Below are 57,671 nucleotides of genomic sequence, written 5' to 3'. Positions count from 1 at the left end.
GCTGCTGCGCAGCCTCCCGCTGGCCGCCCAGGACCGGTGGCGGCGGCTGGACCAGGGCAGCTGGTTCGACCGGTTGGAGGAGAACATCCCGGCCGGGGACGTGCTCGGTGGCGGTTACACCGGCGTGGGCACCCTCGCCGAGCCGTGGGACCGCCGTCGGCGCAGCGCCGGGCAGGTCGACGCCGAGCGGCTCGTCGCCGACATCCACCGGGTCGTGCAGGGTGGCCTGGACGGGGTCAACGCCGTCGAGCTGGTCCGCCGGTTGATCGGCTACGACCGGCCGACCGGCGCGACCGCCGACCCGGGCCCGCGGGGTCGGGAGGCGTTGCGGACCGCCGTGCACCGGTTGGACGCGCTGCGGGACCTGGACCGCATCCTCGCCGCCCTGCCGGACGCGTACCTGACCCACGAGACGTGGCGGGCCGAACTGCTCGACCTGCTCGCCCTGCGCGACCCGGCGCACCTGGAGCGGCAGGCCCGCAGCCTGCTCGCGACCGGGCTGACCGACTGGGCGGTCAACCCCCGGGAGGCGTGGCTGGCGTTCCAGCTGGTGCGGAACCTGCCGGTCGCCGACCAGGCCCGGCTGGCCGCCGACGACCCGGACCGGTGGGCCCGGATGCAGTCCGGGATGACCCCGCAGATGCGGGCCTCCCTCGCCGCCACCGCGATCTCCGGTCCCCGCCGCGTGGAGGCCCGCGACCAGCTGCGGGACCGGTTGCGCGACGACCGGCTCTGGCGCGCCGGGCGGGCCACCGAACTGCGGTCGCTGATCATCCAGTCGTACGCGCTGGACGACCGGCGGTGGGTGTTCCTGCGCTCCCGCGAGGTCCGCGCGGACCTGCTGCCCGACCTGGCGACGCTGGTGGCGCAGCTGCGGCTCTACCACGCCACCCGCCGACCCTCGTTCGACCCGGAGTCGTTGCGCACCGACGGACTGCCGACCGTGGTGGGTGACCTGGCCCGGCTGGTCGCGGTGGGGCTGAAGCTGCTCTTCCTCAGCCGCACCGGGTTGAGCCTGTTCACCGACGAGGTCACCGTCGACGAGTTCGACCTGCACGACGCCCAGTGGATCAGCGGCGACCTGGGCGGCGCCCGGCTGCGCGACACCGACCGGGAGCGCACCAACCGGCTCTCGCTGTCGGTGGACGCCCGGCAGGGGGTGCTGCGGATCCGGCTGCCCCGGCTGGAACTCGACGGGTTCCACCGCACCTTCACCGGCAGTTCGCTGCGGACCGGCCGGGTCACCCTGACCGACCTGGACATCGTCGCCTCGTTCTCCGACCGGGGCTACGACCGGCCGGTCGGCGCGCAGGCCGGGATGGGCGCGCTGAGCGTCTCCGACGTGGTGTACGCCAGCGACGGGCTGCCCGGCGGGCTGCTCGGGCTGAGCCGGTTCGGCCTGTCCACGCTGGCCTTCCGGGCCGGGGCGACCGGGCAGGAGAACGTCACCGAGCCGGGCCGGCACGGCTGGGTCGGCATCCCGATCATCGACCCGCTGATCCATCTGCTGCACCACGTCATCTCGTTCTACGGTGGGCTGCCGTTCCTGTCCAAGATCAGCGACGCGCTGCTGGCCCCGTACACGGCCGGAGCGCCGTTCCTGGCCCAGCAGTTCACCTCGTTGACCGCCGGGGAGATCTTCACCCCGCTGGCCAACTCGACGATCGGGCTGCTCACCGACGGGGTGTTCCGCCCGCCTCGGGGGGTCGGCGACCGGGTCACCGACGCGGTGGAGATGATGCACTCGCTGAGTGTCAGCTTCGCCAGCGCCACCGCCGAGGGGCTCTCCTTCGCCGGCCTGCAACAGATCGGCCGGATCGAGGTGGGTCGCACCCTGATCGGCGTGGCCAACAGCCTGCCGGCCCGGTTGCGCGCCGAACAGGAGTCGCTGCGGCTGCGGCTCGGCACCGCCGACGGGACGCAGCGCACCGCCCTCCAGGAGCGGCTGAGCGCCGTCGGCACCCAGCTCGCCGCGCTGGAGCCGGCGGAGCGGGAGCTGCACCGGCTGGAGGCCCGGCACCGCTGGCACGCCGAGTCGCTGTCCGAGGCCGAACGCCGCCGGCTGGTCGAACTCTCCGACCAGCTGCGCCAGTCCGTCGGCGGCGCGATCGACATCGGCGGCATCCGGGTGACCGGGCTGACCGGCGGGGTCGAGGCCGCCGGGGTGGAGATCGACCCGATCCACGCCGAAGGTTCGACGCCGTCGCGGTCCGGCGAGTACCTGCCCGACGACGAGCTGATCACCCGGTTCCGCCGCGACCGGGCCCCGGTCGACGCCGCGACGACGGCCCGGGGCAGCACCGGGTCGGCCACCTTCGCCGGGGTACGCCTGCTGCCCGGCGCGGCCGGCCAGCCGGCGCTGCGGATCACCGCGGATAGCCTGCCCACCCGCGCCGACGTCACCGCGCAGCTCGCCGCGCTGCCCGCCGAGCCCCGCGGGGCGGACCGGCGGGCCGAGCTGACCCGCTGGCTGACCGACCTGGACCGGTTGCGGGAGCTGGAGTCGCTGGCCGCCGAGCCGGTCGACCCCGTCGGCCGGTACCTGCCGGGGCACCGCACCCGGGCCCAGGAACAGGAGTTGCAGCTGCTCCGGGAGCGGGCCGGCCGGTACTTCGGTGTCACCGTCGGCGGGCTGACCGTCGCCGGACTCGGCGTCACCATGGACCCGGCCACCCTCGGGGTGGAGCTGCGGTTGGCCGAGCTGACCGCCACCGACGTCCGGGCCGGGGCCACCACCGTGGAGCGGTTGGCGGCGTCCCGGCTGCGGGTGCGCGCCGACCTCGACACCGTCGGCGGTGGTCCGCTCCCCGCCGAGCTGGCCGGCCCGGCCGCCGCCGCGGGGTTGCCGGTCGGCCGGACCGCCGTCCGTTTCGGCGTCGGTGAGCTGGCGGTGACCGGGTTCTCCGGGCCGGGCGTCGAGGCCCGGCGGATCGCCTTCACCGCGCCCACCCGGGCCGACGGCACGCCCGGCGAGGCGATCCACGGCCGGGTGCTGCCCGTCGGTGACGACCTGCGCCTGCCCGACCTGGTGGTGGAGCAGACCGAGCTGACCGGGCTGACCATGAACTCCCCCGGCCGCAGCCTCTATTCCCGGGGCAGCACCCGGATCGGTCGGATGAGCCTCGACGTCCAGGTCCGCACCGGCGTGACCGGCACCGGCCGGCAGGTCCGCAGCGCGCTGGTCCGCAACCTGGTCATCGACCGCATCGACGCCGACCGGATCGGCATGGACGTCACCGACCCGGCACCCGGCATGAGCGTCGAGGTGGTCTCCGGCGCGTTGATCGGGGTGCGGCTGCGCGACCTCGACGTGGACCTCACCGGCGAGGAGCTGACCTACCGCGGGCGGTTGACCGTCGGCCAGCTCGACCGGCTCCGGTTCAGCGTGATCTCCCGTGCGGTGCAGGGCGGCCCGACCACGATCACCGGCACCGTGGGTGGCCGGGCGGCGGGCCCGAACGCCGCCTCGGTCACCGTGGACCTGATCCGGGCCGGGCCGCACCAGGTCGACCCGGTGACCGGCCGGATCGTCAGCGACCCCACCGACAGCCAGCGGATCCAGCTCGACGGGTTGACCCTCACCGACACCACCCTGCGGACCCCGGACGGCGCGGTCACCGTACGCCGGGCCGGGCTGGGTGGGCGGCTGGTCACCGAGCGGGCCGGCGGGCTGCGCTTCGAGGACGTCGGCCCGGCCCGGATCGAGCTGGGCGCGATCGACTGGCGGGCCGGGGACGGCCGGATCGTCTCCCGTGGACCGACCGTGCTGGACGGGCTGACCGTCAGCGGTCGGTGGGACAGCGCGCCGGAGCAGCGCGACGCCGCCGGTCGGGTCGTCCCGGCCACCGCCGCGCTGCACGTGCAGCGGCTGCACATCGCCCGGGTCACCGGCCGGGACCTGCGCTACCGCGACGGGGTCCTCGACGTCGGTCTGGGCCGGGCCGAACCGACCCCGGCGGGTGAGCCGGACCTGCCGCCGTTGGAGATCCTCGACGTGGACCTGCGCGGCCTGCGCTGGTCGGCGGCGGCGGGGCTGACCGCCGGGCGGCTCACCACCGGGGCCACCCGGGTGGAGATCGCCGGCCGGATCGACGCCGCGCTGCACGTCGACGGCGCGTTGTGGGCCGCCCAGCTCACCCTCGCCTTCGGCCGGGGTGGCCGGATCCAGGCGCGGGTGGTCGGCGGTGAGGGTCACCTCGGCGTCGGTCCCCGGCCGGGCGAACACGACCAGCACGTCAGCATCCAGGGGCTGGACACCGGCGTGGTCAGCGTCGGCCCGGACCACATCGAGATCGGCCCGGACGGGCAGCCGGGGCTGCACCTGGCGACCATCTCGGTGGACGCACTGAACTGGCAGGGCGCGGCGCTCGGCCTGCGGATCCCCCCGGGCGCGGGGGCGATCAGCCTGCTCGGCATCACGGCGCGGGCCCGGGTCGACCTGTACCCGGCCGGCACGCCCGGCGGCCGGTTCCGCCGGTTGCTGCTGCGGGAGCTGGTGGTGCAGCAGACCCGGGCCAGCGGGCTGCTGGTGGATCTGCACGACGGCACCACCATCCGGCTCAACCCGGACATCGAGGCGGTGCTCGGTGAGTTGCGGCTGGTGCCCGCCGCCGGTCAGGACGGCTTCCTGGTGGAGGCGACCCGGACGGCGGAGGGAATGCGGATCCTCGGCGGCCTGCGGATCGGGGCGATCGAGGCGGCCCGGGTCGGCTTCGACATCGGCACGTTCCTGGCCGGCGGCACGGCCGACTTCGCCGCCGGTGGGCTCAGCGTCGACTTCCTCGACCACGGTGGGCTGCGGCTGCACCTGGCGCAGCCCACGCTGACCGCGATCAGCGCCCAGGTCACCGCCGACCCGCGTCGGCAACTGCTGTTCCTCGGGGCGTCAACCGGCCGCCCCGAGTACGGGCTGCGGTTCACCTCGATCGGCTACGAGCAGGACCCGGCCGGGCCGGACGGCACGGCGGCCCCCGGCCGGCGGATCGCCGTACGCGGTGGTGAGGTCACCGGGCTGAGTTTCACCGACAGCGGGCTCGGGTTGTACCTCTTCGTCGAGCAGGGGCTGCTCGGCGACCTCACCCACGACCTGACCAGCGGCTCGGGTGAACTGCCGTCGCTGGACATCCGCAACGCCCGGTTCGTGCTGGATCTGGCCACCATGCTCGGCGGCGGCTCCCCGATCGCGGCCCCGCCGCCCGCCCGGACCACCAGCGCGCAGCGGCGGGCCGCCCTGGCCGGGAAGTGGGACGCCCTGGTACGGGTGCTGGACGCCTACCGCATCGGTGAGGTGCTGGACAGCCTCAACGGGCACATCGACTTCGACGTGACCCACGACGGGTTCCTCTGGGGCGAGCGCAGCTGGGAGGTGCGGCTGGCGTTGCGCGACGGGGCGGTCGACTACCGCCGGCTGACCGGTGCGCTGCCGTGGTGGACCCCGGGCCGGTTCGTGGTCGAGGGCGACGACCTGGTCTACCGGGTGCACCTGCCCAGTTTCGCGGCGGAGGGTGCTCCCCCGCCGGACAACGACGTCGACCTCCTGCGGTGGCAACTCGACACCGGCGAGGTCAGCCAGGCCCGCACCGCGCACCTGGTACGCCTCAACCGGCTGCTGCGACCGACCACGGCCTCCCGCGACGACCTGCTGCACACCGTCGCCGACGTGCAGAGTGACGAGCCGTCGACCGGCCCGCCCGGTCTGCTGGCGATCGGCAACGTCGACGTGGACCTGTCGATCAACAACCCCCGGGAGATCACCCTGCCGCTGGGCGGCAGCAACGAGGTCGTGCTGGCCCCCGACGCGCTGGTGCACCTCGCTGTCGGCGGCGGGGTGCGGCGGGCCGCCGGTGGCGGCGGTCGACCGGGCCGGCTGCGGCCGGTCTCGCTGCAGAGCGCCACCGTGGCCCGGGTGAACCTGCTCTTCGACGGTCTCGGCCTGTCCACCGGCCAGATCCGGATCACCGACCTGACCGACTGCACGGTCGACTTCAGCGGGTTGGACCCGCTGCTGATGCAGGGCCGGATCACCCGGGCCGTGGCGGAGCGGATCCGCTGGCGGCGTCCCACCTCTGGAGGCACCCCGTGACCAGTCCCCTCAGCCCCCGGTTGCTCCGCGCCGGCCTGGTCGTGCTCGACCCGGACAGCGGGCGCAGCCGGCGGGTGATCACTCTCCAGTACAACCCGGACTCGTTGACCCGGGGCTTCCAGCTCAAGACCGCCGGGGCGGAGGGCGGGGCCCGGGGTGAGGCGTTGCGGATCACCGGTCCACCGGTGCAGACGCTCACCCTGGAGGCCGACCTCGACGCCGCCGACCAGCTCACCGACCCGGAGGCGGTCGAGTTGGGGCTGACCGCCCAGTTGGCCGCGCTGGAATCGCTGGCCTACCCCAGCCTGGCCGCGGTGCAGGACGCCGCGGCGCTGCTGGCCGCCGGCACCCTGGAGGTGGTGCCGCCCCCGGCGCCACTGGTGCTGCTGGCCTTCGGACGACGCCGGCTCTGGCCGGTACGGATCACCGAGCTGACCATCACCGAGGAGGCGTTCGACCCGATGCTGAACCCGATCCGCGCCAAGATCCGACTGGGTCTGCGGGTGCTGACCGTCAACGACGTGGGCACCGACGGCCGGGCCGGTGGCCTGGCCATGGCCGCCCACCAGCAGCTCGAACAGCTCGCCGGCCGGGCACGCGGCGGACGGCTGGCCGACCTCGGCATCGACCGGCTGCCGTGACCGGGCCGACCGACACCGACCCGGCCCTGGTCGCCGCGCGGAGCCGGGTCGCCGAGACCCTCTTCGCCGCCACCGGCACGGGTGGCGTGGGCCTGCCGACACCGGGGGCCGTCACCCCGGACAGCCGGTACGCCACGGTGGGCACCACGGTCACCGTCGACCCGGAGACCGGCGAGGAGATCGTGCACCTGCGTCGCCGGTTCGTGCCACCCGCCGAGCGGCTCGCCACCGCCGGCTGGGAGCCGGTCGCCGACGGGGACCGGGTGGACCTGCTGGCCGGTCGGACGGTCGGCGACCCCACCGCGTTCTGGCAGCTCTGCGACGCCAACGGCGTCTTCGACCCGACCGAGTTGGCGCAGCCGGGCCGGGTGGTCCGGGTCGCCCTGCCCGAGGGATTCCCGGGAGGGTCCGATGCCTAGCGGGGTGCGGTTGCAGGTGCTGATCGGGCCGTTGACCTTCCGGCCGGCCCCGATGGAGCTGGTGGGGGCGGTGCAGGAGGCGCAGGTCACCCAGAACGCCGGCCAGCGCTCGGGTTTCCAACTGCGTCTCGCGCTGGGCCGGGGTTCGCTGGTGGAGCGGATGCTCGCCGACGGCAGCCTCGACCCGCCGACCCGGGTGTTGCTGGTGCTGCACCTCGACGGGCGTCCGCAGGTGCTCTCCGACGGGGTGGTCACCCGGCACGACGTGGCCCGCAGCAACGACGCGGGCGCGTCGACGCTCACCCTCACCGGGGTGGACGTCAGCCAGATGATGGACCTGATCGACCTGTCGGACCTGCCGATGCCGATGCCGGCCGAGGCCCGGGTGCTGACCCTGCTCGCCCCGTTCGCCGCGTACGGGGTGGTGCCGATGGTGGTGCCCAGCGTGCTGGTGTTCGCGCCGAACCCGGTGCAGCGCATCCCGGCGGTACGCGGCACCACCTTCGCGTACGTGTCGCAGTTGGCCGACGAGGTGGGCTACACGTTCTATGTGGAGCCGGGGCCCACCCCGGGGATGAACACCGCCTACTGGGGGCCGGAGGTCCGCACCGGTCAGCCCCAACCGGTGTTGACGGTCAACGCCGACGCCGGCGCCAACGTGGAGTCGCTGTCGTTCTCGTTCGACGGGACGCAGAAGACCGTCTACCTGCTCACCGCGTTCCCGGAGCAGGTACGGGTGCCGATTCCGCTGCCGGTGCCGGACGTCAGCCCGCTCAACCCGCCGCTCGGCCGCAAGATCCCGATTCCGCTGTCGTACCGGCGGATGAACATCGGGCGGTCCAACCCCAGCGGGACCGACGACGCCACCGCCCGGATGGACGTGGTGCAGACCCTCGCCCGCGGCCTGGCCCGGGCCGCCCAGTCGGCGAACGTGATCAGCGGGTCCGGTTCGCTGGACGTGCTGCGCTACGGCCGGCTGCTGCGCTGCCGGCGGCTGGTCGGGGTCCGCGGCGCCGGCCGGGCCTACGACGGCGAGTACGTGGTGCGCAGCGTCACCACCACCGTCAAGGCGGGCGAAGTCAAGCAGCGGTTCACCCTCGGCCGCAACGCCCAGATCTCCAGTTCCGGAAGGGCACAACCATGACGACGAGGTATTACGGCAAGTATCGCGGCACGGTGGTCAACCACCTCGACCCGTTGCAGCAGGGCCGCATCCAGGTGACCGTTCCGGACGTCACGCTCCCCCCGTCGAGCTGGGCGATGCCCTGCTTCCCGCTGGCCGGCATCCAGGCGGGCATGTTCGCCGTGCCGTTGCCGGGCACCGGGGTGTGGGTGGAGTTCGAGCAGGGCGACGCCGACCATCCGATCTGGACCGGCTGCTGGTACGGCTCCAAGGCGGAGATCCCGGCGCTGGTGTCGTCCGCCCCGCCACCCACCCCGCCGATCGTGCTGCAGACCCCCGGCCAGGCCACCCTGATGATCTCCGACGCCCCCGGCCCGACCGGCGGCATCCTGCTCAAGACCCTGACCGGGGCGATGATCTCGATCAACGACACCGGGATCATCATCTCCAACGGCAAGGGTGCCTCGATCACCCTGGTCGGGCCGACGGTGGCGGTCAACCAGACCGCGTTGACGGTGACCTGATGCCCGGCCCGGTGCTGCACGTCGGCGCGGTGCTGTCCTGCCCGCACACCGGCCCGGTCACCCCGCAGACCGGCAACTCGCGGGTGCTGGTCAACGGCCTGCCGGTGGTCACCGCCACCGACGCGTACCCGGTCACCGGGTGCCCCTTCCAGGTGCCGGTGGGCGCGGGCACCAAACCGCAGCCCTGCGTCCAGGTCCAGTGGACCACCCCGGCGGCCCGGGTCCTGGTCAACGGGCAACCGGCCGTGCTCGCCACCAGCGTGGGGGTCGGGGTGAGCGCGGAGGGCATCCCGCAGGGGCCGCCGACGGTGGCCGGCTTCCAGGTCCGGGCGGTGGCGTCATGACGTACCCGGCGTTTCCGTGGCGGCCGGACAACCGGGGCCGCTCCGGCGTGGCCGGCCCGGACCGGCACATCGCCGACCTGGTGGAGGCGGTGCTGTTCACCGCGCCCGGCGAACGGGTCAACCGGCCGGACTTCGGCGCCGGCCTCGGCCAACTGCTCTTCGCCCCGGTCGACGACGCGGTGGTGGGCACCGCCGAGTTGCAGGCCCGCAGCGCGTTGCAGCGCTGGCTCGGCGAGCTGATCGAGGTCGACGACGTTCGTGTCGACCTGGCCGAGGCGGCGGTACGGGTGCACGTCGGATACCGGCTGCGCGCCACCGGCCGACCGGCGCAGGTCTCGGTGGAGAGGGGCGACGGATGAGCGTGCGGTGCGACGACGACGCGCGGCGGGCCGAGGTGGCCCGGCCCGGCAGCGCGTTCAACGGCATCGACTGGGTCGAGGTGGACGCCGCCGACCAGCGGCTGCTGCACGTCGGTTTCCTGCACCCGCTGCCCGGTCAACCCGGTGGGGTGCCCGCCGGGACGACGCTTTCGGTCGGGAACGTGCTGGTCGACGGCGGGGTCCGGATCACCGGGGTCCGGGTGCTCAGCGTCACCGCCGCAGGCGCGGAGCTGACCGTCCGGGTGGACCGGGCCGGTGACTTCTCCCCCTACACCCTGCGGTTGGTGCGGTCGGCGGTGGACGACCGGGTGCCGCCCGGTTTCGACCCGGTGCTGTCGGCGCAGGAGTTCTCCTTCAAGGCCAACTGCCCCAGCGATCTGGACCCGGCGCCGGCCGCCCCGACCGTGGTGCCGCCGCCGACCACCGCGCCGGCCGACTACCTGGCCAAGGACTACGCCGGTTTCCGGCGGCTGATGCTCGACCGGCTCGCCACCCTGCCCGGTGGGGCCGAACGCCACCCGGCCGACCCGCTGATCACGGTGGTGGAGGCGTTGGCGCACGTCGCCGACCGGTTGTCCTACCGGCAGGACGCCGCCGGCACCGAGGCGTACCTGGGCACCGCCCGCAGCCGGATCTCGGTACGCCGGCACGCCCGGCTGCTGGACTACGCGGTGCACGACGGCTGCGCGGCCCGCGCCTGGCTCAGCGTCCGGGTGACCGCCGGTTCGGACGTGGAGAGCCGGGGGGTGCCCGCCGGTACCCCGGTGCTCGCCGCCGACCGGGCCACCCCGGCGGCCCGGCCCGCCGACGCGGCGGCGCTGCTGGCCGGCGGCGCGACCGGCTTCGAGACGCTGACCCCGCTCGCCCCCCGGGCCGCCCGCAACGAGATCGCCCTGTACGTGTGGGGCGGCCGGGACTGCGGCCTGCCCGTCGGCGCGACCCGGGCCACCCTGGTCGACCTGCCGGCGACCGGTCTGGCCGCCGGCGACCTGCTGCTGCTGGAGGAGGTGCTCTCCCCGCAGACCGGGCGACGCGCCGACGCGGACCCCACCCACCGGCAGGTGGTCCGGCTGGTCTCGGCACGCCCCACCACCGACCCGGTGACCGGGGTGGCCGTGCGGGAGGTCGAGTGGAGCGCCGCCGACCGGCTGGCCTTCCCGCTGACCGTCACCGCCTCCGTCGCCGGCACGGGCACCGACCACCTGGTGACCTGCGCGGTGGCCCGGGCCAACCTGGTGGCCGTCCAGCACGCCATCGCGGTGTCCGGGCAGCTCCCGGCCGCCGCCGAGCACCGGTGGCGGCCGGTGCTGACCGCCGAACCGGTGGCCGCGGCCGTGCCGTTCCCGACCGACACCCCGGCCAGTCAGGCCCTCGACCAGGACCCGCGCGCCGCGGTGCCGCTGATCCGGTTGGAGACCACCGAGGGCAGTTGGCGGCCCCGCCGCGACCTGCTCAACGCCGACCGCTTCGACCAGGGCTTCGTCCCGGAACGCGAACGTGACGGGCGGGTGAGCCTGCGGTTCGGCGACGACGTGTCGGGGCGGCGGCCACCGGCCGGCACGGTCTTCCAGGTCGCCTGGTGGCGCGGCGGCGGCGCGGCCGGCAACCTCGGCCACGACGCGCTGACCACCCTGGTCACCGACCGGGTCGGGCTGCTCGCCGCGACCAATCCGCTGCCCGCCGTCGGTGGCACCGACCCGGAGGACATCGAGCACGCCCGGCAGCACGCCCCGGTCGCCTTCGCCACCCAGGAGCGGGCGGTCACCACCGCCGACTGGGTGGCGGCGGCGCTGCGGCTGCCCGAGGTGGCCAACGCCACCGCCCGGGTCCGCTGGACGGGGTCCTGGTGGACGGTCTTCCTCACCCTCGACCTGACCGGCGGGCAGCGGCTGACCGACGAACCGGAGCTGGCCCACCGGTTGGTCGGGCGGCTCGACCGGTTCCGCATCGCCGGCTACGACCTGCAACTGCGCGACCCGGTCGACCTGCCGGTGGAGCTGCGGCTGTGGGTGTGCGTCACCCCCGGCGCGTTCCGGTCCGACGTCCGCCGGGCCCTGCTGGACCTCTTCTCCGCCCGCGACCTGCCGGGTGGGGCGCGGGGCTTCTTCCACCCCGACCGGTTCAGCTTCGGCACCGCGCTCCACGTCAGCCAACTGCTGGCCGCCGCGGTCACCGTCCCCGGGGTCACCGACGTACGGGTGACCGAGCTGCACCCGGTGGGGGTGGCGCCCGGCGGGGAGCTGACCGACCGGGTGCTGCGGGCCGGCGACACCGAGGTGATCCGCCTCGACAACGATCCCAGCGTGCCGGAGCACGGCATCCTGCACCTCGACCTGGTGGGTGGACTGTGACGACACGAGTGGGCCGGGAGCCGAACCCGCCCGGCCGCCGCGACATCGCGTACCGGCTGGGCCGACAGGCGGACTTCGCCGCCGACCTGGTGGCCCGGCTGGGTGCCCGGCCGGAGCTGGCCGGGCTGACCACCCGGGAGGTCGACGACCCGGCCGTGGCGCTGCTGCACGCCTGGGCGACCACCCTGGACGTGCTCGCCTTCTATCAGGAGCGGATCGCCAACGAGGGTTTCCTCGGCACCGCCACCGAACGCGGTTCGGTGCTGATGCTGGCCCGCGCGATCGGTTACGAGCTGCGCCCCGGGGTGGCCGCCACCACCTGGCTGTCGTTCACCGTCACCGCCACCCCGGGCGCCCCGGACGGGGTGCCGATCCCGGTGGGCAGCCAGGCGCAGAGCGTGCCCGGCCCCGGCGAGCTGCCGCAGGTCTTCGAGACGGTGACGCCGCTGCTGGCCCGGCCGGAGCTGAACGCGGTGGGGCTGCGGGTCACCGCACCCCGCGCGCCCCGTCCGGGCGACGCCACCCTGTACCTGGCCGGCGCCGACACCGTCCTCACTCCGGGCAGCGCGCTGCTGGTGCTCGGCCCGGACTGGTGCGACGTCCGCCGGGTGCGCACGGCCACCGCGGTGCTGCCGGCGGCGGCCACCGCGCTGGACGGGGGTGCGGTGGTGCCGGCGTACACGGTGGTCGGGTTGGACGCGGCGGTGACCGCCCAGCCGCTCGGCGCGGAGCTGCGCCAGTCGGGACGGGACGTGCAGGTGCACCTGTTGGCGCAGCGGGCCGCGCTCTTCGGACACCAGGCGCAGCCGTGGTCGGCGCTGCCGGTGGCGCTGCGGGTCGGCGAACTGAACCCGGGCACCAACCAGGTGCTGCCGGGCGTGTACGCCACCCGCAAGGACAGCTGGGTGGACGCCCCGCTGGGCAGGGAGGAGCGGGCGCTGCACCTGGACCAGTCGTACCCGTCGATCGTGGCCGGGTCGTGGCTGGTGCTGGAGACCGCCGGGGTGCCGCAGGTACGCCGGGTCGACGCGGTGACGGAACAGCCGGTGGCCGACTTCGGCATCGCCGCCCGCACCACCCGGGTCACCGTAGCCGGCGGCGACTCGAACGCCTTCTCCCGGCGTACCACCACCGTGCTCGGCGACAGCCGGCTGCTGCCGCCGGCCGCAGCGCCGCTGACCACCCCGCTGGCCGCCACGGCGACCCTGGAGCTGGCCCGGCCGACGCCGGGGCTGGAGCCGGGCCGACCGCTGGTGCTCACCGGTGTCGACCCGGCCGGCGGGCCGGTCTGCGAGGTGGTGACCGTGCTGCGGGTCCGGGACGCGACCACTGTCGACCTGACGGCGAACGTGGCGCAGCGCTACCGGCGCGACAGCGTCCGGGTGCTGGGCAACGTGACGTCGGCGACCCACGGTGAGAGCCGGGCCGAGGTGCTCGGGGGCGGCGACGCGCGGCGGGCGTTCCCGCGGTTCACCCTGCGGCACGTGCCGCTGACCCAGGTGCCCGCCGCGACCGCGAGCGGCTCCCGGACGACCCTGGCGATCTGGGTGGACGGGGTGCGCTGGCAGGAGGTGCCGGCGCTGCTCGGGCAGGCCCCCACCGCCCGGGTCTACACCGTCCGCCGGGCCGACGACGGCACCGTCACGGTCACCTTCGGCGACGGCCTGACCGGGGCACGGCTGCCCACCGGGCAGGACAACGTGGTGGCCACCTACCGCAGCGGCATCGGGCGGCTGGCCGACCTGGCGCCCGGCCGGTTGACGATTGCGCTGTCGAGGCCGCTGGGCCTGATGGAGGTGGTCAACCCGGTGCCCGCCGCCGGGGCCGACGACCCGGAGGGGGTGGACCGGGCCCGCCGCAACGCGCCGTTGGCGGTCCGGACCCTGGGCCGGGTCGTCTCGCTGGACGACTACGCCGACTTCGCCCGCGCCTTCGCCGGGATCGGCAAGGCCCGCGCGGACCTGGTCTGGGACGACGCCCGGCAGCTCGTCCTGCTCACTGTCGCCGGCCCGGACGGGGCAGAGATCCCGCAGAGCGCGCCGGTGCGCGCCGATCTGCTGCGCGCCCTGGATGCCGCCCGGCAGGCGACGGTGCCGGTGCGCATCCTCGGCCACCACCGTCGCCGGGTGGCGGTGACCGCCCGGCTGCTGCTGGCCCCCGGGCACCGGTTCGCGCTGGTCTCGTCCGCCGCCCGCGCGGCGTTGGTGACCGGGTTGAGCTTCGACGCCCGCGACTACGCCCGGCCGGTCCGCGCCAGCGAGGTGCAGGCGTTGCTGCACGGGGTGCCCGGCGTCGCGGCGGTGGTGCTGGAGCTGCTGTACGACGCCGAGCAACCGCCGGGCCGGTTCGACGTGATCACCGCCGCCCCCGCCCGCCGGGTCGGCGACCTGCTGTTCCCCGCCGACCTGCTCACCGTGGACACCGCTGACGTCACCCTGCTGGAGGCATCGTGAGGGCCGAGGAGATCTGGGGCCTGCTGCCGGCCGCCCTGCGCAGCCAGGACGAGGCGGCCGGTGGACTGCTGCACGCGCTGGTGGAGGTGATGGCCGAGCAGGCCGGCGCACTCGGCGACGACGTGGACCAGCTCACCGACGACTGGTTCGTGGAGACCTGCGCCGAGTGGGTGGTGCCCTACCTGGGTGAGCTGGTGGGCGCGGGTCAGCTGCATCCGCTGTCGGACGGCACCGGCCTGTCCGACCGGGCCCGGGTCGCCGACACCATCCGGTTCCGGCGACGCAAGGGCACCGCCGCCGCGCTGGAGGAGTTGACCCGGGCCAACACCGGCTGGAGCGCCGCGGTCGTCGAGTTCTTCGAACGGCTGGTGGTCACCCAGCACGTCAACCACGTCCGGTCCGCGCCGGCCACCGCACAGCTGCGGGCCGCCGCGCCGTTGGAGCTGGTCGGCGGCCCGTTCGAGACGGTCTGCCGGACGGTGGACGTGCGGGCGATGGACGCCGGTGCGGGCCGCCCCAACATCGGGCACATCGGCCTGTACGTGTGGCCGCTGCCGTCGTACCGGCTGGACCGGGCTACCGCCGCGCCGGCCGTGGTGCCGGCGGACGGTCGGTGGTGGATCGACCCGGTGGGGGTGGGCCGACAGCTGACCGGGCCGACGGTGACCGAGCCGGATGTCGACCACCGGGCCGACGAGGCGAACGTCCCCGGCCCGTTGCGCCGTCGGCCGCTGCGCGACGAGTTGGTGGCGCTCGCCTCCGACGCCCCGCCCCCGCCCGAGCAGCGGCGCTGGTTCCGCGACGACGACCCGTCGTTCGTGGTGTGGATCCAGTCGACCCCGACCGACGAGCTGCGGCCGGTCCCGCTGGACCTGTTGCGGATCTGCGACCTGGCCGGATGGGAGCTGCCGACCGGCAGTGTGGTGCGGGTCGACCCGGTGCGTGGCCGGGTCACCGTCGCCGCCGGGCGGCCGGTGCACCGCCTCGCGGTCTCCTGGTGGTACGCGTTCAGCGCCGACGTCGGTGCCGGCCCGTACCCGCGCCGGGGTGATCTGGGCGCGGCGGACGGCCCGGTGGACTGGCAGCTCGCGGTGAGCGTGACCGAGCCGCCGCGCGCCGGGGAGGTGGTCGCCTCGCTCGGTGAGGCGGTGACCGCCTGGCACGACTTCCAGGCCGCGCATCCGAGCAGCACCGGCCGGATCGTGGTGCTGGACAGCCACCGTTACCGGGAGAACCTGTCGGTGCGGGTGGGGCAGGGCAGCCGGTTGAGCGTGCTGGCCGCGCAGTGGCCCCGGCCGGCGGACCGGCCCCGCCGGCAGACCGACCTCGACCCGGTCGGGGTGCGTCCCTGCGTGCTCGGCGGGGTGACCGTCACCGGCGTCGGCACCGGGGACCGCCCGGGTGAGCTGGTCGTCGACGGGCTGCTGGTCGCCGGGGCGGTGACCGTCGCCGCACCCGGTGCCGGCGGGCCGGGCCTGGGCCTGGTGGAGTTGCGGCACTGCACGGTCGGTCCGGCGGCGACCGGGCTCACCGTCATCGCCGGCAACGACCGGACCCGGGTGGTGGTGCACCGTTGCGTGACCGGCGCGCTGACCACCACCGACGGCCCGCTGGCCGTGACGGACACGCTGGTGCACGGCCCGGTCGCCGCCGGGGACGCGGCGGCGGAGCTGGCCGGGGTGACGGTGCTGGGCAGCACCACGGCGCGGGTGCTGACCGCCACCGACTGCCTGTTCGACCAGCCGGTGACGGTGGCCCGCCGGCAGCAGGGGTACGTCCGGTTCAGCTACCTGCGCCCTGGCTCGGTCACCCCGCGCCGCTACCGCTGCCAACCGGATCTCGCCGAGCAGGCCCATCCCGGCGACCCGGACGTGGCGACCCGGGTCGGCCCGGCGTGGGCGAGCACCCGGTACGGCGACGCCACCTATGGCCGGCTCGCCGCCACCGCCGCCGCCGAGCTGCGTACCGGTGCGGAGTCCGGTGCCGAGCTGGGCGCGTTCCGCCGCGCTCTCACCCCGCAACGTCTCCACAATCTCACCCTCGCGCTGGCGGAGTACCTGCCGCTGGGGCGGGTGGCCGCTGCCCTGCCCGTCCTGCCGACCGGAGGAACCACACCATGAAGGGCGACATCAGCCGCGTCACGTTCGACCAGCGGCGGCACGCGACGAGCGTCCGCAAGCAGCAGGGTCGGGTCGATCTGGACGCGGACTGGAACGAACAGCAGGACATCCAGGCCCACCTGCGGGCCACCGCGCTGACCGACGTGGTCGGCGCGGTCGGTGCGCCGCTGGTCGGCGGGGCGTTCGCGGTGACCGGTGGGGCGGATCTGAAGCTGTCGGCCGGCCGCTACTACCTCGACGGGGTGCTCTGCGAGAACGACTCCCCGGTCTCCGTGTTCGGTCAGCCCGACCTGCCGGCGGCCGGCCCGTTCGTCCGTAGGCTCGACGGCAGCTGGCTGGCCGCCGGCACCCCGGCGCCACCCGGGGTGTACGCCGCCTGGCTCCAGGTGTGGTCGCAGCACGTGACCGCGATCGAGGACCCGGCGCTGCGGGAGGTCGCCCTCGGCGGCCCGGACACCACCACCCGGCTGCGTACGGTGTGGCAGGTGCGGTTGTTGCAGGCTGGGCCGCTCAACACCCCGGTCGGTTGCGCGGACACCCCACCCGGCTGGGCGGAGCTGACCGCCGCCTCCACCGGCACCCTCGCGGTACGCGCCGACCCGACGGGCAGCTCCGGCGGGGACTGTGTGATCCCGACCGGGTCGCCGTACACCGGGTTGGACAACCAGTTCTACCGGGTGGAGATCCTGACCGGCGGGGCGCCCGGCGTCGCCGGTTTCGTCTGGTCCCGGGACAACGCCGCCACGGTGGCGACCTGGGAGAGCATCGACGTCGACGTGCTGACCGTGAAGGTGCCCGGACGCGACGGCAGCGCCGGCTTCACCAACGGCTCCTGGGTGGAGCTGACCGACGACGGCCGGGAGCTCAACGGCCTGCCCGGCACGTTGGTGCAGGTCGACCGGGTGGAGGGCGACCGGATCGTGATCCGGCCGGGCACCGCCACCGGCAGCCTCGACCGGGCGGACTTCCCGTCCCGCCCCCGGGTCCGGCGTTGGGACGGCCGGGGCACCGTGCCGGCCGGCGGCGTCGAGCTGGACCTGGAACTCGGCATCAAGATCCGGTTCTCGGCGGCGGGCAGCTTCCGCACCGGCGACTGGTGGTCGTTCCCGGCCCGGTCGGCGCTGCACGACGTGCAGTGGCCCCGGGTCGGCACCACGCCGGTGGCGCAGACCCCGCACGGACCGCGTCGGTCGCACGGCCGGGTCGGCATCGTCAGCTGGGACGGCACCCAGTGGAGTGTGCTGCGCGACTGCCGGCCGGTGTTCGCCCCGCTGACCGGGCAGGCCACCCTGAGCCTGCTCGGCGGGGACGGCCAGGAGGCGGTGCCGGTGCCGGCCAACCCGGCGGCCCTGGTGCCGCTCGGGCACGACCTGGTCGCCGGGGTGGCGATGGGCGGCCAGCCGGTCGCCAAGGCCCGGGTCCGGTTCACCGTCACCGGGGGCGTCGGCCGGGTCCTGTCCGGTGCGGTCACCGCCAGCACCGTCACGGTGGAGACCGGCACCGACGGCCGGGCCCGCTGCGGCTGGCAGCTCGACTCGGCCGCCGCCACCCAGGAGGTCACCGCCCAACTCCTCGACGAGGCCGGCCAGCCGACCCACCTGCCGTTGACCTTCACCGCCGGGCTGTCCCGCGCCGACCGGGTGTCGTACGACCCGACCGGGCGGCCGTCGCTGGCCGGGGCGACCACCGTGCAGGCCGCCATCAACCAGCTCGCGGCGACCGCCACCGGTGGGTGGGCGACCATCATCATCCGGCCCGGCATCGACTGGGTGCAGGCGCTCAACACGCTGCCTGCCGGGGACGTGCTGGTCTGCTTCGCCCCCGGCCTCTACACCAGCACCGTCCCGGTCACCTTCACCGGCCGGGCCAACATCCGGCTGCTGGGCAGCGGGCCGGCCAGCCGGATCCGGGTGCAGAGCCAGGAGTTCGCGCTGATGTTCGTCAACTGCGGCACCGTATCGGTGGCCCACCTGGCGGTGGAGACCCCCGGCCCGGCCGGCGCCGAGGGGCGGCTCGGCCCGGTGTCGGCCGTCAACTGCGCCGAGGTGACGATCGAGCACTGTCAGCTGACCGGGGTGGCCGGCGCGTCGCCGCAGAGCACCTGCCTGACCGTCCGCAACGACCAGGGCACGCCGCCCGGCAAGGTCCGGGTGCTCGACTCGGACTTCCTCATCGGCCACGGCCAGCAGGGGGTGCTGCTGGTGAACCCGGATCACGCGGTGATCACCCGGTGCCGGTTCTCCTGCCCGCCCCGGCCGGCGTCGCTGACCCTGGCCGAGCTGGTCAAGGACGAGAAGTTCCGCAGTCAGCTGGCCACCCAGTTGGTGGGTCGACTCGCCCTGGACCGTGCCGAACGGCTGGAACTCGGCGACTGGAACACCGTGATCCGGGTCGGCCGGTGGGGGGTGCGGCTGAACTCGATGGTCCCGCAGAGCGAGTGGAAGACCCTGACCGCCGTACGTCCACCCACCGTCGAGGACCTGCGCAGTGGCGGGACCGCGCAGGCGTACGTGCTGCGGCTGGCGGACCTGGCCACCGAGGACCCGGCGCAGTTGCCCACGTACAAGCGGCAGCTCACCTCGCTCAAGGGGCGGCTCGGTCAGAACGCGGGGCGGATCTTCGACACCGAGGAGGGCCGCAAGACACTGCGCGACTATCTGATCGGCGAGGGCATGGAGGTCGGGCCGGCCGACGGCATCGCCCGCGACCGCCGGGACGTGGCCCTGCCGGCGCCCGGCGCGAGCCTACGCTTCGACTCGGCGTTGAGTCAGGGCGCCTGGGAGGCGGCGGTGGCCGCGTCGCCGCCGTCGAGCCCGGTGCAGACCCCGTCGGCGGCGGCCAAGCATCTGCGCAGCGTCGCCGACCGGATCCTGGTGGAGCCGGCCTTCGGCGAGAAGTACGCCGGTGGCTACCGGCGGGACCTGACCACCGCGGCGGAGGTCTCCGTGGGTGCCTGCGCGGTGGTGATCGGCGGGGGTACGGCGGTCGGTGACGTCGAGGTCTCCGACTGCCGCTTCGACCAGGTCGCCGAGGGGATCCACATCGGGGTCTCCTACCACAAGGGACCGCCGATCCAGGGGCGCACCATCCGGGTGACCGGCAACGACATCCACCTCTACCAGGCGTGGTGGCGCACCCCGAGCACGATCCGCGGGATCAAGATCGGCAGCATCCGGCACGTGTTCGTCTCCGACAACCGGATCTCGGTGGCCGCCGGGGCGGGCGTCGGCATCTGGGCCTTCGCCGCCGGTGGCCCGATCATGGCGATCCGCGACAACCTCGTACAGAACTGCGAGCCGGCGATCCTGTGCAACCCGTCCTGGAGTGGGGCGCCGACGAAGCGGCTGTGGTCGGTCACCGACAACGTCTCGTCGAACGGCTCGATCCAGGTGGGCGGGGGTGCACGCAGCTCCGGCAACGTCAGTTGAGTGTCACGAGCACGACTGCGTCGACCCGCTGCGCGGGACTACGCTTTCGGTGACTGCCACTTAGCACGGTTGCGGATTGCAGATGTGGTCTAGGGGTTCAAATCCTCTGGTAGTCGCCAACAGTGACAGGGCGGGCCCACTGGGCCCGCCCTGTTCGCCCTCTGCCGCCGACGCCCCCGGTGTCGGCCCGGGCCGACACCGTCCGTGGGCCTCCACCGGCTCCCCCCGTCGGCAGGGCCGGCGCGGTCGGCCGGGTCACCGGCCGGCCGGAAGATCGGCCAGTTGACGCCGGGCCGCCGGCCAGTCACCGTCGCGCAACGCCGTACGCAGCGGCACCAGCTCCAGGTAGGCCCCGGCCGGATCCGTGGTGAAGTCGGGAGGGGCGGTCTTCCGCGCATCCTACGAGATCAACTTCACCGTGGTGGTACCCGAATCGATCTGTCCGGCCGGTGCCCGTCAGTGCACGGCGACGACCGCCGAGTTCGGCTCCAGGTCGACGAGCCGGGACGGTCGCACCACGAGGAACAGCACCGCCAGTGCCGCCACCATGCCACCGGCCACCACCAGCGCCATCGCCACCGCGCCGTTGCCCAGCACCCCCACCATCGGCGCGGCCACCGCACCGACGCCGAACTGCACGGCACCGAGCAGGGCCGACGCGGTGCCGGCCGCCTCGCCATGCCGGGACAGCGCCAGCGCCGGGGCGTTCGGCATCGCCAGTCCGGCCGCCGCCAACACCACCCAGAGCGCCACCAGTAGGGCGGGCAGCCCACCGAACCCGGTCGCGGCGAAGGCCAGCAGCACCAGCCCGGCCAGCGTGCCGATGCTCAGTGAGGTGACCAGGATGCGCTGCGGTGAGTAGCGACGCAGCAGCCGCACGTTGTACTGGGCCGCCCCGATCAGGCCCACCGCGCCCGCCCCGAACGCCAGCGCGAACTGCTGCTCGTCGAGCCCGTACCCCTCCTGGAGGACGAAGGACGAGCCGGCCACGTACGCGAACAGCGCCGCCATGGCCAGGCCGGCGACCAGGACGAGCCCGACGAAGGTGCGGTCGCGCAGCAGCGAACCGTACAGGCCCACGGTCGTCCACACGCCGCCGCGTTGGCGACGCTCGGCCGGCAGGGTCTCGGGCAGGCCGACCACGGCGACCACGACGAGCAGCACGCCGAAGACCGCCAGCGTCATGAAGACACCCCGCCAGTCCGTCCAGCGCAGCACCCCACCGCCGAGGGTGGGGGCGAGGATCGGTGCCGCGCCCATCACCAGCAGCAGCCGGGAGAGCAGGGTGGCGAACGCGGTGCCGCTGAACAGGTCACGCAGCACCGCCATCGCGACCACCGTGGCGGCGGCGACGCCGAGGCCCTGCACCACCCGCAGCGCGCCGAGAACGGCGATGTGGTGAGCGACGACGCAGAGCGCCGATGCCACGATGTGCACGGCGAGGCCGGCGATCAGCGGGCCACGTCGTCCGACGGCGTCGGAGAGCGGTCCGATCAGCAGTTGGCCGATGGCCAGCCCGGCGAGGGTGCCGGTGAGGGTCAACTGGACCGCCGCCGAGGTGGTGGCGAAGTCGGCGGCGATGGCGGGCAGCGCCGGCAGGTACATGTCGATGGTCAGCGGGCCGATGGCGATCAGCGAGCCGAGGACGAGAACGAGCTGCACCCGCTGCCGGCGGGTCATCAGGTCACCCGGCGTCGGCGCGGTCTTCGACAGCTGGTCGTGGACGACATCGGTCATCGGGAAAGCTCCGCCCGGTCGTGGTGCGGCCGGATGGAAGAGAGTGCGACAGTCACACCTGGCTTCAAATCCGGATCCGCTGGTCTGATTCCCGCTCCACCGAGAGGTAACGCGGGTCACAGCCGATGGTCACGCTCAGGCCGGGTCCACCCGGCCGAGCCGCCAGTACCCCATGAAGGCGACCGCGCGACGGTCCATGCCGCGTTCGGTGACCAGGTGCCGGCGCAGCGCGCGGATGACTCCGGCCTCGCCGGCCAGCCAGGCGTAGACCGGCACCGGCGCGGTCGGGGTCGGCACCTCCCAGAGCGGGGTCCGGTCGGCATCGACGTCGACGTTGGCGTCGATGCCGACGTTGGCGTTCGGGCCGGCGGGGAGCCCGCCGGTGCGGGAGAGCAGGCGTCGGGCCGCCGAGGCGACGGCGGGCAGCAGCCGACTGCCGTGGCCGCCGCCGTCGCGGGCCAGCCAGTCGACCGTGACACCGGGCGGGGCGACGACCGGCAGCACGTCGGCCCGGTCCGGCACCTCCAGCAGCACCTGGCCCCGGGCGTCGAGGGGCAGGCGTTCCAGGATGGCGCTGATCGCCGGCACCGCGGTCTCGTCACCGGCCAGCAGCAGCCGACCGGCGGCCGGCGGGCGGAACTCGATGCCGCCGTGGTCACCGTGGTAACCGGCGTCGGGCCCGAGAAGGCCGGCCTCGTCGCCGGGACGGGCGCGCAGCGCCCACCGACCGGCCGGACCGCTGTCGCCGTGCAGCACCAGGTCGATGTCCACCTCGCTCAGGTGCGGCCGGACCGCCCGGACGGTGTACGTGCGGATGGGACAGCGCTCGTCCTCGGGCAGCGCACGCCAGTGCGTGTACCAGTCGACGCCGCCGGGCAGGTGCACGCCGGGCCGGCCGGGCAGCGGCAGCACCAGCTTGATCCGCTGGTCGTAACCGTTGTCGGCGAACCGGTCGAGATCCGGGCCGGTGAAGGTGACCCGCAGGAAGGACGGGCTGAGCCGGCGCGCCGCGCGTACCTGCACGTCGAACAGCCGCCACGGGGTGACGGGCAGGGTCCCGGTGCTGGTGGCGTGGTGGGGCGTCCCCGCCGGACGAACTCGATCACTAAGCACGTAGGTGAGGCTAACCTAACCAAGAAGATGAATGGCGACATGGGCCGGCACACCCCCGTTCGGGGGACGCCGCCGCCTCGGCACCGCGCTCAGGTCGACGCGAGTGACACGGCCGCCGGTACGGGTGATGCGGCCTCGCCGGTGCGGATGACCCAGCCCCGGTCGGTACGGGTGACGCGGTCCGGTCGGCGGTCAGTGACCGATCGGCTCCCGGTCGAGGAACATGAGTTGGGCGCGCTTGTCCGGCAGGTCGACCTGCGGGCCGGGCACGAAGCCGGCCCGGGCCAGCCGGTCGACGGCCCGCGTGTTGCGGGCGTCCGGCTCGGCCACGATCCGCCGCCTGGCCGGGTCCGCCAGCACGAACGCGAGGAACGCGTCGAGGAGCACGCCGGTGAAACCGGGCTCGACACCCCCGTCCGGGGGGCCGATGAGCAGGTGGATGCCGAAGTCGCCGGGACGCACGTCGTAGCACCGCCCGACCGGGTCGGCGGCCGGCTCGTAGGTCTGGAACAGCGCCACCGGCCGACCGTCCCGATGGACCAGGTAGGCGTGGTGGGTGGTCAGCGAGTCGAGGTACGTGTAGATCTCCCGGACCCGCTCGAGGCTGGCATCACCCATGCCCCAGAACCGGGACCGTTCCCGGGTCACCCAGTCGTGGATCACCACGACGTCCCGGTCGGGCGCCACCGGCCGGATGGATACCTCACCGAAGCCGTCGATCGGACCCGAGTCGAAGGTCGACGCCGCCGTCATGGCACTCCTTCCGGGGACCGATCCGGCGGACACCGCCGACCACTGTCGGCCACCGCGCAGTCGCACCTCGCGCCGCCGCCTCGCAGGTAAGGTCGACCCAACCACGCACTCGCACAGTAAGCAATCGAACACGCCGCGCACATCTCGGCCGACAGCGAAGGCGGTGGACCCGGTTCGGCACCCCGGAGAACCTCGTCGACCAGCATCGACGCGGTCGTCGCCCACTTCCGGGTCGAGCCGGTCGACTGTGACATGTCAGGCACTGCTCAGTATTGACGGAAGTAATTCATTATGTTAGCGCTCACATTCCTGGGCAAGAAAGGCGTCCCTCATCCCCGGCACCCGACCGTCCTGCGCCTCGGACAGGGGGTGACACATTGCCTTTCTTCGTTGGATAATTGCCGCCGTTGAGCGCCGGCACCCGTGCCGCGCCGGCGCTTACCGGAGGGACAGTCGTGAAACGTGACCAGTCACCCGTGCTGCCGGGCGACGGCCCTACGGACTATGCCCGTTACATGCGCACCGATGAGCTGCTCGATCTGCAGCGCCGCCCGGAGGAGATGCTCCACCGCGACGAGTTGCTCTTCCAGGTGGTGCACCAGTCCGCCGAGTTGTGGCTGAAGCTCGCCGGTGCCGAGCTGACCGCTGCCGTCGCGCGGACCGAGGCCGCAGACCCGCTGGCGGCAACGGCGTTGCTGGCCCGCGCGACGCTCGCGGTCCGGCTGGTCACCGACCAGTTGGCGATGTTCGCCCACCTGTCACCGGTCGACTTCCAGGCGATGCAACCCGCGCTGGGCAACGGGTCCGGCGCCGAGTCACCCGGCTGGCGACAGGTCGCGTCGGTGAGCCGACAGCTCGGCCGGGCCTTCACCGAACAGCTCACCGCCCGGGGCGACACGCTCCGCACGCTGCCGTCGGGCGACCCGACACACCGGCTCGCCACGGCGATGATCGCCTGGGACGAGCAGGTCGCCCAGTGGCGGGCACGCCACTACCAGGTCGCCCTGGCGGTCGGCGGCCACCCTCCCGACGGCAGCCCGGGCAGCCCGGCCACGGTGCTCGCCAAGCTCACCGAGCACCGGTTCTTCCCCGAACTGAGGCCGACCCGACCGGACACCGACCTGGCGGCAGCGACCCATTCCCGCCCCGCAGAGGCATGACGAGCCGCGCCACTCGAAGAATCGTCGGCGCTCCCCCTGACAGATCCCATCCGAGGTGTGGTTCGTGCATGAGCTGACGAGCTGGTCGTCCGACACGGCCGATCCCGAGCAATTTCCCTACGACCCGGTACTCGCGGAATTTCATCGCGCCGGTAAACACTTCGTCAAAAAGGAACTGCTAGCCCTGCTGGACCAGGTCCGCGCCCAGGTGAACGCCCGGACGGCCGTCGCCCGCCAGTTGTCCGCCTTCCTCGACGTGGCGCTCGACAAGTGGGACGACCGGTACGACTACCGCAGCTACCTGGCCCTGCCCCTGCTCCCCCTACCCACCGCCGCCGCCTGCGCCGGCCGCCCGGAGGGCACGCCGGCCGACGCAACCCCAGCGGGCGGACCGGCGGGACGGAGCGGGGCGGGCCGGCCGGCCGGGCCGGTGGCCCAGACCAGCGGGCGGCGGGAACGCGACCGGCTGCTGATCGACCTGGTCGCCGACGCCCTCGCCTTTGAGCTGGCCGCCGCGACCGGCGCGACCGACCTGTTCCCCGAGCAGCGGCCGGGTCCGGCGTTGGTGGCCAAGCGGTACCGGCTCGGGGTGCGGGCCGTGCGCGCCGCACTGACCCGGCTCGGCCTGGCCGGGCTGGTCGACGACCCGGACCCGGTGGCGGCGGCGGTGGCGCTGCACCGGCTCGCCGGCACCGGTCGCGACCCCGCCCGCGAGCGGGTGCTGCGGCTGAGCATGTTGCCGGTCTACGTCTCCCACGACGAGTACCTGTTCATCCGGGTCCTCCAGGCGTACGAGTGTGTCTTCGCCGGGGTCGCCGAGGAGTTGCGGGGCACGATCACCGCGTTGGCCACGGCCCGTCCCCGCCGCGCCGCCGCCCGGCTGGCGTACGCCCAGGAGTTGATCAGCGGCACCGGTCCGCTCTTCTCGCTGCTGGCCACCATGCAACCGACGGCGTTCCGGACCTTCCGCGAGTACACCGATGGGGCCAGCGCGATCCAGTCCCGTTCCTACAAGCTGATGGAGTCGCTGTGCCGTCCCCCCGCGCCGGACCGGTTCGACTCCACCGCGTACCGGTCGGTGCCGGAGGTGCGCGACCTGGTGCGGGCCGGCCAGCCGTCGATCGACCAGGCCTACCGGACGGCGGTCCGCGACGGGCTGCTGCGGGGCACGGACCACGCGCTGGTACGGCAGCGGATGGCGGCCTTCGCCGAGGCGGTGCTGACCTGGCGACGCACCCACCACCGGCTGGCGGTCCGGATGCTCGGTGCGCGCTCCGGCACCGGTTACACCGAGGGCACCCCCTACCTGGCGGCCGTGCGCGCCGATCCGGTCTTCACCACCGTTTCCGCAGACCCGGGTCTCCCCCGGACCGACCCGATTGGAGGCTGCTCCGAGTGAGCGGACCCGACACCCTCCCGGCAGGCTGCCTGGACGCCGCCGCGCACGCCGCCCTGCGCGCCGAGTTCCCGCTGCTGGAGACCTGTGTCTACCTCAACAACAACTCCACCGGCGCGATGCCCCGGGGCGTCGAACGGGTGCTCACCGACTACTGGGAGACCCTGCGCGGCTGGCGCGACGACGTGTGGCAGGACTGGCACGTCGGTCTCGACCGGTACGCCGACTCGATCGCCGCGCTGCTCGGTGCGCCCGCGGGCAGCGTGGTCACCGACGCGAACCTGAGCACCCTGCTGGCCCGGGTGCTGTCCTGCTTCGACTACCGCCCACCGCGTGACCGGATCGTCACCACCGACCTGGAGTACCCGACGGTGCCGTTCATCGGCGCCGCCTTCCGCCGTTACGGCGCGCGGCTCGACGTGGTCGGCACCGGTGGACCCCGGTTCGACCAGGACGCCATCGAGGCCCGGGTCGACGAACGGACGCTGCTGGTCTGCGTACCGCATGCGAGTTTCTCCTCCGGGGCCACCATCGACCTGCCCCGGCTGGTCGCCCGCGCCCACGACGTCGGCGCCCTGGTGGTGGTGGACGCCTTCCAGACCGTCGGCGCGGTCCCGCTGGACGTGACCGCGCTCGGCGTCGACATCGTGCTCGGCGGCGCGCACAAGTGGCTGTGCGGGGCCGGCACCGCGTTCCTCTACGTCCGCCCCGACCTGGTCGATCGGCTGGCACCGGCGGCGACCGGCTGGCAGGCCGGTGACCGGGCATTGACCTTCCGGGTGTCGACCGGGTGGGCGGCGGGGGCGCAACGCTTCGCCGGCGGTACGCCGTACCCGCTGACCTCGCTGATCTCCCAGGTCGGCCTGGACCTGCTGGCGGGCGTCGGGATCGGGGCGATCCGGGCGCACTCGCTGGCCCTGACCCAGCGGGTCCTGGACCGGGCGGCGGCGGCCGGCATCGCGGTGGTGAGCCCCACCGACCCGCAGCACCGCGGTGGGGTGGTGTGCCTGGACGTCCCCGACGGCGAGGCGGTCAAGCGGCAGTTGGCCGCGCGGAACATGATCTGCAGCTGGCGGGGTTGGCTGCGGGTCGGGCCGCACGTCTACAACACCCTCGACGAGGTCGACGCGTTCATGGACGCGCTGGCCGAGGAGTCGGGCCGGTGACCGTCACCCTGTCGCCCCGGGCGCTGATGAGCCTGCTCGTCAACGGCCCCAAGGCCGTCGACGTGCTGCAGACCGCGCTGACCCTCGGTCTGCTCGACACCCTGGAAGCCGGCCCGGTACGCCTCGACGCGCTGGCCACCCGGCTCGGGGTGCGCCCGCTGCGGCTCTACAAGTTCCTCGACTGCCTGGAGAGCCTCGGCTGCGTCACCCGCCACGAACCCGGCGACGACATCGCCGCGGCCAGCTACCGGGCGGTGCCGGGGCTGCGGGACGCCGTGCTGGCGGTGGTCGGCCCGGACGCGATCGAACGGGACCGGGACCGCTACCCGTGGCGACTGCTGCACGGCCGGCTCGCCGAGAGCCTGCGCGGCGAGGTCGGGATGACCGACGACGACTTCGCCTGGCCACCGAAGACCGACGCGCAGACCGCCGACTTCGAACGCAGCATGGCCGCCGGGCTCGGCCCGGTGATCGAGACGCTGCGCCGGCACGCTGACCGGTTGTGGCCGGACCGGCGGCGCCTGCTGGACGTCGGCGGCGGCGACGGCACGCTCGCCGCACACATCCTCGACACCGCCGGCGACCTGCGGGCCGACGTGTTCAACCTGGCGCCGGTGGCACCCCTGGTGGCGGCCACCCGGGTCGCCCGGGGGCACCCCGACCGGTTGGGGTTCGTCGGCGGCGACTTCCTGGCCGGGCCGCTGCCGGCGGGCTATGACGCGATGGCCTTCGTCCGGGTGCTGCACGACTGGCCCAACGACGTGGCCCGGCACCTGGTGGAGCAGGCGTACGCCGCGCTGGAGCCGGGTGGTCTGCTGCTGATCGGCGAGGAGTTCCGCACCCCGGACCGGTTGGCCGTGCAGTTCTTCTGGAGCTACTTCCTGATCGGGGTGGACAGCTGTGTGAGCCGGCTGCGGGAGGTCGAGTTCTACACCGGGCTGCTCGCCGAGGTCGGCTTCACCCGGGTCGCGGTGCTGCCCGGCGGGTGGGAGCTGATCACCGCGTACAAGCCGGGCTGACCCCACCGGCCCGGCGTCGACCCTGCTTCCGTCGACGCCGGGCCGATGCGGGTCAGGGGCGGCGGGCCAGCACCGCGCCGTTGGCGCCGGGTGCCTCGAACGGCACCGTGCGGACGTCGACGAAACCGGCGTCGGCCAGCCAGGCGGCGTACTCGGCACCGGAGTAGTTCTTGCCGCCCTCGGTCTCGACGAGCATGTTCATGCCCATCAGGGCGGCCTCCGGCGGACCGGTGCGCTCGTCGTTGAGCAGCAGCTCACAGACCACGACCACCCCGCCGGGCGGCAGCGCGGCGTGACAGCGGGCCAGCAGCGCCCGGTTGGTCGGCTCGTCCCAGTCGTGCAGGATCATGCTGAGCAGGATGACGTCGTGCCCCTCGGGCAGGGCCGGGTCGGCGAGGAAGTCACCGGCGACCGCGTCGATCCGCCCGGTCAGGCCCGCCTCCGCGATCCGCTCCTCGGCCCGGGCGCAGACGTGCGGCAGGTCCAGGATCGTCGCCCGCAACTGCGGCAGGCGGTGGCAGAACTCGATCGGGAACGCCCCCGCGCCGCCGCCCACGTCGAGCAGCCGGCGGTGCGCGCCGAAGTCGTACGCGTCGGCCAGCGCCCGGGCGGTGAACCGGGAGGTGGCGAACATGGCGTCCCAGAACTGGGTGATCAACTCCGGGTCGGCGGTGTCGAACAACGAGTCCTGTTGCTGTGGATCCCAGGTGAGCGGCCGGTTGCCGCGCAACGCCTCGCCCACCCGGTGCCAGGGCAGATAGGTACGCAGGTCGGAGTAGCGCACCTGCGCCCCGAAGTAGTAGGGCTGCCCCTCGACCAGGAACTGCTCGGCCAACGCGGAGTTGCGGTAGCCGTCGCCGACCTTGTCCAGCAGCCCCAGCGACGCGCTGGCCGAGAGCAGCAGGTCGGCGGGGCGTTCGTCGAGCCCGAACTCGGCGGCGACCTCGGCCACGGTGACCGTCCGCCCGCCGGCCAGGCGGGTGAACAGTCCGAACTCGACCCCGACGGCGAGGGTCTTGAAGCCCCAGACGCCGGCGACGAGACTCATGAGAGGAGTGGGAGTGATCATGGGGACATAAGATCATGGAATGGTGACGGGGTGGCACGCACCGGTCACTATGGAGTAATGATTCGCTTCGTCCTGAACCTGCTGTGGCTCATCCTCGGTGGCGGAATCGTGCTGGCGCTCGGCTACTTCGTGGCCGCGGTGATCTGTTTCGTCCTCATCATCACCATCCCGTTCGGCGTCGCCTCGCTGCGGCTGGCGTCGTACTCGCTGTGGCCGTTCGGCCGTACCCTGGTCGCCAAGCCGGGGGCCGGTGTGCCGTCCGGGCTGGCGAACGTGCTGTGGGTGCTGCTGGCCGGCTGGTGGCTGGCGCTGACCCACCTGCTCGCCGGGATCGCGCTCTGCGTCACGATCATCGGCATCCCGTTCGGCATCGCCAACTTCAAGCTCGTCCCGGCGGCGTTCTGGCCGCTCGGCCGGGAGATCGTCGAGGCCCCCTGAGCACCCGCCGGGTCGGGACGTTCCCCGACCCGGCGGTCGGGCGCGGCGGCCCCGGCGGTCGGTCAGGCCCGGCGGTCGGGCGCGGCGGTCGGGCCCGGCGGCCCCGGCGATCAGGCGCGGCGGTCGGCGTGCAGCCGGTCCAGGTGGGCGGCGAGTTCGTCGGTGATCAGCAGGTCGGTGCGGATCCGGTCGTGCGGGTAGCCGGCCCGGCCGATCATGTGCGCGGCGACCGGCGCGGTAGCCAACTGGAACGCACCGACCAGGACCAGGGTGGTGACGTCCACCCCGGTCCGCAGCCGAAGCGCACACCCGAGCAGCACCAGCAGCAGGCCGAGCACCTGTGGCTTGGCCGCCGCGTGCATCCGGGACAGCAGGTCGGGGAAGCGGACCAGGGCGACCCCGGCGGCCAGGCTGAGCAGTGCGCCGCCCAGCAGGCAGACCGCGGCCACCACGTCCAGCACCGCGTCGACGCTCACCGGTCGTTCCGCCGGGAGGCGAAGCGGGCGACGCTGACCGACCCGACGAAGCCGAGGATGGCCAGCACCACGAGGATGGGCAGCGCGGTCGCGTCCCGGCTGTAGGCGGCCTCGGTCGCCACGGCGGCTACCACGATGGCCAGCAGCACGTCGGTGGCGACCGCCCGGTCGAGCACGGACGGCCCCCAGACGATCCGGGTGAGGGTGAGCGCGCCGGCCACCGCCAGCAGCACGGTGACGATCACGGCGACAGCGGTCATCTCGAAGTCCCTTCCAGGGCGGGCGGGATGTGCTCACGGACCAGGCGTAGCTCCTGCGCCGAGCCGATCGCCTCGATCAGCCGGGCCTCCAACTCCAGCACCCCGCGGCGGAACTGCTCGACCTCGGCGCGGTCGCGCACCCCGAGGATGTGGACGTAGAGGATGCCGGCGTCCCGGTCGACCTCGACGATGAGGCTGCCGGGCACCAGCGACAGCGCCTCGGCGGTCAGGGTCAGGTTGAGGTCCGAGCGGACCCGCAACGGCACCGCGATGATCGCGCCCAGCGGGGGGTGCCCGAACCGCAGCGCCAGTGCCGCGATCTGGACGCTGGCCACCACCAGGTCGCGCAGGAAGCGCAGGGTGAACCGCAGCAGCGGCAGGGGGTGCAGCCGCCCGGCGAAGGTCACCGGGGGCAGCGGGAAGACGGTCAGCACCACCAACCCCACGACCAGCCCACCGAGCACGTTGGCCCAGCTCAGCGTCCCCCAGAGCAGCACCCAGACGGTGACCAGGACGATCATCGCGACGGCCCGGTTGCGGCGACGGACCGCCGGGGTCAACGGCAGATCCTCGGGATGCTCCGGCGGTACCGGGTCCCCGGAGCGCGGCGGCGACAGGTCCTCGGGTGGCGGCGGCGACAGGTCCTCGGACCGCTGCGGCGGCGGATCGTGGCTCACGGGGTACCCCCGGGGTAGACGGCCTCGACGTACGGGGTGCGCCGCAGCAGGTCGTCCGCGGCGTCGGAGCTGAGGTCGAACAGCGGTCCGGCCACTACGGTCAACCCCAGCCCCAGCACCACCAGGGCGACCGTCGGCGCGATCATCAGGCGGGGCAGCATCACGCCCGGGTGGGCGTCACGGTCCGGCCCCCGGTAGGGCTGCTCCACCCCGTCGGTGCGGACGGTGTGCACGCTGTCCTGCGGCTCGGGCATCTCCGGATGCGGGCGACGCCAGAACGCCAGGTTCCACACCCGGGCGATGGCATAGAGGGTGAGCAGGCTGGTCAGCAGCCCGCCCGCGACCAGCACCCAGGCCAGCGGGCCGCCGTCGTCCACCCCGGCCTGGACCAGCCCGAGCTTGCCGAGGAAGCCGGAGAACGGTGGGATTCCGGCCAGGTTCAGCGCGGGGACGAAGAACAGCACGGCGAGCAGCGGCGACAGCCGGGCCAGCCCACCGAGGCGGTCCAGCGCGGTGCTGCCACCCCGGCGTTCGACCAGTCCGGCGGCGAGGAAGAGGGTGGTCTGGATGGTGATGTGGTGCACCACGTAGAAGATCGCGGCGGCCAACCCGAGCGACGAGCTGAGCCCCACCCCGAACAACATGTACCCGATGTGGCTGATCAGGGTGAACGACAGCAGTCGTTTGATGTCGGACTGGGCCACCGCGCCGAGGATGCCGACCAGCATGGTCAACGCCGCCACCACCAGCAGCAGGTCGGCGGTCCGACCGCCGGGGAACAGCAGCGTCTCGGTGCGGATGATGGCGTACACGCCGACCTTGGTGAGCAGGCCGGCGAAGACGGCGGTGACCGGCGCGGGCGCGGTCGGGTAGCTGTCGGGCAGCCACGCCGACAACGGGAAGACCGCCGCCTTGATGCCGAAGGCGAGCAGCAGCATCCCCTGCAGCACCAGCCGCAGGTCGTCCGGGAGCGCGTCGAGCCGGTCGACGAGCTGGGCCAGGTTGAGGGTGCCGGTGGCGGAGTAGACCAGCCCGATGGCCACCAGGAAGATCAGCGACGACAGCAGGCTGACCACGACGTACGTGGTGCCGGCCCGGATCCGGGTCTCGGTGCTGCCCAGGGTGAGCAGCACGTAGCTGGCGACCAGCAGGATCTCGAAGCCGACATAGAGGTTGAACAGGTCACCGGAGAGGAAGGCGTTGCACACCCCGGCGGTCAACACCAGATAGGTGGGGTGGTAGACCGACAGCGGGGTGTCCTCGTGCCCGTCGGCCATGCCCTGCCCGATGGAGTACACCAGCACGCAGAGCGTCACGGCGGCGGACACCACCAGCATCAGCGCGGCGAGCTGGTCGGCGACCAGCACGATGCCCAGCGGCGCCACCCAGCCGCCGACCTCGACGACGAGCGGCCCGTCGATCGAGGAGCGGACCAGCAGGGTGGCGGCCACCGCCACGGTCGCGGTGAGCACGGTGAGGCTGACCCACCGCTGCGCGCGGGGTCGGCTGGCCAGCAGCAGGGTCAGGGCCGCACCGAGCAGCGGCATCACCACCGGCAGTGGGACGAGGTAGTTCATGCGTCCCGCCCCCGCTCGCCGGCCGCTGCCGCCACCGATGCCGCCGACGACCGTCGGCTGTCCGGATCGGGCTGGTCGTCGGAGTCGGGCTGGTCGTCGGAGTCGGGCTGGTCGGCGTCGTCGGTGCCCGGCCCCTCGTCCCGGTCGGCGAGGTCCATGATCCGGCGGTCCTCCACGTCGTCCTGCACCTCGTCGTGGCCGTTGAGGTGCCAACTGCGGTACGACAGCGCCAGCAGGAACGCGGTCATGCCAAGGGTGATGACGATGGCGGTGAGCACCATCGCCTGGGGCAGCGGGTCGCTCATCTCCCCGGCGTCGGTGGTGCCGACGATCGGCGGGCCACCGGCCCGGCCACCGGTGAGCAGCAGCAGGTTGGCGCCGTTGCCGAGCAGGATGACGCCCATCAGCACCCGGGTGAGGCTGCGCTCCAGCAGCAGGGTCACCCCGGCGGCGAAGAGCACACCGACCACCACGATGTAGGTGAGGTTGGGGGTCACACCAGCTCCTTGTCCCGTACGTCGTCGCGGGCGTCCTCCTGCTGACGGTCCATCTCGGCGCCGAGGCTGCGCAGGATGTCCAGCACCAGACCCACCACGATCAGGTAGACGCCGACGTCGAAGAAGACCGACGAGACGAAGTGGACCTTGCCCAGCAGTGGCAGGTGGAGGTCGAGCACCGCGCTCTGGAGGAACTCCCCGCCCAGCGGCATCGCGGCCACCCCGGTCCCGACGGCGAGGAAGAGCCCGGCGCCGAGGACCGCGCCGGCGCCGACCGGGGCGGCGGCGTTGAGTTCCCGGCGTCCGCCGGCCAGGTAACGCACGGCCAGGGCCAGTCCGGCGACCAACCCGGCGGCGAACCCGCCGCCGGGGGCGTTGTGCCCGGAGAAGAGCAGATAGACGGAGAAGAGCACGATGGCGTGGAAGAGCAGCCGGGTGATCACCTGGAGGATCACCGAGTGCCGGTGCGCCTCGAAGCCGGCGGTCAGCCAGCGTGGCCCGCTGGCGGCCGGCCGGGGGCCGGGGACGGCGCTGCGCCGGTCCAGGTCCCGGGAACGGCGGAAGATCAGGCTGGCCACGCCGGTCGCCGCCACCACCAGCACGGCGATCTCGCCCATGGTGTCCCAGGCCCGGATGTCGACCAGGATCACGTTGACCACGTTCTTGCCGCCGCCGTAGGAGACCGCCTCGTCGGGGAACCGGTCGGAGATCGGGGTGGCCAGCCGGCCGCTCGCCGCGACCCAGGCCATCCCGGACACGACCGCGCCGACGGCGACCCCGATCGCGATCCGGCCACGCCGGCTGGCCCGGATCGGCCGGGCGGAGAACTTCACCGGCAGCCGGCGCAGCACCAGCACGAACATGACGATGGTGACGGTCTCCACCAGGAACTGGGTCAATGCCAGGTCCGGCGCGCCGTGCAGGACGAACATCAGGGCGGTGCCGTAGCCGGCGACGCCGACCAGGATCATCGCGGTGAGCCGGCGCAGCGCACGGGCGGCCATCACGGCGGCGACGATCACCAGGGCGGCGACGACGGCCTGCAACGGGGTGTCCCAGGCGCGGAACTGCCGGGGCCACGGCCCCCCGGTGAGCAGCGCCCCGCCGGGCAGCACGACCAGCACCACCAGGATGATCCCGAGGTAGAACGGCAGCGAGCCCCGCTGGGTGGCACCGGTCAGCTCCACCGCGAGCCGGTCCACCCCGGCGACCACCCGCTCGTAACCGGCGGCGCCGTCGAGCGGCGTCCACCGGGTCGCCCGCAGCCGTCCCCGGTGCAGCAGCAGGAACAGGCCACCGCCGACCGCCACCGCGAGCGCGGACAACCCCAGCGCCGGGGTCGGGCCGTGCCACAGCGCCAGGTGGTAACCGGGCTCGGCGGTGGAGAACCCGTCGGCGTACGGGGCGAGCAGCCCGTCGAACGCCGGGGCGGCGACGCCGACCGCCAGCCCGGCGACGGCGAGCAGCGCCGGGGCGGCGAGGAACGACCAGCCCGCCGGGTGCGGATCGGCCGGCGCGACATCGGGCTTGGTGGCGAACGCCCCCCAGAGGAACCGCAGTGTGTACGCCACGGTCAGCGCCGAACCAGCCACCACCCCGGCCAGCACCAGCAGGTCGGCCGTACCGCCGTGGTGGAACGCCTCGAAGGCGGCCTCCTTGGCGACGAAGCCGGCCATCGGCGGCAGCCCGGCCATCGACGCGGCGGCCAGCACGGCGATCCCGGCCAACGCCGGTGCGCGCCGGCCGAGCCCGCTGAGTTCGCGCAGGTCGCGGGTGCCGGTGGTGTGGTCGACGATCCCGACGACGAGGAAGAGGGTGGCCTTGAACAGGGCGTGGGCCAGCACCATCGCCGCGCCGGCCAGCGCGGCGTCGCGGGTGCCGGCGCCGAGGACCACCATCAGCAGCCCGAGCTGGCTGACCGTGCCGTAGGCGAGGAGCAGTTTCAGGTCGGTCTGGCGCAGCGCCACCCAGGCGCCGAGGAAGAGGGTGGCCAGGCCGGCGACGAGCAGCACCACCCGCCAGGCGGTCACCCCGGCGACCGCCGGGCCGAGCAACGCGACCAGGAACACCCCGGCCTTGACCATCGCCGCGGCGTGCAGGTAGGCGCTGACCGGGGTGGGCGCGGCCATCGCGCCGGGCAGCCAGAAGCTGAACGGCACGATGGCCGACTTGCTGAGCGCGCCGAGCAGGATCAGCATCAGCGCCGTGACCAGGTAGCCGCCGCCGGGCAGGTCGGTGGCGACGACCGACCAGCGGTAGCTGCCGGCGTGCTGGCCGAGCATGACGAACCCGGCCAGCATGGCCAGCCCGCCCAGGGTGGTGACCAGCAACGCCTGCATGGCGGCCCGCCGGCTGGCCCGCTTGGCCGGGTCGTAGCCGATCAGCAGGTAGGAGAAGACGGTGGTCAGTTCCCAGAAGACGTAGAGCAGCAGCAGATCGTCGGAGACGACCAGGCCGAGCATGGAGCCGGCGAAGGCGACGAAGACCGAGGCGAAGCGGCCCAGCCCGGGGTCGTCGGAGCGGAAGTACCGGGCGCTGTACGCCAGCACCAGCGCGCCGACCCCGCCGACCAGCACCACCATCAGCCAGGACAGGGTGCCCATCCGCAGGGCGATTTCCAGGCCGATCCGGGGCACCCACGGCCAGGTCTCCACCACCGGCTCGCCCGACCGGACCCCACCGGTACGGGTCAGCGCCCAGACCAGCGTGGCGGCCGGGGCCAATGCCACGGCGTAGAGCGCACGGCGACCGAAGCGGCGTACCAACCCCGGGGCGACCACGGCTGCCAGTGCGTGGACCGCCACCAGGACCAGCACATACCCTCCTCGAAGATCACAGTCGGGAGCCACCCACCCGTTCGGGGCGGTGCGGAACCGGCGGCGCGGGGACGGGCGTCCCCGGGTCGCGCGGCCACCGCAGCGGTGGCGTCACCCATGGTTTGTCGGTGTGTCGTGGTACCCGGTCAGTGGCCGGCGAGCACGTCCACGGCGGCCGTGGTGGCCGCTTCCGCCCCCGCGACGACGACCTCGTCGCCGGTGAGCAGGACGTAGTCGTCGCCGGGGGTCGGGACGACCCGGCCGGCGCGGACCACCGCCAGCAGCGACAGCGGCCGGCCGGACAACGCGGTGTCCCGCCAGCGTCTTCCGTCGGCGACGCCGCCCACGACGACGGGTATTCGCACGACCGTGACGCCGGGTAGTTGGCGTTCCAGCTCGGCGAGGTGGTCGACGGTGACCGCCTGGTTGAGCACCCCGGCGACGGCCTGCGCCTCGGACTGGTCGAGCACCAGCGTGCAGAGCGCGGTGTCGCTGTCCTCCGGGTGGTAGATCACCACGTCGCGACGCCCACCGGGGTGGGAGATGACGCTGGCCTGTTGGCCGTGCGCGGTGGCGAAGCGCTGGCAGAGTCCGACCCCGGGAATGACCGTACGTTCGAACCGCATGCCGACCTCCCTCGCCCACCTGTCCAGGGGGCGTCGACCGGTAACGGCCGCTCGCCCCTTCATCCCTATCATGATCAGGCGTGATCGCCCACCTCCACCGTCCCACGATGCGGGAAACCTGGACGTCAGCGCCCACCTCGACGGACCCTCGGCAGCCGCAGGGCGACCGGAGCGGGCCCCGCGACCGGCACCGGCCCGGTCAACGGCGGTCGGCCCGGCCGGCGGACGGGCCGACCGCATCGACGCGGTTCGTCAGCGGACCTCGGTGCGTTCGGCGGACCGGTGGCGGCTCGGTGGCTCGTCGCGGTCGATACGCAGTTCGCGTTCCAACTCGGCGATGACCGCCCGCAGGTCGTCCAGGCGCTGGGTCAGGGCGATCCGGTCCACCTCGTCGGGCACACCGTCACCGTCGCCGTCGTAGCCGGGGGCCAACCGCTCGGTCATCTCCAACCGGCGGGCCTCCTCCATCGAGTTGACGATGACCGCGATCAGGATGTTCAGCAGCAGGTTGACCGTGATGATCACGTAGCTGACGTAGTAGAGGAGGGTCCACGGGGACAGCGCCATGCCCTGCTCGACCAGATCCGGCAGGGTCTCCAGGGAGAGCAGCACGAACAGGGTCAGCAGCGACCGGCCGATGTCGCCGTACTGCTCCGGGTAGGCCCGGCCGAAGATCAACCAACCGGCCATGCCGTAGACGTAGAGGGTCACCATGGCCAGCGCGAGGAACCCGCCCACCCCGGGCAGGCTGCGCCAGAGCGCGGCCACGATGGTGCGCAGGCCGGGCGAGAAGCGCACCAGGCGCAGCACCCGGGCCACCCGGACGACGCGCAGCAGCGCCGAGTCGCCGTGCAGCCCGGGGAGGAAGATCGCCGCGATCACCACCAGGTCGAAGACGTTCCACCCGTGCCGGAGGAAGTCCTGCGGCCGACGCCCGTACGCCAGCACCCGGACGGCGATCTCGACGACGAAGGCGACCCGGAAACTCAGCTCCAACCAGTGCAGCGCCGGCCGGGCCGCGCCGAGATCCGGGTAGGTCTCCACTCCGAGCACCGCCGCGTTGGCCATGATGAGCACCACGATCGCCGCCTCGAAGGGACGCGACCGGGCGATCCGGGCACACCACTGCGCCAGGCCGGACGGGCGGGCCGGGCCGGGCTCGGGGGCCCACCATCGGGCGGGAACGGGCACGGGCGGCACTGGTCACCGGGTCCCGCGGCGGGACGGGAACACGGCAGCCATGCCGACACCCTATCGGCCATCCCGGACGGTCACCGACGGCGACGGATCGGGCACCCGACCACCTCCGGTCACAGCTTCTCGCCGCGACATTGAACGACCGACGCCCGGACTTCGTACATCCCGGTGAAGGGAGTTGCTCATGAAGCGCATGACCCCGTTGCTCACCCTGCTGACCGGGACCGGCATGGCCGCCGTCCTGTTCGCGATGAGCGCCCAGGCGGCGCCGCGTACGGTCGACCCCCGGACGGCCGCGAACGCGGCGGCCCCGCCCGAAGCCGCCGTCGTGTCGCCCGCCGCACCGGCGGAGCCGCCACCGGACGCCGCACCGGCGGAGCCGTCGGAGCAGCGGGGCCAGCCCGCTCCGTCGCAGACAGCACCGCCGACCACGCCGCCTGCGGCCAAGGCCGACTCCAGCTGGACCGGGCGGCTCGACGGCGGCGCCACCATCGCGATCACCGTCACCGACGGCAAGGCGGTGGCGTACGTCTGCGACGGCAAGAAGCTGGAGGTGTGGCTCAACGGCACCGCCGCCAACGGCAAGATGAAGTTGACCGGCAAGAAGGGCGAGGTGCTCACCGGCTCCTTCGGCGACGGCGCCGCCTCCGGCGAGATGGTGGTGGGCCAGCGGCGGTGGAAGTTCACCGCCAAGCAGACCAGCAAGCCTGACCCGGTGCTCTACCGGGCCACCTCGCAGCAGCGCCGCTCCGGCGTCGACGGCGGCTGGATCATGCTGCCCGACGGCAGCCAGATCGGGGTGGTCACCCGCAACGGCACGCCCGTCTCGGCCCCGCCGCTGGACCCCGCGTTCGGCACCACCATCCTGGACGGCCGGACCGTCACCGCGGCGCCGGTGGCGGCCGACCCGGGTGCCGGTGAGTGATGACAGCCCGCCGCAGATTCGAGACCGACGTGGGACGCGGCCTCGACGACGGGCCGTCCGTCAGGGTGCTGTCCGACCTCCCGCCCGCCGGGATCCCGCCCGCCGACCTCCCGACCGGTACACCGTCCGCCGGGTCCGACGCGCCGCCCGCCTCGGTGGTGGTGCCGCTGCTGGTCGGGGCGGCGGTCGCGGTGGCCATCGGGGCGTACGCCCGGGTGCACCAGCCCACCGGGATCGCGGTCAACGTGGCCGGCTTCTCCAGCCCCCAGGCGGTCAAGGTCTGGCTGGGCAGCGGGGCGGCCTTCTTCGCCGTGGTGCAGTTGCTCACCGCGCTGTCGATGTGGGGCCGGTTCGGCAGCTTCTCACCCTCCTGGGCGGGCGGGCTGCACCGGTGGAGCGGCCGGGTGGCGTTCCTGCTGACCGTGCCGGTGGCGGTGCACTGCCTCTATGCGCTGGGCTTCGCCGACTATGACCTGCGGACCCTGCTGCACTCGCTGCTCGGCTGCCTCTTCTTCGGGGTGTTCACCATGAAGATGCTGGCCCTGCCCAAGCGGGGGCTGGCCGGTTGGGTGCTGCCGGTCGTCGGTGGGCTGCTCTTCACCGTCCTGATGGGAATCTGGGTGACCTCGTCGCTGTGGTACTTCACCACCTTCGGGGTGGGCACCTGACGCGGGGACGGCACCTGACGCGGGGTGGACGTGGGATGCAGGGGTGGCATGTGAACAGGGCGGGCGTGTGACACACGAGAGGAACGACGGGCAGATGTGCGACGAACGTGGGGCGGGGTGTTCGTCTCGGCGGACCCTGCTGGCCGGCGCCGGTGGGGTGGGCGTGGTCGCCCTGCTCACCGGTTGCCAGACGTACGGTGAGTCGACGGCCCCGGCGGCCGCGCCGGCGGCCAGTGGGTCCGCCGGCGCTCCTGCGGATGGCAACCCGGCCGGCGCCTCACCGGGCGCCGCCGAGCCGTCCGCCGGGGCGAGCGGTTCGGCCGCCGGTCCCGGCGAGCAGCCGCCCGCGCCCGCGGCGCTGGCCGCGGTGGCGGACATCCCGGTCGGCGGCGGCAAGATCTTCAAGGCCGAGGGGGTGGTGCTGACCCAACCGGCCGCCGGCACCATCAAGGCGTTCTCGGCGACCTGCACCCACCAGGGTTGCACGGTCACCTCGGTCAAGGACGGCACCATCGTCTGCGGCTGCCACAACAGCGTCTTCGGCATCGCCGACGGCGCCGTGCAGAGCGGTCCGGCCGGTCGCCCGCTGCCGCCCCGGGCGGTGACCGTCGACGGTGACGACATCCGGCTGGCCTAGACAGCCGAGTCCAGCCACGCCATCCGCCGGGTCAGCCAGTCCCGCAGATAGTCGAGCTGCCCCGGCCAGGTGTCGGCGGTCGGGGTGACGATGGGTCCGATCTTCTCGGTGGTCAGGTTCGGCCACCGCTGGAAGTTCCGGTCGGCGGCGTTCGCCAGCGGCGCGGTGAGAGCGGCGAGGCGCGCGTCGAGCCCCGCGGCGGAGAGCGGACCCTGGCGGAGGGCGGCCCAGCGGGCCCGGACCAGCGCCATGAACCCGGGGTCCGTGACCAGCCGGTTGATCCAGTTGTTGGGCTTCGGCCATCGGGGCTGCGCGTACTGCCAGCCGGTGGTCTCCAGGTTGTCCCCGCCGCCGACGCCGTAGGTGAGGTCGAGGTCCCACAGCGGCCCGGCGGTGATCTTGCCGCCGCGATCCTTGTGGAAGTACGAGCTGCGGGCGTACGCGTCGAAGTTGCGGGTCAGCTCGTTGACGATGAACGAGTCGACGAACGATCCCACGTCGATCCAGGCGGGATAGCCCGTGGTCGGATCGGCGAAGTCGCGGGACTGCATCAGGTCGTTGAACTGTTGGAGATGCCCGGTCAGCCAGGCCTGCTGTTCCGGTTGCAGGGGCGAGGGGTCGACCACCTCCAGGTAGTGCCAGCAGGTCGCGGGCCGTCCCTGGCAGTCCAGGGTCGGCTCCTCGGCCGTCAGCCACTCGAACTTGAAGATGTACCCGCCGGAAATGGCCGGCAGGGTGACGTCGTCGGGGTCGAGGTCCTTCAGGTCGAGCCGGTTCTTGGAGTTCTTGATGGTCTCGACGATCAGGTAGACGCCCTGATAGTCCTCGGCGCTCACCGGCCGGTCCGCGACGTTGTGGTAGAACTCGACGAAGGCGTACCGGGGTGCCGCCAACCCCATCTCGCGGGCCAGGTCGAAGGTGAACGCCTCCCGGATCAACGCCTTGTCGGTGTAGGGCCCCCGCAACACCCAGTCGGACTCGGCCGGCATCCCGAGCACCGGATGGTCGACGTCGTCGTCCTCGTCGTCCCGGAACTCGACCCGGTAGGGCGCCTTGTCGAACAGGGAACTCGACGTGCCGCGCAGGTGGTAACCGATCCGGGTGGCGAGGGTGGGTGGCGTCGACAACGACGCATGACCCCCGACCGGCGCGAAGAGCAGGGCGGCCGCGTCGACGAACTCCCGTCCCGGCGCGCCCCGGCCGTACCCGTCGATCAGCAGGATCGGCAGGTCGAGGCTGACGTCCACGACCCGCTCGACGTAGAGGGCGGTGCCCGGGTCACCGGTCGGCACCCCGTCGACGAACGACCAGGCCCGCAACTGGGTGGTGTCGGAGAGGGACAACGGGGTGCCGTCGTAGCGTGGGGAGTCCGTCCGGGGCAGCGCGCCGTCCGTCGTGTAGCGGATCTCGGCGTCGGCCACCCTCGTCCGCAACGAGACCGCGAGTTCGTCCCGGAAGGTGCCGCTCGGCACGGAGAAGACGATGTCGCCGGTCAGCTCGTCGGACGGGTCGGCCGCCGGGGCAGCGGCGGCCGGCGCGTCGTCGGTACGGTCCGGGGTCGGCGGCGGACCACCGGACACGCTGAGCGAGATCGCGGTCACGACGCCCAGGACCCGGGCCGGCAGACTGCGCACTGTCACTCCCCTACGTCACGGGCGACTGAACCACACTCCATTTCATCTACGCACGCCAATGCTACGGGTTCGATCACCTTAAGTCACCAGTCCGGTGCGCTCAGACAGCGAGCGCCTGGCGGACCGACCGTTCGGCGTCCCGGCCGCCGTCGCCGGTGGCGGTGACCCGGCCGGACTCCAGCACGTAGTGCCGGGTCGCCACCCGCAGCGCGAAGCCGAGGTGCTGCTCCACCAGCAGCACCCGGATGCCGACCCGGGCGACCAACTCGACGATCCGGTCCTGGATCTCGGCGACCACCGAGGGTTGGATGCCCTCGGTGGGTTCGTCGAGCAGCAGCAGCCGGGGTCGGGTGACCAGCGCACGGGCGATGGCCAACTGCTGCCGCTGGCCGCCGGAGAGCAGGCCGGCCCGCCGACGCAGCAGGGGGCGCAGTGCCGGGAAGAGGTCCAGCGCCTCGGCGGTGGCGGCGGCCCCGTCGCGGCGACCGTCGGCCACCAGTTGGAGGTTCTCCGCCGCCGTCAGGTGCGGGAAGCACTGCTGCCCCTGCGGCACGTACGCCAGACCCCGGGCGACCCGCTGGTGCGGGGCGAGCCGGGTGACGTCCTCACCGTCCAGGGTGATCGTGCCGGCGCGGGGGCGCAGCAGGCCGACGGCGACCCGCAACAGGGTGCTCTTGCCCGCGCCGTTGTGGCCGAGCACGGCGGCCACCCCGTCGGCCGGCACGGCCACGTCCACCCCGTGCAGCACCTCGCTGCGTCCGTAGCCGGCGTGCACGCCGCGCAACTCCAACATCACGCCTCCGTTGCGGTGTCGACGCCGAGGTAGACCTCCTGCACCCGGGGGTCCGCCTGGACCTGGGCGACGGTGCCCTCGCTGAGCACCCGACCGGCGTGCAGCACGGTCACGCTGCGGGCGAACCGGCGCAGGAAGTCCATGTCGTGCTCGATGACCACCACGGTGCGGTCCCGGCTGACCGTCTCCAGCAGGGCGCCGGTGGCGTCGCGTTCCTCGTGGCTCATCCCGGCGACCGGCTCGTCGAGCAGCAGCAGCCGGGCGTCGGAGACCAGCAGCATGCCGATCTCCAACCACTGCTTCTGCCCGTGCGCCAGCGTGCCCGCCAGTTGGTCACCCCGATCGGACAACCCGATCGTCTCCAGCGCGGCGACCACCTCGTCGGGGATCCGGTTGCGCCTCCGGGCCAGCGTCCACCAACTCCGGGTGACGCCGGCGGCGATGTCGAGATTCTGCACCACCGTCAGTTCCTCGAAGACCGAGGCGGTCTGGAAGGTGCGGCCGATGCCGAGCCGGGCGATGCGGTGCACGTCGCGGCCGAGCAGTTCCCGGTCACCGAAGCGGGCCGAGCCGGTGGCCCGGACCAGCCCGGTCACGGCGTCGACCACTGTGGTCTTGCCCGCCCCGTTGGGGCCGATCAGGAAACGGATGTCGCCGGGCGGCACGTCGAGGTCGACCCCGTCGACGGCGGTGAAGCCGTCGAAGGTCACCCGCAGGTCGCGTACGCACAGGCCGTCGAGTTGCGGGCCGGTCATGCCGCCGACACCTCCGTCCGGTTCTCGGCCGGCTCCACCGGCCGGCTCCGCCGCCACCACCGCGCACCGGCCGAGTCGGACCGGCGCTGCCGGGCCAGCACCCACAGCGACGCCAGGCCGCCCGGCAGGAACGCCACCACCAGCACGAACAGCAGCCCCTGGAGGTACGTCCAGGTGCCCGGGAAACGTTCCGACAGGGCGGTACGCGCCCAGGCCACCGCCACCGCGCCGAGCACCGGACCAAGCAGGGTGGCCCGGCCACCCACCGCGACGCCGATGACGAACTCGATGGACGGGACGATCCCGATCAGCGCCGGTGAGATGATCCCCACCGCCGGGACGAAGAGCGCCCCGGCCAGGCCGGCCATCCCGGCGGCGATCACGTAGCCGACGAGTTTGACGCCCGCCGGATCGTAGCCGAGGAAGCGGACCCGTTCCTCGCCGTCGCGGACGGCCACCAGCAATTCGCCGTAGCGGCTGCGGAGGAGTTGCCGGGCCAGCGCCAGCAACGCGAGCAGGCTGGCCGCGATGATGAAGTAGACCATCCGCTGGTTGACCGGGTCGTCCAGGTCGTACCCGAAGAAGCCCTGGATGTCGGTGAGGCCGTTGGTGCCGCCGGTGGTGCCCTGCTGACCGACCAGCAGGATCACCATCGCGGCGGCGAGCGCCTGGCTGAGGATCGCGAAGTAGGCGCCGCGTACCCGGCGGCGGAAGACCAGCGAGCCGAGGCCGAACGCCACCACCATCGGCAGCAGCACGGTGGCCGGCAGCGCGATCCACGGGCTGGCGAACGGCCGCCACCACAGCGGCAACTCGTCGAGCTGGCCGTAGAGCTGCATGAAGTCGGGCAACTGGCCGGGGCCGGCGTCGGCGAGCTTGAGATGCATCGCCATCGCGTAACCGCCCAGCCCGAAGAACACCCCCTGGCCGAGGGTGAGCATGCCGCCCCGGCCCCAGGCGATGCCGATGCCGATGCCGACCATGGCGACGCAGAGATACTTGGCCAGCAGCGACAGCCGGAAGTCCGACAGCGCCAGCGGGGCGACGGCGAACAGCAGCGCCGCACCGAGGGCGAACCCGACGGCGGTCCGGGCCGGGCCGTCGAACCGGCGACCGCGCCGACCACCCGGCGGGGTCCCGGTCACGGCGGCGGGATCGGTGCGGACCAGCGGCGCGGCGGTCATGCGAGGCTCCTGGTACGCAGGGTGAACAGCCCCTGGGGCCGCCACTGGAGGAACGCCACGATCGCCACGAAGACGATCACCTTGGCGACGCTGAGCGTGGTGAGGTACTCGCCGGTGGCCTGGAGCACGCCCAGCGCGAAGGCGACGATCACGCTGCCCTTGAGCTGGCCGATGCCGCCGACCACGACGACCAGGAAGGCGTCGATGATGAGGTTGGTGCCCATCGTGGGGCCGATCGGACCGAGCAGGGTCAGCGCCACCCCGGCGACGCCGGCCAGCCCGGAGCCGATGAAGAAGGTGGTCCGGTCGACCCGGGCGGTGGGGATGCCGGAGACGGCGGCGAGGTCGCGGTTCTGCACCACGGCGCGGATCCGCCGCCCGAGCGGGGTGAGCCGCAGGGCCAGCGTCAGCGCCAGCACGGCGGCCAGCGCGAGGGCCAGGATGAACAGCCGGTTGTTGGCGACGGTGAGGCCGCCGGGCAGGGACACGTTGCCGGTCAACAGCGCCGGGGCGCGGGTCTGCACGTTGGGGCTGCCGAAGACGTCCCGGGCCAGTTGCTGGAGCATCAGCGAGACGCCCCAGGTGACCAGCAGGGTGTCCAACGGACGGGCGTAGAGGCGGCGGATCAGCAGCACCTCCAGCAGCACGCCCATGGTGCCGGCCACCGCGAAGGCGACCGGCAGCGCCACCAGCAGCGACCAGCCGGCGGCGGTCACGGTCTGCTGGAGGACATAGGTGGTGTAGGCGCCGGCCATGATGAACTCGCCGTGCGCCATGTTGATCACGTTCATCTGGCCGAAGGTCAGCGCCAGGCCGAGGGCGATGAGCAGCAGCACCGCGCCGATGCTGATGCCGGTGAAGAGCTGACCGAAGAGGACTGTCACGTTCGCGCTCCGAAGGGGTGGGTCGGCCCGGGCGGGGGTGCCTCCCGCCCGGGCCGGGATCGGTCAGCTCAGGCCGCTCGCCCAGGGGTAGCTCTTCAGGTACGGGTCGGGCGTGATCGGCTTGCCGGAGTTCCACACCTCGGTGATCAGCCCGTCGCCACCGACCTTGCCGATCCGGGCGGTCTTGGCGATGTGCTGGGTGGGGCCGTCCACCGTGACCAGGCCCTCCGGGGCGTCGTAGGTGATGCCGCCGGAGGCGGTCCGGACCTTCTCCACCTCGAAGCTGCCGGCCTTCTCCACCATCGCCTTCCACAGGTGCACCGCGACGTAGGCGGCCTCCATCGGGTCGCTGGTCGGCTTGTCCGCGCCGTACTTGGCCTTGTAGGCGGCGACGAACTTCTGGTTCGCCGCGCCGGGGGTGGTCTGGTAGTAGTTCCAGGCGGTCAGCTGGTCGGTGAGGTACTGGGTGCCGATCCCCTTGACCTCCTCCTCGGCGATCGACACCGACACCACGGGCATGCTCGCGGCGGTGAGCCCGGCGGAGGTGTACTCCTTGAAGAACGCCACGTTGCTGTCGCCGTTGAGGGTGTTGAACACCGCGTCGGCCTTCGACGAGCGGACCTTGTTGACGATGGTGCCGAACTCGGTGGAACCGAGCGGGGCGTAGTCCTCGCCGAGCACGGTCATCCCGTTCGCCGCCGCGTACGCCTTGATGATCTTGTTGGCGGTACGCGGGAAGACGTAGTCGCTGCCCACCAGGTAGACCGACTTCTTGCCCTGCGCCTTGAGGTAGTCCAGGCCCGGCACGATCTGCTGGTTGGTGGTGGCCCCGGTGTAGAAGATGTACGGCGACTGCTCCAGCCCCTCGTACTGCACCGGATAGAACAGCAGCGCCTTGTTCTTCTCGAAGACCGGCTTGACCGCCTTGCGGCTGGCCGACGTCCAGCAGCCGAAGACCGCGGCGACCCGGTCCTGGGAGATCAGCTTCTCGGCCTTCTCGGCGAAGGTGGGCCAGTCCGAGCCGCCGTCCTCACCGACCGGCACGATCTTCTTGCCCAGCACGCCACCGTCGGCGTTGATCTCCTCGACGGCCAGCATGATGGAGTCCCGCACGGTGACCTCGCTGATGGCCATGGTGCCGGAGAGCGAGTTGAGCAGTCCGACCTTGACGGTGTCACCGGAGACGTCGGCACTGACACCGGCGGTCGACTTCTCGTCGGAGGTCTTGCTGCCACAACCGGCCAGTGCGGCGGCGGCAATCAGGGTCATGGCGCCCGCCAGGATGCGGCGGCCCCGGAACTGTGACATTCATTCTCCCTGCGGAGCGATGTTCGCCGGACGATTTTCCGTGCCGACCAGCACTGGTCGACAGGTATTGCTGCGAATGATTGGCAAGCGGTGCGGTCACGATGTTCGTCGGCGGTGTCACCGGGTGACGGGTGGGGGCGTCACCACGGGGTCCGCAGTGGACTTTCGGGCAGCCACAGCTTCTGCCCAGTTGATTGCCACCACGTTTCCCAGCCCTTAATTGGCTGTTTCCCGAACCGATCTCGACGCATGCAAAAAGGCCACCGCCACAATGGACGATGACCCGGAATAAATGCACGGCACACGCCTGCCACCCGCGCTGCGCAGGCAAACAGTCAACCGCCTGGACGCGCCCTCAACAATGGCAGGAATGGCGGATACTTCACGCAGGAAGCATCCTAGAACCCCCACCCACCCCCCTGTCAACCACCCACCCCATCCCACCCCCGCCCCACCCGCCTCCCAACTCCCCCACCCTCCGATCTCGACGGTGATCAAGAGGTTCACGTCACCAGAGCGCCGCCGGATGACCAAAACCTCTTGATCACCGGGGCGGGACGGGCGGGGGCGGGGGCGGGGGGCGGGGGTCAGAGTTGGGAGAGGACGGTGAAGTCGAGGCCGTCGGCTTCGGCGAGGTAGATGCGTTGGCGGACGTGGCGGTGGCGCAGGTGCAGCTCGCCGCGGGGGCCGTGGTAGGTGACCGCGTCGGCCGCCGCGCCGATCGCCCGGACGTCCAGGGTGCGGGCCCGGGCGATCAGGGCGGCGAGCAGCATCACGCCCTCGTAGCAGGACTCCCCCAGGCTGCCCAGCGGCGGCGCATCCGCCCCGAAGCGGCGGGCGAACGCCCCGTGGAAATCCAGGTTCTCCCGGGTGACCAGGCCGGCGAAGAAACCCGCCGTGCTGAACAGTCGGCGGGTGCCGCCGATCCCACTGGCCAGCAGCATGTTCTCGTCCATCAGGGTGCTCAACCGCAGGCACCGCTGGTCCAGTGCGGACCGACCGAAGGCCCGGTTGAACCGGACCGCGTCGGCCCCGACGAGCAGCATCAGCACCGCGTCGGCCTCGGCCCGTTCGACCTCCCGCAGCACCGGCCCGAAGTCCTCGGTACCCAACGGCAGGAACGCCCGCCCGCACACCCGCGCACCGCTGTCCCGGGCGTACCGCTGGGCGGCCCGCGCGGTCCGGCGCGGCCAGACGTAGTCGTTGCCCACCACGTACCAGCGGCGTACGCCCTGCTCCCGGGCGAGCAGCCGCATCGCCGGCCAGAGCTGCGCATCGGGTGTCTCGCTGGTCAGAAAGACCCCCTCGGTACGCTCCCCGCCCTCGTACAGGGCGGTGTAGACGTACGGCACCCGGTGCGCGATCCGGGGTGCCACCGCCTGCCGGACGGAGGAGATGTGCCAGCCGGTGACCCCCTGCACCGCACCGGTCGACACCAGTGCCTCCACCTCGGCAGCGACCTGCGCCGGTGGCGCCCCGCCGTCGACCGGCACCAGCCGCAACTCCCGGCCGAGCACCCCGCCGGCCCGGTTGACCTCCTCCACCGCCAACTGGGCGCACAGCTCACAGGTGGGACCGAACATGCCGGCGGGGCCCCGCATCGGAAAGACCAGCGCGACACTGACCACCGACCGGTCGACGGTCAGCCAGGGCGCTGCGCCGGTCGTGCCGCCCGACCGGGGGAACGGCTCCGGCACACCGTGGGGACCCGGCACCGGCACGGACATGCTGACATGATTGCCGGCAACCCTGGCGGGCCACCAGACCCGACCGAAAACCGGGACGCTTCGGTAACATGGCAACCCACCGAACGGGGAGAGACATGGCCGACGATCCCGCAACGCCCGTCGACCTGATGCGCGCGCTCACCCGCGCCGAACGACTGCTCGCCCGGCGGGTCGGTGCGGTGCTCGCCACCGAGGGGCTCACCGTCGAGGCGTGGCGGGTGCTGTGCCGCCTCGCCGACGGGCAGGGCCATCCGATGAGCGAGGTCTCCACCGAGGAGTCGCTGCCGCCGGGCACCCTCACGAAGATCGTCGACCAGCTCGTCGACCAGAACCTGGTGCACCGTCGGATCGACCCGTTCGACCGGCGACGCATCCGGGCCTACCTCACCCCCCGGGGCCGCCGCGAACACGAACGCGTCGACGCCCTGGTCCGGGCCGAGCTGACCGGCATCATCGACGACGCGGCGCTGACCGGTCAGCTCGTCGGCCTGGTCGCCCGGCTCGATCCGCGCCGCCGCCCGGTCCGGGCCGGCTGACCGGGCGACCCGCAGCTCAGCGGCGGCCGACGGCATCCACCCGCGCGGTGCCCGCGGCGGCCCCCGGGCGAGGGGCCGTCACGGTGGTGACGGGCAACGGGCCGGCCGCCGCGCCCCCACCGGGCCGACACCGCCCCCGGCGGGGGCACTGAGCAGGACACGCAGGGTGTGCGCATCGGCGGCGGTGGCGGTGAGCAGATCGGCCGGGCCACCGGTCAGCGGCAGCCAGGCGGCCAGCGCGCCCCCAGGGGTCTGGAGGACCCGGCCCCGGGCTGCCCCGCCGACGGCGTCCACCTCGGCCGGTCCGGGCCGGCGGTCCGGGTCGACCACCAGCAGCGAGCCGGTCGCCGTCGCCCCGCCGAGCACCGCCGGCCCGGCCCAGCCCGGTGCCGCCGGGCCGACCGCCAGGGACTGCCGCAGCAGCGGCCGACCGGCGTAGTCGACCGAGGTGGCCAGCACGGCGTTGCCGGCGGACTCGCCGTACCGGCCGCAGACGAGTTCCTCACGCCAGGTCAGCCGGGCCTCCTCGGCCAACTCCACCCGGGACTCGGCGACGTGGTCGCAGCCGGCCGCCGCCACCAACTGCTCCGGCAGCCAGTGCAGGGTGCCGGCGGCGCCCACCACCGCCTCCACCCGCATCCGGGAGACCGCCCCCGGCCGGCCGGGCAGGGCCACCGAGGCGGCGATGGTACGCACCCGCACCGCCGCCCCCGGCCCCACCTCGACCGTCAACCGCAGGTCGTCACCGGCCAACGGGCCGGCCGCACCGCCGACGACGTACACCGTGGCGACGCCGTCCTCGGCGGCGGCCTGCCGCAGCAGCAGCGGCGACTCCCCGCGCAGCTCGCGCAGCACGGTGCCGCCCCTGCCGTCGGCCACCGCCACCAACCGGGCGACCGCGCGCATCAGCCGACGGCCAGCCGGCCACGGTGGTGCGCCAGCTCGTGGCGGACCCAGTCGGCCACCGCGGACGCCAACGGGTCGACCACGATGGACAGGAACACCGTCGGCAGGTCACCCCGCCGGGCGCGGGCGTCGCGGTCCATCACCGACAGGTCGGCGCGCACCATCGGCGCCAGGTCGGTCTTGTTGATGACCAGCAGGTCGGCGGCGGTCACCCCGGGGCCGCCCTTGCGGGGGACCTTGTCCCCACCGGCGACGTCGACCACGAAGATCTGCCGGTCGACCAGCCCTCGGCTGAACGTGGCGGTGAGGTTGTCCCCGCCGCTCTCCACCAGCACCAGGTCCAGCGGCCCGACCCCGTCGACCAGCTCGTCGATGGCGTCCAGGTTCGCGCCGATGTCGTCGCGGATCGCGGTGTGCGGGCAGCAGCCGGTCTCCACCGCCCGGATCCGCGCCGGGTCGAGCACCCCGGCCCGGCGCAGGAAGTCGGCGTCCTCGGTGGTGTAGATGTCGTTGGTCACCACGCCCAGGCGCAGCTCGTCGGCGAAGGCCCGGCACAGCGCCGCGACCAGGGCGGTCTTGCCCGATCCGACCGGCCCGCCGATGCCCACGCGCAGCGGGCGGACGGTGGACGGCAGCGGGGCGTGCGGGTCGACCCCCGGCTCGGGGTGGGTGTGTGGCACGGTCTCGTCGTGCGGGACCGGCTCGTGCGGGGTCGGCGACACGGATTCAGGACGCAAAGAGACGCACCTCCCAGGTGGTGTGGACTTCGGCGTGGATGTCGGTGAGCGGGGCGGCCGGGGCCGGCAGCCGCTCGGGTGGGTCGGCGGCGGTGGCGACCGCACGGGCCGCCGTGGCGTCGCAGTCGGCGGCCAGCGCCACCAGCACCGCGTGCACCCGGTACGGGTCGAGCCCGAGCAGCCGGACCGCCGCGCTGGCCGGGCCGGTCATCGACCCGTACGCGGCGATGGTGGCCACCGCCACCGGGTCCAGGTCGGCGGCGGCGGCGACCAGGCCGAGCACCAGCGGCTGGTGCGGGCCGGGCGGGCCGGCGGGCAGGGCCTCGAACCCGCCGGTCGGCCAGAGTTCCCGGCCGGCCCGCAGCAGGGCCCGGCCCTGCCGGCGGGACACCGCCCGCAGCGCCGGTGCGGCGGTCCGGGCGTCCAGTTCGGTGTCCAGCCGGGCCAACGTGGACCGGCGGTCGACCGCCCCGGCGGCCCGGTGCGCCGCCACCGCGAACGCGGCGGCGACCAGCCCGCCGGTGGCCAACCGGCCGCGCAGGAACTCGCCCAGGGTGGCCGGGTCGGTGACCAGGCCGGCCGCCACCGCGGCCTCCAGGCCGCCGGAGTGGGCGTGCGCCCCGGCGGGGAACCTGCCGTCGGCCAGCAGCAGCACCATGCTCGACGGGGTCATCAGAAGAGGTGGTACCGCTGGGCCATGGGCAGCTCGGACACCGGCTCCGGGTCGACCACCACCCCGTCGATGCGGACGGTGAAGGTGTCCGGGTCGACCTCGATGCGCGGCAGCGCCCCGTTCTCCGGCAGGTCCGCCTTGCCCCGCGACCGCACGTCGGCCACCGGGACCAGCGGACGACGCACGTCCAGGCGCAGGCCCGCCTCCAACGCGGCCGGCGCCACGAACGCCACGCTGGTCGCGGCGGGCACCACGCCGTACGCGCCGAACATCGGCCTCGGCAGCATCGGCTGCGGGGTGGGGATGGACGCGTTCGCGTCACCCATCTGCGCGTACGCGATCATCCCGCCCTTGATCACCAGGTGCGGGCGGACGCCGAAGAACGCCGGCTCCCAGAGCACCAGGTCGGCGAGCTTGCCGGGCTCCACCGAGCCGATCTCCCGCTCCAGCCCGTTGGCCATCGCCGCGCAGATGGTGTACTTCGCCACGTAGCGGCGGGCCCGGTGGTTGTCGGCCGGGCCGTCGCCGGGCAGCGCGCCCACCCGCCGCTTCATCACGTGGGCGCTCTGCCAGGTCCGGGTGATCACCTCGCCGACCCGCCCCATGGCCTGCGAGTCGGAGCCGATGATGGAGATCGCGCCGAGGTCGTGCAGCAGGTCCTCGGCGGCCATCGTGGACGGCCGGATCCGGCTCTCCGCAAAGGCCAGGTCCTCCGGCACCGACGGGTTGAGGTGGTGGCAGACCATCAGCATGTCAAGGTGCTCGGCGAGGGTGTTGCGGGTGTACGGGCGGGTCGGGTTCGTCGACGACGGCAGCACGTTCGGCTCCCCGGCCACCGTGATGATGTCCGGCGCGTGCCCGCCCCCCGCCCCCTCGGTGTGGTACGAGTGGATCGCCCGACCGGCGATCGCCCGCAGCGTGTCGGCCACGAAGCCGGCCTCGTTGAGGGTGTCGGTGTGGATGGAGACCTGCACCCCGGACGCGTCGGCCACCCGCAGGCAGGCGTCGATCGCCGCCGGGGTGGTCCCCCAGTCCTCGTGCAGCTTGAACCCGCCCGCGCCGGCCCGCAACTGCTCCCACAGCGCCTCGGTGGAGACCGTGTTGCCCTTGCCCAGCAGCAGCACGTTCACCGGGAAGGCGTCCAGTGCCTCGTGCATCCGGGCCAGGTGCCAGGCGTTCGGGGTGACCGTGGTGGCCCGGGTGCCTTCGGCCGGGCCGGTGCCCCCGCCGACCAGGGTGGTGATCCCCGAGGTGAGCGCCTCGGTGACGATCTGCGGGCAGATGAGGTGCACGTGGGTGTCCACCGCCCCGGCGGTGAGGATCCGCCCGTTGCCCGCGATCACCTCGGTCGACGGACCGATCACCAGGTCGGGGTGGACGCCGGGCATGGTGTCCGGGTTGCCTGCCCGGCCCAGCGCCACGATCCGGCCGTCGCGCAGCCCGACGTCGGCCTTCACCACCCCCCAGTGGTCCAGCACCACCGCGCCGGTGATCACCGTGTCCAGGGCGCCCTCGGCCCGGGTGGCCCGGGACTGGCCCATCGACTCGCGGATCACCTTGCCGCCGCCGAAGACCGCCTCGTCCCCGCCGACGCAGTGGTCGACCTCCACCTCGATCAGCAGGTCGGTGTCGGCCAACCGGATCCGGTCGCCGGCGGTCGGGCCGTACAGGTCGGCGTAGCGCCGCCGGTCCACGGTGCTCACCGGCCGACCTCCCTGTCACGCGGGCCGGGCTGCCCGGCGGGTGGGCTCGGCTCCCGGTCGAGCGGGCCGGCGACCTCGCCGCGCAACCCGGGCACGATCCGGGCGCCGCCCAGCGGCACCAGGTCGACGGTGCGGCTGACCCCCGGCTCGAACCGCACCGACGTCCCCGCCGGTACGGCGAGGCGCTGCCCGTACGCGGCGTCGCGGTCGAAGCGCAGCCCCGGGTTGGTCTCGGCGAAGTGGTAGTGCGAGCCGACCTGGATCGGCCGGTCGGCGGTGTTGACCACCAGCAGGGTGGTCACCGGGCGGCCCGCGTTGATCTCGACCGGGCCGTCGCCGGGCAGGATCTCCCCGGGGATCACGGGATCGGGTGGTGCACCGTCACCAGCTTGGTGCCGTCCGGGAACGTCGCCTCCACCTGCACCTCCCCCAGCATCTCGGGGATTCCGTCGAGCACGTCGTCGCGGCTGAGCACGGTCCGGCCGGCGGCCATCAGGTCGGTGACCGTCCGGCCGTCCCGGGCGCCCTCCAGCAGGAAGGCGGTGATCAGGGCGACGGCTTCGGGGTAGTTGAGGCGCAGTCCGCGCTCGCGTCGTCGCCGGGCGACGTCCGCAGCGACGTGGACGAGCAGGCGGTCCTGCTCGTGGGGCGTGAGGAACACGGGATCTCCCGGGCGGCTCGGCGTGTTTCCCACCGTACCGGCCGGAACGCGGCAAAGGGCGCAGACCGGCGAGGGGTAGGAGGACACACGGGACCGCCGTCGGGCCACCGGCGGGGCGTCCCGGGGCCCCACCGGCCCCGGCCCGCCACGGGGCCGCTCGGCGGTGGTGGTTGGGTAGGACCGCACCGCCAACCGCTGGACCGACCGTAGAGGATCACCCCGGGCCGTGGCAACGCCCGGGCGGTCCGTCAGGCGAACAGCAGCAGCGGGTCGGCCCGGTCGCGTACGCCGACGAAGCAGGCGGCGGAGGTCCGGCAGCCCTCGCGCACCTCCCGCACCCCGTGCATCCGCCCCGCCTCGAACATCACCAGGTCACCCTTGCCGGGCAGCACCGTGTCGTGCGGCGGCCCGACCCGCTCCGGTTCGAGGCCGTAGTCGAACGGGTCGGTCTTGAGCGCGACGAACTCCTCCTCGCCCAGGTGCCCCCAGAAGTCGATCTCCCCGCCGGCGCCGGACGTCGGGACCTCCAGGTAGATGTTCACCCCGAGCCGCCGCCGCAGCCGGTAGGTGTCCAGCAGCGGGATCTGCCGGCGGTCGATGTGTGGGCGGCCCCGGCCACCGGGGGTCATCCGGCGCAGCACCCCGGGCAGCATCATCCGCCCCTCGTGCCGGCCGACCGTCGCGCCGGCCGGCCACATCTCGTCGAGGTCGAGCCGGATCAGGTCGGTGGGCGACTGCCGGCCGGCGAACACCTCGTGCCGGATCAGCCGGGTCGTGGCCGGGGCGTCGTCGAGGTAGCGGCGGACCACCTCACCGCCGTTGGCGACCTGCCCCATCGACGTCCCGACGCTGGTGAACTCCTTGGTGAGGGAGAAGTTCGCCGCGTCGACGGCGGCCACCACCCGGGGCAGCGCGGCGTCGCACTCGGCCGGCGGGTAGTACTCCCGGTGCCAGATGAGGTCGATCTCCCCGGTGGCGAGTTCCCGCAGCGACCCGGGGGTCAGTCGGTCGCTGCGGCGCAGGTGTTGGCTCACGTCACTCCCTCGTCGGGCCGGCTGCGGCACGGCCGTGCTCATCCGCCCTGTAGCTGTCGCAGGCCCGCCTCCGCCCGTACCGTCTCGGGGTGGTCGTCGCCGAGGATGCGCCGCCGGTCGGCGACGACCGCGGCGAGGACCTTCTCGGCCTCGACCCGTTCGCCGGTGGCGATCAGCGCCTCGGCCAGGGTGTGCCGGGCATTGATCATCCCGAGGTGCTGAACCTCCCGCTTGGCGGTGTCGGTGGCGAGGATCGCCCGCAGGTCGGCGAGGGCCTCGGCGGCCTGCCCCTCCAGCAACCGGCAGCGGTCCAGGGTGTGCCGGACGGTCAGCGTCTGGAGGTGGTCGGGGGCCCAGTGCCGCAGCCGGATCTCCAGGATCTCGGTCAGCTCGGCGCGGGCCTCGGCGTACCGGCCCTGGGCGACCACCGCGTCGGCCAGGCTGTGCCGGGCGGTCATGGTGTCCCGGTCCTCCGGCCCGCGGACCCGGAACTCCGCCCGGACGATGTCCCGCAACTCCTGCTCGGCGTCGGCCCACCGGCCCTGTTCGAGGATGGTCCGGGCGAGCTTGTGCCGACTGGCCAGGGTGTTGCGGTGCTCCCGGCCGAGCAGCGCCTCGCGGGCCGGGATGATCTCCCGGAGCTCCTTCTCGGCCCAGGTCAGCTGCCCCTGCTCCAACGCCGCACGGGACCGCTCGTGCCGCAGGCTCAGCACCGCCCGCTCGCGCATGTCCAGGCCGATCCGGCGGCAGGCGGCCAGGCACCGCTCCAGGAAGATCTCGGCCTGACCGGGCAGGCTGACGGCCAGCAGGTAGCGGGCGATCAACCGGGCCAGGTCCAGCGCGGTGGTGAGCAGTTCCGGCTCGGTGCGCGGCAACTCCCCCGCCTCGAAGAACGCCAGCACCGCCCCGGTCGTCGGCGGGGCCAGCACGTGCCAGCTGGCCCACTTGTCGGGCTCGTCGGGGTCGAACTCCTCCTCCCGGGGCCGGTCCGGGTCCCGCAGCCGCAGCACGTCCAGCAGGGTGAGCACCAGCTCGTGGTAGGCGGCCCGGTCGGCGATCACGTCGGGATGGTCGTGCACCAGCTCACGCACCAGCGGGTGCAGGGTCACCACGTGGGCGACCGGTGACCGCACCGGCAGCGACTCGATCACGCCGAGGTCGACCAGGGCGAAGTCGGCCAGCGACCGGAGCACCTCGCGCAGCCGGTCCTCGCCGATCTCGCCGATCAGCCGGGACGCCGACAGCCGGGCCGGGTCCAGCAGGATCTGGTACGGGATGGGCGCGTCCCCCAGCGACGCCAGCAGCCGCAGCACCGGGCGGGCCTGGGCCAGTTCCCGCCCGGCGAGCAGGTCCAGCGACATCTCCCAGGACTGCACGACCGGCCGCACCGCCCGGTCGAACGCCTGCGACACGGTGCGGGTGGTGCCGGCCGCCGAGCGGCGGTCCAGGGCCTCCCGGTAGCCGTCGTAGGTGCGGATGGAGACCCCGGCACCGCCCACCGGGATGCGGTTGGCCTCGGCGAGGTAGGTGCCCGCTCCGCGCAGGGCCAACGGATGCCCCTTCAACCGGGTGGCCAGGCCGGTCGCCTGGGCCGGGGTGCCGGGCGCGTCGCCGGCCAGGTCGATCAGCACCTGGGCGGCGTCCGGCGGGGACAACTCCTTGACCGGGTGCATGGTGGACCAGTCGCCCCAGGTCTCCTGCCGGCCGTCCCGGGTGGTCACCAGGACGAGCCCGTTGCGGGTACGCGGCTGCCGGAACCAACCGGTGCCCTCGGCGACCCGACCGTCGAGCGGAGCCAGCAGGGACGGCTCGTCGGCGTTGTCGAAGATCAGCAGCCAGGGTCGGTCCGACTCGTTGAGCAGCGCCCAGACCAGCTCCACCGGGCTGCGGGTCTTGCCCGCCCAGGCCAGGTCGAGCTGGCTCTCCGGGGCCTGGAGTTGGCCGGCGACCTCACGCATGCCGGCGCTGACCCGGGCCGAGTCCTTCGCCGAGATCCACCAGACCCGGCGACCGCGTGCCTCCAGCCGGCGGGCCACCTCCAGGGCGGTGGCGCTCTTGCCGCAGCCGCCCAGTCCCCAGAGGATCTGGGCCGACTCCTCGGGGGCGCGGGTCGTCCCGGCCGGTGGCTCGGCGGCCCGCAGGATCGTCTCGACCAGTGCGTCCCGCCCCCGCAGCGGTAGCCGGCCGGGGCGGGGCGGGGTGATGGAGAAACCGGCGTCCTGCGCCGAGCCGGTCATCGTCGACCGGGGCCGGGGCCGGGGGCCACGGCACGACCGGACCGGAGCATGGACGGGAGGCCGGGCGACCGCGTCGCTGCGGGCCGGGCCACTCGGGTCTTGTTGACAGGACCGAGGAAACTCATCTGACCTCCCGGAGGGGCGGGACGACAGGGGTCACGGCACGTGGGACTCGTACGGCGAGGACAGTCCGTTGCAGTGATCCTTACCCCAACCCTACCCGTCCGCAGCGGCGGTATCACTGCGTGTGGACCACCCGGCCCGAACGTGCGGGTCTTGTGGACGGGACGGCGGGAGGTACCGGCCGAGCAGTGGACGGTACGCCGTGCGCAGCTGGCCACCCCCGGAACGTTGGCGGGCCGGCGCTACCGTGCCGGTCATGTCGACTGTGGAGCTGTTGGCGTGGCTGCCCGGGCACGGGCACATCGACTGGGGATCGGTGCCGGACTGGTTCGGTGGGCTCGGCACGGTGGGCACGCTGCTCTTCGGCGTGCTCAGCCTGCGCCGGGAGATCCGGTCCCGGCGGCGCGAGGACCGGGCGGCCCGGGCCCGGCAGGCGCGGCTGGTCTCGACCTCGGCCCGGATCGAGGGGGGCGGGGTGCTCCGGGTGCGGGTCACCAACGACAGCGACGGGCCGGTCTTCGACCTGACCGCCACGCCCCGGGTACGCACCGCCGACTCCGCCGACGAGGTCGCCGTCGGGGTCAGTGCGCTGACCGGCCCGGTGGATCGGCTCAACGGCCGCGACCAGGGTGAACTCTTCGTCACCGTCGACCGCTCGGTCGACCTGACCGGGTACGCGTCGGCCGCCGTCGAGCTGTGCTTCA

General features: G+C 73.5%; 48 protein-coding genes (2 of these 48 only partly in view). 21 read left to right on the top strand and 27 right to left on the bottom strand.

The window, feature by feature from the left end; translation table 11 throughout:
• The 11 genes in view from ACQP1S_RS15090 to ACQP1S_RS15040 are tightly spaced (each overlapping or abutting the next) and all read left to right on the top strand, a layout consistent with a single transcriptional unit that may run on beyond the window.
• Positions 1 to 6,082 carry the 3' portion of an eCIS core domain-containing protein gene (locus ACQP1S_RS15090; protein WP_432907184.1) on the top strand. 1,487 nt of this gene lie to the left of the window's left edge, so only the last 6,082 of its 7,569 coding nucleotides appear in the window; its start codon lies beyond the left edge, outside the window; its stop codon occupies positions 6,080 to 6,082.
• Entirely contained in the window at positions 6,079 to 6,723 is a 645-nt protein-coding gene (locus ACQP1S_RS15085; RefSeq protein WP_208566086.1) for a hypothetical protein, read from the top strand. Before ACQP1S_RS15090 ends, ACQP1S_RS15085 begins: the two co-directional genes overlap by 4 nt.
• Entirely contained in the window at positions 6,720 to 7,142 is a 423-nt protein-coding gene (locus tag ACQP1S_RS15080; protein WP_432907182.1) for a hypothetical protein, read from the top strand. The genes ACQP1S_RS15085 and ACQP1S_RS15080 overlap by 4 nt, the downstream gene beginning before the upstream one ends.
• A complete protein-coding gene (locus ACQP1S_RS15075; protein ID WP_091239895.1) occupies positions 7,135 to 8,286 on the top strand; it encodes a hypothetical protein in 1,152 nt (383 codons plus the stop codon). The genes ACQP1S_RS15080 and ACQP1S_RS15075 overlap by 8 nt, the downstream gene beginning before the upstream one ends.
• A complete protein-coding gene (locus tag ACQP1S_RS15070; protein WP_067303923.1) occupies positions 8,283 to 8,789 on the top strand; it encodes a phage baseplate assembly protein V in 507 nt (168 codons plus the stop codon). Before ACQP1S_RS15075 ends, ACQP1S_RS15070 begins: the two co-directional genes overlap by 4 nt.
• Complete coding sequence (locus tag ACQP1S_RS15065) at positions 8,789 to 9,133, top strand: hypothetical protein (protein WP_363673132.1); 345 nt, start codon at positions 8,789 to 8,791, stop codon at positions 9,131 to 9,133. The genes ACQP1S_RS15070 and ACQP1S_RS15065 overlap by 1 nt, the downstream gene beginning before the upstream one ends.
• Complete coding sequence (locus ACQP1S_RS15060) at positions 9,130 to 9,492, top strand: GPW/gp25 family protein (protein WP_091239882.1); 363 nt, start codon at positions 9,130 to 9,132, stop codon at positions 9,490 to 9,492. Before ACQP1S_RS15065 ends, ACQP1S_RS15060 begins: the two co-directional genes overlap by 4 nt.
• Positions 9,489 to 11,864 carry a baseplate J/gp47 family protein gene (locus ACQP1S_RS15055; protein ID WP_432907180.1) on the top strand — a complete coding sequence of 792 codons (2,376 nt, stop codon included), beginning with the start codon at positions 9,489 to 9,491 and terminating at the stop codon, positions 11,862 to 11,864. Before ACQP1S_RS15060 ends, ACQP1S_RS15055 begins: the two co-directional genes overlap by 4 nt.
• A complete protein-coding gene (locus ACQP1S_RS15050; protein WP_432907178.1) occupies positions 11,861 to 14,317 on the top strand; it encodes a putative baseplate assembly protein in 2,457 nt (818 codons plus the stop codon). The genes ACQP1S_RS15055 and ACQP1S_RS15050 overlap by 4 nt, the downstream gene beginning before the upstream one ends.
• Positions 14,314 to 16,437 (top strand): hypothetical protein, encoded by a 2,124-nt coding sequence (locus tag ACQP1S_RS15045; RefSeq protein WP_432907177.1) that lies wholly within the window; start codon positions 14,314 to 14,316, stop codon positions 16,435 to 16,437. The genes ACQP1S_RS15050 and ACQP1S_RS15045 overlap by 4 nt, the downstream gene beginning before the upstream one ends.
• Entirely contained in the window at positions 16,434 to 19,865 is a 3,432-nt protein-coding gene (locus ACQP1S_RS15040; RefSeq protein WP_432907175.1) for a DUF6519 domain-containing protein, read from the top strand. Before ACQP1S_RS15045 ends, ACQP1S_RS15040 begins: the two co-directional genes overlap by 4 nt.
• A gap of 456 nt (positions 19,866 to 20,321) precedes the next feature.
• On the opposite strand, the gene ACQP1S_RS15035 is transcribed toward ACQP1S_RS15040, so the two are convergent.
• The 3 genes from ACQP1S_RS15035 to ACQP1S_RS15025 all read right to left on the bottom strand — a co-directional run bounded on the left by ACQP1S_RS15035 (position 20,322) and on the right by ACQP1S_RS15025 (position 23,468).
• Positions 20,322 to 21,602, bottom strand: coding sequence for a multidrug effflux MFS transporter (locus ACQP1S_RS15035; RefSeq protein WP_432907173.1), 1,281 nt, complete (start codon positions 21,600 to 21,602; stop codon positions 20,322 to 20,324).
• 135 nt (positions 21,603 to 21,737) lie between these two features.
• Positions 21,738 to 22,715 (bottom strand): siderophore-interacting protein, encoded by a 978-nt coding sequence (locus tag ACQP1S_RS15030; RefSeq protein WP_432907171.1) that lies wholly within the window; start codon positions 22,713 to 22,715, stop codon positions 21,738 to 21,740.
• Positions 22,716 to 22,907: 192 nt separating this feature from the next.
• A complete protein-coding gene (locus tag ACQP1S_RS15025) occupies positions 22,908 to 23,468 on the bottom strand; it encodes a GNAT family N-acetyltransferase (RefSeq protein WP_432907170.1) in 561 nt (186 codons plus the stop codon).
• 455 nt (positions 23,469 to 23,923) lie between these two features.
• On the opposite strand from ACQP1S_RS15025, the gene ACQP1S_RS15020 reads away from it, so the two are divergent.
• Genes ACQP1S_RS15020 through ACQP1S_RS15005 form a run of 4 tightly spaced genes read left to right on the top strand, consistent with a single transcriptional unit; the run spans position 23,924 to position 28,209 of the window.
• The gene (locus ACQP1S_RS15020; protein WP_432907168.1) at positions 23,924 to 24,628 is read left to right on the top strand and encodes a tryptophan 2,3-dioxygenase family protein; all 705 of its coding nucleotides are present in this window, start codon (positions 23,924 to 23,926) and stop codon (positions 24,626 to 24,628) included.
• A gap of 55 nt (positions 24,629 to 24,683) precedes the next feature.
• A complete protein-coding gene (locus ACQP1S_RS15015) occupies positions 24,684 to 26,027 on the top strand; it encodes a tryptophan 2,3-dioxygenase family protein (RefSeq protein ID WP_432907166.1) in 1,344 nt (447 codons plus the stop codon).
• Entirely contained in the window at positions 26,024 to 27,190 is a 1,167-nt protein-coding gene (locus ACQP1S_RS15010; RefSeq protein WP_432907164.1) for an aminotransferase class V-fold PLP-dependent enzyme, read from the top strand. The genes ACQP1S_RS15015 and ACQP1S_RS15010 overlap by 4 nt, the downstream gene beginning before the upstream one ends.
• Complete coding sequence (locus tag ACQP1S_RS15005) at positions 27,187 to 28,209, top strand: methyltransferase (protein WP_432907162.1); 1,023 nt, start codon at positions 27,187 to 27,189, stop codon at positions 28,207 to 28,209. Before ACQP1S_RS15010 ends, ACQP1S_RS15005 begins: the two co-directional genes overlap by 4 nt.
• A gap of 52 nt (positions 28,210 to 28,261) precedes the next feature.
• On the opposite strand, the gene ACQP1S_RS15000 is transcribed toward ACQP1S_RS15005, so the two are convergent.
• Positions 28,262 to 29,278, bottom strand: a complete 1,017-nt coding sequence (locus ACQP1S_RS15000; RefSeq protein ID WP_432907160.1) for a methyltransferase — start codon at positions 29,276 to 29,278, stop codon at positions 28,262 to 28,264.
• 57 nt (positions 29,279 to 29,335) lie between these two features.
• Here ACQP1S_RS15000 and ACQP1S_RS14995 point away from each other — a divergent pair, with 57 nt between their 5' ends.
• Positions 29,336 to 29,716: a YccF domain-containing protein gene (locus tag ACQP1S_RS14995; protein ID WP_432907159.1), complete on the top strand. Its 381-nt coding sequence runs from the start codon at positions 29,336 to 29,338 to the stop codon at positions 29,714 to 29,716.
• A 110-nt stretch (positions 29,717 to 29,826) separates the two neighbouring features.
• Here the strand turns inward: ACQP1S_RS14995 and mnhG are convergent, their stop codons facing one another.
• The 8 genes from mnhG to ACQP1S_RS14955 all read right to left on the bottom strand — a co-directional run bounded on the left by mnhG (position 29,827) and on the right by ACQP1S_RS14955 (position 37,836).
• Positions 29,827 to 30,192 carry a monovalent cation/H(+) antiporter subunit G gene (gene mnhG, locus ACQP1S_RS14990; protein WP_091239845.1) on the bottom strand — a complete coding sequence of 122 codons (366 nt, stop codon included), beginning with the start codon at positions 30,190 to 30,192 and terminating at the stop codon, positions 29,827 to 29,829.
• Positions 30,189 to 30,452: a monovalent cation/H+ antiporter complex subunit F gene (locus ACQP1S_RS14985; RefSeq protein ID WP_432907157.1), complete on the bottom strand. Its 264-nt coding sequence runs from the start codon at positions 30,450 to 30,452 to the stop codon at positions 30,189 to 30,191. The genes mnhG and ACQP1S_RS14985 overlap by 4 nt, the downstream gene beginning before the upstream one ends.
• Positions 30,449 to 31,018 carry a Na+/H+ antiporter subunit E gene (locus ACQP1S_RS14980; RefSeq protein ID WP_432908042.1) on the bottom strand — a complete coding sequence of 190 codons (570 nt, stop codon included), beginning with the start codon at positions 31,016 to 31,018 and terminating at the stop codon, positions 30,449 to 30,451. Before ACQP1S_RS14980 ends, ACQP1S_RS14985 begins: the two co-directional genes overlap by 4 nt.
• Before the next feature lie 107 nt (positions 31,019 to 31,125).
• Positions 31,126 to 32,706, bottom strand: a complete 1,581-nt coding sequence (locus ACQP1S_RS14975) for a Na+/H+ antiporter subunit D (protein WP_432907155.1) — start codon at positions 32,704 to 32,706, stop codon at positions 31,126 to 31,128.
• Positions 32,703 to 33,203, bottom strand: coding sequence for a Na(+)/H(+) antiporter subunit C (locus ACQP1S_RS14970; protein ID WP_432907154.1), 501 nt, complete (start codon positions 33,201 to 33,203; stop codon positions 32,703 to 32,705). The genes ACQP1S_RS14975 and ACQP1S_RS14970 overlap by 4 nt, the downstream gene beginning before the upstream one ends.
• A complete protein-coding gene (locus tag ACQP1S_RS14965) occupies positions 33,200 to 36,019 on the bottom strand; it encodes a Na+/H+ antiporter subunit A (protein ID WP_432907152.1) in 2,820 nt (939 codons plus the stop codon). Before ACQP1S_RS14965 ends, ACQP1S_RS14970 begins: the two co-directional genes overlap by 4 nt.
• Positions 36,020 to 36,165: 146 nt before the next feature.
• Positions 36,166 to 36,645: a potassium transporter TrkA gene (locus ACQP1S_RS14960; RefSeq protein ID WP_432907151.1), complete on the bottom strand. Its 480-nt coding sequence runs from the start codon at positions 36,643 to 36,645 to the stop codon at positions 36,166 to 36,168.
• Between the two features lie 252 nt (positions 36,646 to 36,897).
• Complete coding sequence (locus ACQP1S_RS14955) at positions 36,898 to 37,836, bottom strand: ion transporter (protein WP_432907149.1); 939 nt, start codon at positions 37,834 to 37,836, stop codon at positions 36,898 to 36,900.
• Positions 37,837 to 38,026: 190 nt separating this feature from the next.
• Between ACQP1S_RS14955 and ACQP1S_RS14950 the strand changes: the two genes are divergently transcribed.
• The 3 genes from ACQP1S_RS14950 (at position 38,027) to ACQP1S_RS14940 (ending at position 40,072) form a co-directional block, all read left to right on the top strand.
• A complete protein-coding gene (locus tag ACQP1S_RS14950; RefSeq protein WP_432907147.1) occupies positions 38,027 to 38,767 on the top strand; it encodes a hypothetical protein in 741 nt (246 codons plus the stop codon).
• Positions 38,767 to 39,435, top strand: a complete 669-nt coding sequence (locus tag ACQP1S_RS14945; protein WP_432907145.1) for a DUF6529 family protein — start codon at positions 38,767 to 38,769, stop codon at positions 39,433 to 39,435. The genes ACQP1S_RS14950 and ACQP1S_RS14945 overlap by 1 nt, the downstream gene beginning before the upstream one ends.
• Before the next feature lie 67 nt (positions 39,436 to 39,502).
• Positions 39,503 to 40,072: a Rieske (2Fe-2S) protein gene (locus ACQP1S_RS14940; protein ID WP_432907143.1), complete on the top strand. Its 570-nt coding sequence runs from the start codon at positions 39,503 to 39,505 to the stop codon at positions 40,070 to 40,072.
• Here the strand turns inward: ACQP1S_RS14940 and ACQP1S_RS14935 are convergent.
• From ACQP1S_RS14935 to ACQP1S_RS14905, 7 genes are all read right to left on the bottom strand, one after another.
• Positions 40,069 to 41,706: a CotH kinase family protein gene (locus tag ACQP1S_RS14935; protein ID WP_432907141.1), complete on the bottom strand. Its 1,638-nt coding sequence runs from the start codon at positions 41,704 to 41,706 to the stop codon at positions 40,069 to 40,071. The two genes, ACQP1S_RS14940 and ACQP1S_RS14935, sit on opposite strands and share 4 nt — an antisense overlap.
• Before the next feature lie 100 nt (positions 41,707 to 41,806).
• Entirely contained in the window at positions 41,807 to 42,499 is a 693-nt protein-coding gene (gene urtE, locus ACQP1S_RS14930) for an urea ABC transporter ATP-binding subunit UrtE (protein ID WP_432907139.1), read from the bottom strand.
• On the bottom strand, positions 42,499 to 43,254 hold the full coding sequence (gene urtD, locus ACQP1S_RS14925; protein ID WP_091240888.1) for an urea ABC transporter ATP-binding protein UrtD: 756 nt from the start codon (positions 43,252 to 43,254) through the stop codon (positions 42,499 to 42,501). The genes urtE and urtD overlap by 1 nt, the downstream gene beginning before the upstream one ends.
• Entirely contained in the window at positions 43,251 to 44,438 is a 1,188-nt protein-coding gene (gene urtC / locus ACQP1S_RS14920; protein ID WP_432907136.1) for an urea ABC transporter permease subunit UrtC, read from the bottom strand. Before urtC ends, urtD begins: the two co-directional genes overlap by 4 nt.
• Complete coding sequence (gene urtB, locus ACQP1S_RS14915; protein ID WP_067303848.1) at positions 44,435 to 45,322, bottom strand: urea ABC transporter permease subunit UrtB; 888 nt, start codon at positions 45,320 to 45,322, stop codon at positions 44,435 to 44,437. The genes urtC and urtB overlap by 4 nt, the downstream gene beginning before the upstream one ends.
• Before the next feature lie 63 nt (positions 45,323 to 45,385).
• Positions 45,386 to 46,630 (bottom strand): urea ABC transporter substrate-binding protein, encoded by a 1,245-nt coding sequence (gene urtA / locus ACQP1S_RS14910; RefSeq protein ID WP_432907134.1) that lies wholly within the window; start codon positions 46,628 to 46,630, stop codon positions 45,386 to 45,388.
• Between the two features lie 587 nt (positions 46,631 to 47,217).
• Positions 47,218 to 48,357, bottom strand: coding sequence for a substrate-binding domain-containing protein (locus tag ACQP1S_RS14905; protein WP_432907132.1), 1,140 nt, complete (start codon positions 48,355 to 48,357; stop codon positions 47,218 to 47,220).
• Positions 48,358 to 48,452: 95 nt separating this feature from the next.
• Here ACQP1S_RS14905 and ACQP1S_RS14900 point away from each other — a divergent pair, with 95 nt between their 5' ends.
• Positions 48,453 to 48,893 carry a MarR family winged helix-turn-helix transcriptional regulator gene (locus ACQP1S_RS14900; protein WP_091239800.1) on the top strand — a complete coding sequence of 147 codons (441 nt, stop codon included), beginning with the start codon at positions 48,453 to 48,455 and terminating at the stop codon, positions 48,891 to 48,893.
• A gap of 78 nt (positions 48,894 to 48,971) precedes the next feature.
• Here the strand turns inward: ACQP1S_RS14900 and ACQP1S_RS14895 are convergent, their stop codons facing one another.
• The 8 genes from ACQP1S_RS14895 to ACQP1S_RS14860 form a co-directional block, all read right to left on the bottom strand.
• A complete protein-coding gene (locus ACQP1S_RS14895) occupies positions 48,972 to 49,799 on the bottom strand; it encodes an urease accessory protein UreD (protein ID WP_432907130.1) in 828 nt (275 codons plus the stop codon).
• Entirely contained in the window at positions 49,799 to 50,536 is a 738-nt protein-coding gene (ureG, locus tag ACQP1S_RS14890; RefSeq protein ID WP_342670707.1) for an urease accessory protein UreG, read from the bottom strand. Before ureG ends, ACQP1S_RS14895 begins: the two co-directional genes overlap by 1 nt.
• A complete protein-coding gene (locus ACQP1S_RS14885; protein WP_432907127.1) occupies positions 50,526 to 51,209 on the bottom strand; it encodes an urease accessory protein UreF in 684 nt (227 codons plus the stop codon). The genes ureG and ACQP1S_RS14885 overlap by 11 nt, the downstream gene beginning before the upstream one ends.
• Positions 51,209 to 52,912, bottom strand: coding sequence for an urease subunit alpha (locus tag ACQP1S_RS14880; RefSeq protein WP_432907125.1), 1,704 nt, complete (start codon positions 52,910 to 52,912; stop codon positions 51,209 to 51,211). Before ACQP1S_RS14880 ends, ACQP1S_RS14885 begins: the two co-directional genes overlap by 1 nt.
• Positions 52,909 to 53,274 (bottom strand): urease subunit beta, encoded by a 366-nt coding sequence (locus tag ACQP1S_RS14875; protein ID WP_363673205.1) that lies wholly within the window; start codon positions 53,272 to 53,274, stop codon positions 52,909 to 52,911. The genes ACQP1S_RS14880 and ACQP1S_RS14875 overlap by 4 nt, the downstream gene beginning before the upstream one ends.
• Positions 53,271 to 53,573, bottom strand: a complete 303-nt coding sequence (locus ACQP1S_RS14870) for an urease subunit gamma (protein ID WP_088646841.1) — start codon at positions 53,571 to 53,573, stop codon at positions 53,271 to 53,273. Before ACQP1S_RS14870 ends, ACQP1S_RS14875 begins: the two co-directional genes overlap by 4 nt.
• A gap of 248 nt (positions 53,574 to 53,821) precedes the next feature.
• Positions 53,822 to 54,607: a 2OG-Fe(II) oxygenase gene (locus tag ACQP1S_RS14865; protein WP_432907123.1), complete on the bottom strand. Its 786-nt coding sequence runs from the start codon at positions 54,605 to 54,607 to the stop codon at positions 53,822 to 53,824.
• 38 nt (positions 54,608 to 54,645) lie between these two features.
• Positions 54,646 to 56,844: a tetratricopeptide repeat protein gene (locus tag ACQP1S_RS14860; protein ID WP_432907121.1), complete on the bottom strand. Its 2,199-nt coding sequence runs from the start codon at positions 56,842 to 56,844 to the stop codon at positions 54,646 to 54,648.
• 379 nt (positions 56,845 to 57,223) lie between these two features.
• Here ACQP1S_RS14860 and ACQP1S_RS14855 point away from each other — a divergent pair, with 379 nt between their 5' ends.
• Positions 57,224 to 57,671: the 5' portion of a hypothetical protein gene (locus tag ACQP1S_RS14855; RefSeq protein WP_141723008.1), read on the top strand. Its footprint extends 110 nt past the window's final position; 448 of the gene's 558 nt are visible here — the first part of the coding sequence; its start codon is at positions 57,224 to 57,226; its stop codon lies beyond the right edge, outside the window.

The organism is Micromonospora matsumotoense (assembly GCF_050951065.1).
In the GTDB taxonomy this organism is placed as follows: domain Bacteria; phylum Actinomycetota; class Actinomycetes; order Mycobacteriales; family Micromonosporaceae; genus Micromonospora; species Micromonospora matsumotoensis.
Note: the sequence above shows the minus strand (reverse complement) of the source record. Positions and strands in the feature narration are given on the sequence as shown.

Coding starts and splice junctions, on each gene's coding strand:
- ACQP1S_RS15075 (WP_091239895.1), top strand. CDS start 7,135: ATGCCTAGCGGGGTGCGGTTGCAGGTGCTGATCGGGCCGTTGACCTTC.
- ACQP1S_RS15070 (WP_067303923.1), top strand. CDS start 8,283: ATGACGACGAGGTATTACGGCAAGTATCGCGGCACGGTGGTCAACCAC.
- ACQP1S_RS15065 (WP_363673132.1), top strand. CDS start 8,789: ATGCCCGGCCCGGTGCTGCACGTCGGCGCGGTGCTGTCCTGCCCGCAC.
- ACQP1S_RS15060 (WP_091239882.1), top strand. CDS start 9,130: ATGACGTACCCGGCGTTTCCGTGGCGGCCGGACAACCGGGGCCGCTCC.
- ACQP1S_RS15055 (WP_432907180.1), top strand. CDS start 9,489: ATGAGCGTGCGGTGCGACGACGACGCGCGGCGGGCCGAGGTGGCCCGG.
- ACQP1S_RS15040 (WP_432907175.1), top strand. CDS start 16,434: ATGAAGGGCGACATCAGCCGCGTCACGTTCGACCAGCGGCGGCACGCG.
- ACQP1S_RS15035 (WP_432907173.1), bottom strand. CDS start 21,602: ATGACCGATGTCGTCCACGACCAGCTGTCGAAGACCGCGCCGACGCCG.
- ACQP1S_RS15025 (WP_432907170.1), bottom strand. CDS start 23,468: ATGACGGCGGCGTCGACCTTCGACTCGGGTCCGATCGACGGCTTCGGT.
- ACQP1S_RS15000 (WP_432907160.1), bottom strand. CDS start 29,278: ATGATCACTCCCACTCCTCTCATGAGTCTCGTCGCCGGCGTCTGGGGC.
- ACQP1S_RS14995 (WP_432907159.1), top strand. CDS start 29,336: ATGATTCGCTTCGTCCTGAACCTGCTGTGGCTCATCCTCGGTGGCGGA.
- ACQP1S_RS14985 (WP_432907157.1), bottom strand. CDS start 30,452: ATGACCGCTGTCGCCGTGATCGTCACCGTGCTGCTGGCGGTGGCCGGC.
- ACQP1S_RS14975 (WP_432907155.1), bottom strand. CDS start 32,706: ATGAACTACCTCGTCCCACTGCCGGTGGTGATGCCGCTGCTCGGTGCG.
- ACQP1S_RS14960 (WP_432907151.1), bottom strand. CDS start 36,645: ATGCGGTTCGAACGTACGGTCATTCCCGGGGTCGGACTCTGCCAGCGC.
- ACQP1S_RS14950 (WP_432907147.1), top strand. CDS start 38,027: ATGAAGCGCATGACCCCGTTGCTCACCCTGCTGACCGGGACCGGCATG.
- ACQP1S_RS14945 (WP_432907145.1), top strand. CDS start 38,767: ATGACAGCCCGCCGCAGATTCGAGACCGACGTGGGACGCGGCCTCGAC.
- urtE (WP_432907139.1), bottom strand. CDS start 42,499: ATGTTGGAGTTGCGCGGCGTGCACGCCGGCTACGGACGCAGCGAGGTG.
- urtD (WP_091240888.1), bottom strand. CDS start 43,254: ATGACCGGCCCGCAACTCGACGGCCTGTGCGTACGCGACCTGCGGGTG.
- urtC (WP_432907136.1), bottom strand. CDS start 44,438: ATGACCGCCGCGCCGCTGGTCCGCACCGATCCCGCCGCCGTGACCGGG.
- urtA (WP_432907134.1), bottom strand. CDS start 46,630: ATGTCACAGTTCCGGGGCCGCCGCATCCTGGCGGGCGCCATGACCCTG.
- ACQP1S_RS14905 (WP_432907132.1), bottom strand. CDS start 48,357: ATGTCCGTGCCGGTGCCGGGTCCCCACGGTGTGCCGGAGCCGTTCCCC.
- ACQP1S_RS14900 (WP_091239800.1), top strand. CDS start 48,453: ATGGCCGACGATCCCGCAACGCCCGTCGACCTGATGCGCGCGCTCACC.
- ACQP1S_RS14895 (WP_432907130.1), bottom strand. CDS start 49,799: ATGCGCGCGGTCGCCCGGTTGGTGGCGGTGGCCGACGGCAGGGGCGGC.
- ACQP1S_RS14885 (WP_432907127.1), bottom strand. CDS start 51,209: ATGACCCCGTCGAGCATGGTGCTGCTGCTGGCCGACGGCAGGTTCCCC.
- ACQP1S_RS14860 (WP_432907121.1), bottom strand. CDS start 56,844: ATGACCGGCTCGGCGCAGGACGCCGGTTTCTCCATCACCCCGCCCCGC.